This is a genomic window from Amnibacterium sp. CER49, from assembly GCF_029846255.1.
In the GTDB taxonomy this organism is placed as follows: Bacteria; Actinomycetota; Actinomycetes; order Actinomycetales; family Microbacteriaceae; genus Amnibacterium.
Genome location: NZ_JARVWQ010000002.1, coordinates 1,124,998 through 1,180,992, shown reverse-complemented (window position 1 = coordinate 1,180,992; position 55,995 = coordinate 1,124,998). Strand labels below are relative to the sequence as shown.

Genomic DNA, 55,995 nt, shown 5'->3' with positions numbered 1-55,995 from the left:
CGCCGGGATCGCCGAGCCGACACCCATGGAGTCGTCGCGGTACCTCTCCGAGGTCGCAGGCGTCCCCGTGCACCTGAAGTGCGAGAACCTGCAGCGCACCGGCTCGTTCAAGATCCGCGGCGCCGCCTACCGGCTGTCGCGGCTCAGCCCCGAGGAGCGGGCGCGCGGCGTCGTCGCCGCATCCGCCGGCAACCACGCGCAGGGCGTCGCGCTCGCGGCGCGGGAGCTCGGCATCGCGGCGACGATCTTCACGCCGATCGGCGTCGCGCTGCCGAAGCTGCAGGCCACCCGCGGCTACGGGGCGCGGGTCGAGCTCGTCGGGCACACGGTCGACGAGTCGCTGCGAGCCGCGGCCGAGTTCGCGGAGCGCACCGGCGCGGTGCTCGTGCCGCCCTTCGACCACGTCGACGTGATGGCGGGCCAGGGCACGCTCGGCCTCGAGATCCTCGCCGCGGTGCCGGACGTCGGCACCGTCGTCGTGCCGACGGGCGGCGGCGGGCTGCTCGCCGGCATCGCGGCGGCGATCAGGCAGGCGGCGGACCACCCGGTGCGCGTCGTCGGCGTGCAGGCGGCGGGCGTCGCGCCGTTCCCGGCGTCGATCGCCGCGCGCGAGCCCGTCACCATCACGCCGGCGCCCACGATCGCCGACGGCATCGCCGTCGCGACGCCCGGCCGGCTCACGCTCGGCGTGATCTCGGAGCTCGTCGACGAGGTCGTCACCGTCACCGACGACGAGACGGCGAGCGCCTTGCTCGTGCTGCTCGAGCGGGCGAAGCTCGTCGTCGAGCCGGCGGGCGCCGTGGGCGTCGCGGCCCTGCTCGCGCACCGCTTCGAGGCCGTCGGGCCCACGGTGGTGCTGCTCTCGGGCGGCAACATCGACCCGCTCATGATGGAGCGGGTGATCAGCCGCGGCCTCGTGGCCTCCGACCGCTACCTCACGCTGCGCATCGGGCTGCCGGACCGGCCGGGCCAGCTCGCCCTCATCTCCGCGCTCATCGCCGAGGCGAACGCGAACGTCGTCGAGGTGCTGCACACGCGCCGCGGCACGGGCCTCCAGATCAGCGAGGTGCTGATCGACATCAGCGTCGAGACGCGCGGCGCGGAGCACCGCGACCGCGTGCTCGAGCGCCTCCGCGAGGCGGGCTACGCCCCGCAGGTGGTCTGAGCCCGCGCCCGGCCGAATACCGCGTGTAGGTGATCCGCTCTCGCGTAGGTGCGACACGCGACCGCGGTACCTACACCAGGGCGAAGTACCTACACGCGGTCATCGGCGCCCCGGGCCGAAGGGCGTGCCGGCGCGGGCGTCAGGCCTCGTAGGGCTCGACCTTCTCGATGCGCACCTCGATGGCGCGGCCGTTCGGGGCCTGGTAGGTGACGGTGTCGCCGACGGCCGCGCCGTTGATGGCGTGGCCGAGCGGGCTCTGCTCGCTGTAGACGTCGAGATCGGAGTCGCCCGCGATCTCGCGGTTGCCGAGCAGGAAGCGGGTCTCGTTGCCCGCGATGCTCGCCGTCACGACCGTGCCCGGCGCGACGTGGCCGTCGCTCGGCTGCGCGGCGCCCACCTCGGCGGTGCGCAGCAGCTGGGTGAGCTGGCGGATGCGGGCCTCGATCTTGCCCTGCTCCTCCTTGGCCGCGTGGTAGCCGCCGTTCTCGCGGAGGTCGCCCTCCTCGCGGGCCTGCTCGATGCGCTTCGCGATCTCGGTGCGGCCGGGGCCCGACAGCTCCTCGAGCTCGGCCGAGAGGCGGTCGAAGGCCTCCTGGGTGAGCCAGGTGACGGCGCTTTCCTGTGACATGACGATCTCTCCGGTATCGGGAAGGGCCGACGGTCGGCCTCCCGCTGAGGGCGGACGGCGGGCCGGTGGTGGACTCCACTCGAAGCGGCCCGCGGGTGCACCCGCGCAGCGGGTAAGCGATGTTAGGCGCGCCTGCAGGACTCGATCAAGCCGGTCGTGGGCTTCCGCGTCACGAGCACGGTGGTCGTCCCGGACCGGTCCTCGCGGCCCGTGACTGGCACCTCGACCTCCTTGAGGCCGAGGACCGAGCCGCTGTCGTCCTGGGCCTCGATGGCGCAGACGAGGGCGTGCGAGGCGTCGCCCGTGACGACCCAGCCGATCGTCACGGAGCGGTCGCCCTGGATCGTGTAGCCGGTGGTCGAGAGCGCGGTGGAGGCGCCCGCACCGCCCACGCCCGTCCAGACCGCCCAGGCGGCGGCCGCGACGAGCAGCACGCCGACCACGATCGTGGCGGGCAGCAGCGCGCGCCGGCGCTGCCGCGGTGCCCGGCCGTACCGGTCGTCGAGGCGCACGGCGGAACCCGTCATGACCCTCCTCCCGCTCGGCTAGAGTCGGCGCTGCCCGATGGTACGGGCGTTCTCGAGGGCAGGAGGCGCGCCGCATGCTGCTCGCCGCCCCCACCCCGTCGCCGTCGCCGTCGTTCAACGCCGACGTCGTCACGCCCGGCGTCGTCGGGTTCCTCGCCATGGCCGTCATCGCCGCCGCGACCGTGCTGCTCATCGTCGACATGAACCGTCGCATCCGCCGCGCCCGCTACCGCGGCGAGGCCGAGGCGCGCATCGCCGAGGAGGAGCGGCAGCGCGACCAGGGCTGACCGCCCCGGTGCCGCCGGCTCAGCGCACCGGGTGCAGCGCGATGAGCAGCGTCGCCGCCCAGTGGCAGGCGAACGCGAGCACCGTGCAGGCGTGGAACACCTCGTGGAAGCCGAAGCGGCCCGGGAACGGGTTCGGCCGCTTCACGGCGTACGCGACCGCGCCGAGGGTGTAGAGCACGCCGCCGACGAGGAACAGCACCATCATCGGCGCCGCGTTCGCGAACAGCGGACCGAAGTCCATGACGGCCGCCCAGCCGAGCCCGATGTAGATCGGCACGTAGAGCCAGCGGGGCGCGCCGATCCAGAAGACGCGGAACCCGATGCCGACGAGCGCGACGCCCCACACCACGGCGAGCAGCACGACCCCCGGCGCCCCCGGCAGCGCGAGCAGCGACATCGGCGTGTAGGTGCCGGCGATGAGCAGGAAGATGTTCGCGTGGTCGACGCGCTTCAGCGCCCGCTTCACCTTCGGTGACCAGTCGACGCGGTGGTAGAGCGCCGAGTTGCCGAACAGCAGCAGCGACGTGACCGCGAAGACCGCGCTCGCGATCTTCGCCTCGGCGCCGTCCGCGAGCGCGACGAGCACGATGCCGAGCACGAGCGCGACTGGTGTCGTGCCGAGGTGCAGCCAGCCCCGCCACGTCGGCCGCGGCTCGGCGTGGGCAGCGTTGCCCGACTCCTCGACGAGCGGCAGGTGCGGCAGGTCCGTGCGCGGCGACTCGCCGAGCGGCCGCGCGGCCACCGGGCCCCCGCGGTGCAGCTCCTCGTCCGTCCCCGCCATCGCGTCGAGGGTACCGGCGGCGGCCCGCTCCCGGCTCGTCGCGGGACGGGGCGGACTAGCGTGCTCGTATGCGGATCGGCGGGCAGCGGATACGGATGCCCGCCTACCGCCTCTACCAGCGGCGGCTCCGCCGGCAGCTCGCGTCGGCGCCGCTGCCGCACCACGTCGCGATGATCCTCGACGGCAACCGGCGGTGGGCCCGTCTCGCCGGCCTCGAGTCCGCGGCGCACGGGCACCGGGCGGGTGCCGACAAGATCCTCGAGTTCGCCGGCTGGGTCGACGACCTCGGCATCCCCGTCATCACGCTGTACCTGCTGTCGACCGACAACCTCACGGGCCGGCCCGACGAGGAGCTCGAGGCGCTCTTCCGCATCATCGGCGACCTCGCGACGAGCCTCGCCAGGCGGTGGAAGGTGCAGCACGTCGGCACCGCGACCGGTCTGCCGCCGGCGCTCGAGTCGGCGCTCACCGAGGCCGAGCGGGCGAGCGCGTCGCGGAGCGGGCTGCACATCAACCTCGCGGTCGGCTACGGCGGCCGCACCGAGATCGCCGACGCGATGCGGAGCATCGTCGCCGCCCACGCCGCCGAGGGCGGGACGCTCGACGAGCTCGCCGACCGCCTCACGCCGGCGCTCATCGAGCAGCACCTCTACACGGGCGGCCAGCCCGATCCCGACCTCGTGATCCGCACGTCCGGGGAGCAGCGGCTGTCGGACTTCATGCTCTGGCAGAGCGCGCACAGCGAGTTCTACTTCGTCGAGGCGCTCGGGCCCGATCTTCGCGAGGTCGACTTCCTGCGCGCGCTGCGCGCCTACGGGCAGCGCCAGCGCCGCTACGGCGGCTGAGACCGCGTGTCAGGAGCCGTGGCTACCGTCGGCCACGTGGAGCTGCAGGACTACCTCGCCGGCTTCGGCGAGGAGCCCGGCTACCTCGACTTCGCGGCCTACGGGCCGCCGTCGCGCGCGGTGCGGGCCGAGGCGGCCGCCCAGGAGGAGGCGCTCAGCCGGGCCCGGCCCGGCGCGCTCGAGCGGGTGCACGGCGCGGTCGACCGGCTCGGCGCGGCCGTGGAGGCCGTCACCGGCTTCCGGCGCGACCAGGTCGTGTTCAGCCCGAACACCTCGCAGGGGCTCGTGCAGGCCGTCTTCGGGGTCGCCGGCGGTGTACTCGTCGCCCCGTCCGAGTTCCCGAGCCTGCCGGTGGCGGCGGTCCGCGCCTCCGAGGCGCTACAGGCCACCGCGCCGATCTGGCTCGACACCGACGACGGCCGGGTCACGCCCGGCGCCGTCCGCGACCGGCTGACGAGCACGACGACGGCCGTCGCGGTGAACGCCGTCGACGCCCGCACCGGCTTCGTCGTCGATCTCGAGGGCATCCGGCAGGTCATCGGCGACCGCCTCCTGATCGTCGACGCGGTGCAGGCGGTGGGTGCGGTCGAGCTGCCGTGGACCGAGGCCGATGTGCTCGCGTGCGGCGGGCAGAAGTGGCTCCGCGCCGGGCACGGCTCGGGCTTCCTCGCGCTCAGCGACCGCGCGGCGAACCGGCTGACGCCCGTGCTGTCGAACGTGGGCGGCTTGCCCGACCTCGTCTGGGACGCGGTGCCGCCGCCCGCGCCGGGTGCCGCCGGCATGCAGATCGGCTTCCCCGACCCCGTCGCGGCGGCCCGGCTCGCCGCCGCGCTCGACGAGCTCGCCGCGGCCGGTCCGGCCGTGATCGCGGCGCGCGTCGCCGAGCGGGTCGCCCGGGTGCTCGAGCTCGCCGACGAGGCCGGCCTCGACGTCGTCTCACCGCGCGCGGAGGCCGACCGGGCCGGCATCGTGGTGGTGGATCCGCGGCCGGACCGGCTCACGGCCCTCACGGCCGCGCTGCTGAACGCCGGTGTGTCGGTCACCGTGCGGCAGGGGCGGGTGCGCGTCGCCCCGCACGCCGGCACGACCGACGAGACCCTCCTGCTGCTGCGCACCGCGCTCCGCGAGGCCGAAGCGGCGACGAGGGCGGTGCGGTGAGCGACCCGCGCACGCTCTACGTGAGCGACCTCGACGGCACGCTGCTCGGTGACGACGGCCGCATCAGCGAGCGCTCCCTCACGACCATCGGCGCCCTGCTCGAGCGCGGCGACGTCGCCTTCACGGTCGCGACTGCACGGTCGTACGCCACCGCGCGCCGCGCGATCGCCGAGCTGCCGATCCGGCTGCCGATGGTCGTCTACAGCGGTGCGTTCGCCGTCGACCCGGACACGGGCGAGCGGCGCTGGCAGGTGCTGTTCGCGCCGGCGACCGTGCCCGCGCTGCTCGAGGAGGCAGTGCCTCTCGGCCTCGTGCCGGTCGTGTTCTGGCTGCAGGACGGCCGCGAGCGCATGAGCTGGGTGCCGGGCGGCGAGCCGTCGGGCCTCGCCCGCTGGCTCGAGGCGCGCCGCGGCGACCCGCGGCTGCTGCCCGTCGAGCGGTGGGACGAGGTCGACACCTCGGTCGCCTTCTTCGTGAGCGTCGTCGGGCCCGCGGCCGCCCTCGAGCGGCTCGTCGCCGCCCTCGAGGGGGCGCCGGCGGGGGAGGACTGCGCGCTCGCGTTCCAGCCGAGCGCGACGGATCCCGACCGCTCCGTGCTCGACGTGACCGCGGCGGCCGCGACGAAGGCCGAGGCCGTGCTGCGCGTCGCGCGCGAGGCCGGCTTCGACCGCGTCGAGGCCTTCGGCGACGGCCCGAACGACATGCCGCTCTTCGAGGAGGCCGACGAGGCCCACGCCGTCGCGAACGCCGACGCCGCGGTGCTCGAGGCGGCCACCGACGTGATCCCGCCGAACGTCGAGGACGGCGTCGCCGCCTACCTCGTCGCAGAGGCGGCCGAGGGCGCGCGCGATCCCGAGGCGGACGGCCGCTGAGGCCGCTCTCCACAGGCGCGGCGCGGCTCCGTCGCGTGTCCGAGGGCTGCCGTACCGTGTGCCGCACCAGTACGGATCCGAGCCCGGGCCCCGTGCCCGGCTCGCATCCTCAAGCAGCCGCGGCGGTGCCGCGCGGCGAGGAGGCCAAGTGCCCGAGGCAGTCCCCACCAGAACCGAGGGCGCGCCCGCCCAGGCCGCGCCGTCGCCGGCCCGCACCGCCCAGCGCACCTTCGTGCTCGACACGTCCGTGCTGCTGTCCGACCCCAAGGCGCCGTTCCGCTTCGCGGAGCACGCGGTCGTGCTGCCGGTCGTCGTGGTCTCCGAGCTCGAGAGCAAGCGCAACGACCCCGAGATCGGCTACTTCGCACGTCAGGCGCTCCGCAACCTCGACGAGCTGCGGGTGCAGCACGAACGGCTCGACTTCCCCGTCCCGGTCGGCGACGGCGGGTCGCTCCGCGTCGAGCTGAACCACTCGAACATGAGCGTGCTGCCGAACGGCCTGCAGCTCGGCGGCAACGACGCCCGCATCCTCGCGGTGGCGCAGAACCTCGCGAACGACGGGCTCGACGTCACGGTCGTGTCGAAGGACCTGCCGATGCGCGTCAAGGCGTCGTCGATCGGCCTGCACGCCGAGGAGTACCGCGCCGAGCTCGCCGTCGACACCGGCTACACGGGCGTCGCCGAGGTCGCGGTCGGCGCCGACGCCATGGCGCGCCTCTACGACGAGCACCGGCTGCGCACGCCCGAGGCCGAGGGCCTGCCCGTGAACACGGGCGTCGTGCTCACCTCCGAACGCGGCTCCGCCCTGGCGCGGGTCGGCCACGGCGGCGAGCTGGGGCTCGTCCGCGGCGACCGCGACGTGTTCGGGCTGCACGGCCGCAGCGCCGAGCAGCGCCTCGCGATCGACCTGCTGCTCGACCCGGAGGTCGGCATCGTCTCGCTCGGCGGCCGCGCCGGCACCGGCAAGAGCGCCCTCGCCCTCTGCGCCGGGCTCGAGGCCGTGCTCGAGCGGCAGCAGCACCGCCGCATCCTCGTCTTCCGCCCCCTCTACGCGGTCGGCGGCCAGGATCTCGGGTACCTGCCCGGCGACGCGGGCGAGAAGATGAGCCCCTGGGGCCAGGCGGTGTTCGACACCCTCGGCGCGGTCGTCTCGCCGAACGTCGTCGACGAGGTGGTCGAGCGCGGCGTGCTCGAGGTGCTGCCGCTCACCCACATCCGCGGTCGCAGCCTGCACGACGCGTTCGTCATCGTCGACGAGGCGCAGTCGCTCGAACGCAACGTGCTGCTCACGGTGCTCTCCCGCATCGGCCAGAACTCGCGGGTGGTGCTCACGCACGACGTCGCGCAGCGCGACAACCTCCGCGTCGGCCGCTACGACGGCGTCGCGAGCGTCATCGAGACGTTGAAGGGGCACCCGCTGTTCGGTCACGTCACCCTCACCCGGTCGGAGCGCAGCGCCATCGCGGCGCTCGTCACCGACCTGCTCGAGTCGAACGAGCTCTAGCAGAGCAGCGGCGCCGCCCGTTCGCGTGGTTGCGACCGGGCGGCGCTTCTGCCGAGGATGAGGGGCCGTGCGCCCTCACGGAGCCGTCGAACCTGGAGCCCCTCATCCCATCCGTCCTGCCCGAGCCGTCCCAGCAGCGACTCGCCATCGGCGCGAAGCTCCGGGCCACGCGGCACGCCCAGGGCATGACGATCGCGCACGTCGCCGAGGCGACCGGGCTCACGAAGGGCTTCATCAGCCGCGTCGAGCGTGACGAGACCTCGCCGAGCGTCGTCACGCTGATCATGCTCTGCGAGGTGCTCTCGCTGCCGGTCGGCCGGCTCTTCGAGGCGCCCGAGCGCGCCGTGGTCCGGCTCGCCGACGCGCCGCGCATCAACCTCGGCGGCGTCGGGGTCGTGGAGCGGCTCGTCAGCGCCCGCTCCGAGCCGCGTGTGCAGGTGATCCGCTCGACGCTCGAGCCGGGCGCCTCCGGCGGCCCCGACCTCTACACGATGAGCAGCGAGGCCGAGGTCGTCCACGTGCTCTCGGGGGCGGTGCGGCTGCGCTTCGCCACCGAGGAGGTGGCGCTCACGGCGGGCGACTCGCTCACCTTCGCGGGCCGCGACCCGCACAGCTGGACGAACGTCGCCGAGGGCCGCACCGAGCTCGTCTGGGTGCTCGCGCCCGCCGCGTGGAGCGGCTCGGGCTGACCGGCAGGCGCCGGCTCACCCCACCTGGAAGGCGACGGCGCGCACGGGGGCGCCGTCGGTGCCCTGGAAGGCGAGCGGCAGTAGCGACACGATCGCATCGTCGAAGTCGATGCTTCCGAGGTTCGTGAGGTTCTCGCAGATGACCCCGCCGGCCCGGGCGATGCGGTGGTGCACGGGGAAGCCGACGCCCGGATGGTCGTCGTCGGGCGTCTCGTCGAGGTTGATCGCGTCGATGCCGATCGCCCGCACGCCGGCGTCGAGCAGCGCCGCGCACGCGGCGTCGTCGAGGTAGGGGTGGTCGAAGTAGGCGTCGGTGCCGCGGTGGCGGTCCCAGCCCGTGTGCAGCAGCACGATCGAGCCCGGCCCGACGCGGGGGAGGACGTCCGCGAGGTGCATCGTCGTGATCGGGGCGCGCGCACCGACGTCCTGCACGTCGGCGACGACGGCCGGCCCGAGGAAGGTCGAGAGCGGCACCTGCTCGATGGTCGGGGCGTCGTCCTCGAAGTGGAAGGGGGCATCGACGTGCGTGCCGGTCTGCGTGCCCATGTGCACTGCGAGCAGGTTGAAGCCGTCGCGCTCCACGGTGCTGTGCGGCAGGAACTCGAGGGCCGGATCGCCCGGGTAGGTCTGCACCGCTGCATCGACGGGGATCGAGAGATCGACGACGCGAAGTATCCTCACGGAGGAAAAGTATCGCCTGCTGGTCACCTTCCCGCTACGCTCCCTGCCGACCGTCCAGCATGAGAGAGGCCCACATGAGCAACGAGGCTCCCGCCGTCCCCCTGCAAGCGCCGCCGCCGCGCATCACCGACGTGGAGCAGCACGGCGTCGACACGATCCCCGCCGCCGAGCGCACCTCCGGACCGCTCGACCTGTTCCGCATCCAGTTCGGCGGCGCGAACACGTTCGCCACCGTCCTGCTCGGTACGTTCCCGATCGCGCTCGGCCTGTCGTTCTGGCAGGCGGTGCTCGCGACCGTGCTCGGTGTGGTCGTCGGTGCGCTGATCCTCGCGCCGATGGGCCTGTTCGGCCCGCGGACCGGCACGAACAACGCGGTCTCGTCCGGCGCGCACGTCGGGGTGCGCGGCCGCGTGGTCGGCTCGTTCCTCTCGCTGCTCACCGCGATCGCGTTCTACTCGATCTCGGTCTGGGTGAGCGGCGACGCGATCGTGGGAGCCCTGAACCGCCTCGCCGGCGTGCCCGACTCGCCGCTGCTGCGCTCGGTGCTCTACGCCCTGATCGGCGCGGTCGTCATCGTGGTCGTCGTCTACGGCTACCAGTTCATGCTCTTCGTGAACAAGGTCGCCGTGATCGCGAACACGGTGCTGTTCCTGCTCGCGATCGTCGCCTTCGCCGGCACGTTCGACGCGGGGTACGACCCGGGGCCGTCGCACTACGCGCTCGGCGGCTTCTGGCCGACGTTCATCCTCGCGGCGCTCATCGTCATGAGCAACCCGATCTCGTTCGGCGCCTTCCTCGGCGACTGGGCGCGCTACATCCCGAAGGGCACCCCCACCGGCAGGCTGGTCGGAGCGACCCTGCTCGGGCAGGGCGCCTCGCTCATCCCGTTCCTGTTCGGCGTCGCGACCGCGACGCTCGTCTCGGGCAAGGTCGACTACGTGGTCGGCCTCGTGCAGGCCTCGCCGCTCTGGTACGCGATCGTGCTCATCGTCGTCGCGTTCATCGGCGGCCTCTCGACCGGCACCACGTCGCTCTACGGCACGGGCCTCGACTTCTCGTCGGTGTTCCCGCACTTCACCCGCGTGCAGGCCACGATCGGCATCGGTGTCCTGGCGTTCGCCTTCATCCTCATCGGCCGCCTCGTGTTCGACCTCCTCGGCGCCGTGAACGCCTTCGTCGGCGCGATCGTCGTGACCACCACCCCGTGGATGATCATCCTCGCGATCGCCTACTTCACGCACCGCGGCTGGTACGACGAGCGCGACCTGCAGGTGTTCAACCGTGGTGAGACCGGGGGCCGGTACTGGTTCACCAGGGGCGTGAACTGGCGCGGCCTCGGTGCCTGGATCGTCGCCGCGATCGTCGGCCTGCTGTTCTCGAACTACCCGCCGATCGTCACGGGCCCGTTCCGCGACCTCGCGGGCGGCATCGACCTCAGTCTGCTCTCCGGCATCGTCACCGCGGCGGTCGTCTACCTCGCTGCGCTCTGGCTCTTCCCGGAGCCCGAGTACTGCTTCGGGCCCGAGGGGCCGCGTCTCGTGCCGAGCCGGCACGGGACGCCGACCCCGATCGTGCAGGACCACTCCTCCGCCGCCGCTCGCGCGGCCGCCCGGCGGGCGAAGACCGTTGGCTGAGCCGCAGGGCGCCGAGGCCGAGGTGCGCGACGCCGCGGCCGCGCTCGTCGAGGCGTTCGCCGCGCACGACACGCACGCCTACTTCGCCTGCTTCGCGCCGGAGGCGTCGTTCGTCTTCCACACGTCGCCGGAGCGCCTGCCCGACCGCGCCGCCTACGAGCGGCTCTGGGCGCGCTGGGAGCGGGAGGACGGCTTCCGCGTGCACGGCTGCACGAGCAGCGCCGCCGAGGTCCTGATGCTCGGCGACGCCGCGGTGTTCGTGCACGACGTCGACACCGACGTCGAGCTCGGCGGCGTGCGCGAGACCGTGCACGAGCGGGAGACCATCGTCTTCGAACGACGGGACGGACGCTTCGTCGCGGTGCACGAGCACCTGTCGCCGCGACCGGACCCGGAGGGGGACTCATGACGGAGCCGATCGGACCCGCGGACGCGAGCCGGTCGCCGCGCTTCGCGGGCATCGCGACCTTCGCGCGGCTGCCGCGCCTCGAGGACGTCGGCCACGCCGACGTCGCGGTCGTCGGCGTGCCCTTCGACAGCGGGGTGAGCTACCGTCCGGGCGCCCGGTTCGGGCCGGCGCACGTGCGCGAGGCGTCGCGGCTGCTGCGCCCCTACAACCCGGCGCAGGACGTCTCGCCGTTCGCCGTGCAGCAGGTCGCCGATGCCGGTGACATCGCGGTGAACCCCTTCGACATCACGGAGGCCGTCGCGGACGTCGAGCGGGCCGCCACCGCGCTCACCGAGGGTGGGACGAGGCTGCTCACGATCGGCGGCGACCACACGATCGCGCTGCCGCTGCTCCGGTCCGTCGCGAAGCGGCACGGGCCGGTCGCCGTCGTGCACTTCGACGCCCACCTCGACACCTGGGACACCTACTTCGGCGCGCCCGTGACGCACGGCACGCCGTTCCGTCGCGCCTCGGAGGAGGGGCTGATCGACCAGCGGCGCAGCCTGCACGTCGGGATCCGCGGGCCGCTCTACGACCGGCAGGACCTCCGCGACGACGAGCGGCTCGGCTTCGCCGTGATCTCGAGCGTCGACGTCGAGGAGGAGGGGGTCGCCACGGCCCTGGCCCGGATGCTCCGCCGGCTCGGCGACGGCCCGGTGTACGTGTCGGTCGACATCGACGTGCTCGACCCGGCCCACGCCCCCGGCACCGGCACGCCCGAGGCGGGCGGACTCACGAGCCGCGAGCTGCTCCGCCTGCTGCGCGCGCTCGCCGAGGTGCCGCTCGTCGGCGCCGACGTCGTCGAGGTGGCCCCGGCGTACGACCACGCGCAGGTGACGGCGGTCGCCGCCTCGCACGTCGCCTACGAGATCCTCTCGGCGATGGCGAGGAGCACCGCGGGCTGACGGCTGAGGGGCCGGCCACGCCGCTCTCGGCGCAGCCGGCCCCTCAGGCCTCGGCTCAGCCCGGGTGCGTCATCGAGAGCACGTCGAGGGCGCGGTCGAGCTGCTCCTCGCTGACCTCGCCCCGCTCGACGAAGCCGAGATCGACCACCGCCTGGCGGATCGTGAGCCCCTGCGCGACCGCGTGCTTCGCGACCTTGGCGGCCGCCTCGTAGCCGATGACGCGGTTCAGCGGCGTGACGATCGAGGGCGACGACTCGGCGAGGGCGCGGGCCCGCTCGACGTTCGCGGTGAGCCCGTCGACGACCTTGTCGGCGAGCAGGCGCGACACGTTCGCGAGCAGCCGCACCGACTCGAGCAGAGCCGTGCCCATGACCGGGATCGCGACGTTCAGCTCGAAGATGCCGGAGGCGCCGGCCCAGGCGATGGTCGCGTCGTTGCCGATGACCCGCGCCGCGACCATGAGGGTCGCCTCCGGGATCACGGGGTTCACCTTGCCGGGCATGATCGACGAGCCGGGCTGCAGGTCGGGGATGTGCAGCTCGCCGAGGCCCGCGTTCGGGCCGGAGCCCATCCAGCGCAGGTCGTTGCAGATCTTCGTGAGGCTCACGGCGAGCACGCGCAGCGCGCCGGACGCCTCGACCAGGCCGTCGCGCGCGCCCTGCGCCTCGAAGTGGTCGGCGGCCTCCGTGATCGGCAGGCCGGTCGTCTCGGCGAGCACGGCGATGACGCGCTCGGAGAAGCCCTTCGGGGTGTTGATCCCCGTACCGGTGGCGGTGCCGCCGAGCGGCACCTCGGCGAGCCGCGGGACCGCGCCGCGGACCCGCTCGACGCCGAGGCGGATCTGCCGGGCGTACCCGCCGAACTCCTGCCCGAGCGTCACGGGCGTCGCGTCCATGAGGTGCGTGCGGCCCGCCTTGACGGTCGTCGCCCACTCCTGCGCCTTGCGCTCGAGCGCGGCCGCGAGGTGCTCGAGGGCGGGGACGAGGTCCGTGAGCACCGCCTCGGTCGCGGCGACGTGCACCGAGGTCGGGAAGACGTCGTTCGACGACTGCGACGCGTTCACCGCGTCGTTCGGGTGCACGGGGCGCCCGAGGCGCTGCGTCGCGAGCGCGGCGAGCACCTCGTTCATGTTCATGTTCGAGGAGGTGCCGCTGCCGGTCTGGTACACGTCGACCGGGAACTGGTCGAGGTGCTGCCCGCCGATGACCTCGTCCGCCGCGCCGACGACGGCGTCGACCACGTCCTGCTGCAGCACCCCGAGCTCGCCGTTGACGATCGCGGCCGCGCGCTTGATGCGCGCCAGCGCGACGACCTGCGCCGCCTCGAGCCCGGCGCCCGACACGGGGAAGTTCTCGACCGCCCGCTGCGTCTGCGCGGCGTAGAGGGCGTCGGCGGGCACGCGCACCTCGCCCATCGTGTCGTGCTCGATGCGGTACTCGCCGGTGCCACCGGGACGCGCCATGCTGCGGACTCCTTCGCCTCGTGCGGATCCGAGGAGCGGCGCGGTCAGACCAGGCCGATCGCGGCGATCCGCTCGACGCGGCCCTCGGTCAATCGGTACTGCGCACCGACGATCGCCAGGCTACCGTCGGCCACCGCGGCGGAGAGCAGCTCGGAGAACGCCACGAGATCGGTGACGGTGCGCTGCAGGTGCTCACGCCCGACGGCGTCGGGATCGGCCCCGCCGGTGCGGCTCAGCACGGACTCGACCGCCGGGCGGATGGGTGCCACATGCTGCGCGATGCGCGGCGGCAGCGCCGAGCCGTCGGGTGCCGCGTTGTCGATGGCGGCCTGCACCGCGCCGCAGCGGTCGTGGGCGAGCACCACGACGAGCGGGACGCCGAGCACGGCGACCGCGTACTCGAGCGACGCGACCGCGGCGTCGGACACCACCTGCCCGGCGTTGCGGACCACGAACAGGTCGCCGATGCCCTGGTCGAAGATGATCTCGGCCGCGAGGCGGGAGTCGCTGCAGCCGAAGAACGTGGCCTTCGGCACCTGCACCGTCGCCAGCTCGTGGCGCCGCTCGGCGTCCTGGCGGGGATGCAGCGCGGCCCCCGACAGGAACCGCTCGTTGCCGTCGGCCAGCTCGCGCCAGGCCTGCTCGGGGCTCATGGTGCTCATGCGGGTGCGTCCTTCCCGGGGAGGTGCCGCTTCGTCGCCTCGGCCGCGAGGCTGGACGCGAACGAGCGCGCCTGCGCGGCCGAGGCGGTGCCGTAGACGGCGAGATAGGTGGTGCCGATGCGGGTCGCGAGCGCGTACGCGACGTTGCCCGCGCCCTGGCCGAGGTCGCGCTGGTCGTAGACGCGCCACGTGAGGCCGCCCACCTGCGTCGTGCCGCCGGCAGGGGCGGAGGCGAGCGTGTCGTTCAGCCACGTGCGGTTGCCGCCGATGCCCTCGCTGTAGGCGAGGTACTGCTGCTCGTCGGTGACGAAGCCGACGTACCACGACGTCACGCCGTCGGTCTGCCGCAGCTCGGCGGCGTTGGCCCGCCAGGACGCGGGCACGACGGGGGCGAGCAGCGGCTGCCCCGCGGTGTCCTCGGACTGCGCGGCGAGGGAGCGGTAGTCGACCGCGGCCGTGGCCGGCGCGGTGCCGCGGGGCACGAGCAGGACGACGGCGACGACGATGCCGATGCAGACCGCGAGCGACGCCGCGAGGTTGCGCACGTTCTGGCGAGCGCGCCGCAGCCGGCGCGCCTCGGCCTGACGCCGATCCCGCTCGTCCGGCGTCTCGGGCCGCCCCGGCGCCGTGTCGACGCGGGGCCCCGCGTCGCTCACGCCTCGGCGGCGGGCCCGCGCGCCTGGTCGAGGCGCGCGCGGGCGCCGACGAGCCAGCGCTCGCACCGGGCGGCGAGCGCCTCGCCGCGCTCCCAGAGCGCGAGCGACTCCTCGAGCGTGCTGCCGCCGCGCTCGAGCCGGTCGACGACGGCGACGAGCTCGTCGCGCGCCTGCTCGTACGACATCGTCTCGATGTCGTCGAAGAGCGCAGCAGTGGTCAGGCCCTCGATGTCGTCGTGCCCGGGGTCGGCGGGCATGGCGCCGCCTCGCAGCGTGGCGGCGCCGGTTGCGGTCGGGTGGGCCGTGTCGCTCATGCGCCGAATTCTACGAGCGGGCTCCGACGACCTCGGGCGCGGCCTCCTCCCGGCGACCGCGGGTGCCGACGGGTCCGTCGCTCGTGGCCGCGATGGCGCCGTCCGTCACGCGGACGGTGAGCGCGGTGCCGGCGGGGGCGTCGGCGGTGCTGCGCAGGGCGGCGCCGCCGTCGCCGAGCACGATGGCGTACCCGCGCTCGAGCGTGCGCAGCGGCGACAGCGCGCGCAGGTGCCCGCGCGCCTCGGCGAGCCGGGCGCCCGCGTCGCCGAGGCAGCGCTCGACGAGCTCGGCGCCACGGGCGACGTAGCGGGTCAGCTCGTCCTCACGGCTCGTCACGATCCAGGCCCCGTCGCTGAGCACGCGACGGGCGCGCAGCGCGGCGATGCGGTCCACCTCGTGGCCGACCGTGTGCGCGACCCGCGAGAACATGCGCGCACGGCACTGCCCCACGCGGTCGAGCTCCTCGGTGACGTCCGGCACGACGCGCTTCGCCGCGTCCGTGGGGGTGGAGGCGCGCAGGTCGGCGACCTCGTCGAGCAGCGGCCGATCGGCCTCGTGCCCGATCGCGCTCACGATCGGCGTCGACGCGGCCGCGGCCGCGCGGACGAGGCGCTCGTCGCTGAACGCGAGCAGGTTCTGGAAGTCGCCGCCGCCGCGGGCGATCACGATGACGTCGACCTCGGGGTGCGCGTCGAGCTCGGCGAGGGCCTTCACGACCTCGTGGACCGTGCGGTCGCCCTGGACGGCGGTGTGGCGCACCTCGAACACGACGCCCGGCCAGCGCAGCCGGGCGTTCTTCAGCACGTCCTTCTCGGCGTCCGAGTCCTTGCCCGTGATGAGGCCGATGCGGGTCGGCAGGAACGGCAGCCGCTTCTTGCGAGCCGGGTCGAAGAGGCCCTCGGCGGCGAGCGTGCGCCGGAGCTGCTCGAGCCGCTCGAGCAGGTCGCCGAGCCCGACGTGCCGCATCGCGAACACCTGCATGCTGAGCGTGCCGCCCTTGAGCCAGTAGTCGGGCTTCACGAGGGCGATCACGCGGTCGCCCTGCTTCAGGTCGGCGGGGAGCTTCGCGCGCACGGACGACCAGACCTGGAACGAGATCGTCACGTCGCGCTCGAGGTCCTTGAGCTTGCCGTAGACGTTCTGCCCGCGCGGTCCCCACTGGGTGATCTCGCCCTCGACCCACACCTGCCCGAGCCGGTCGATCCAGCCCCGCAGCTTCTCGCCGAGCACCCCGACGGGCCACGGCTGATCCGCGGTCCCCACGCCGTCCGCCATATCCGCTGCTCCTAGAATCGCCCGCATGGGAACGCCGGTCGAGCTCGAAGCGCCCGCGGCCCCCCGCGAGCGCCCCACGGTAGCCGACGGGTCCGTCATCGGATCGAAGCGGGTGCTGCTGGCCGCCCCGCGCGGGTACTGCGCCGGCGTCGACCGCGCGGTGATCGCCGTCGAGAAGGCGCTCGAGCGCTACGGCTCGCCCGTGTACGTGCGCAAGCAGATCGTGCACAACGTGCACGTGGTGCGCCGGCTCGAGCAGCAGGGGGCCGTCTTCGTCGACGAGGTCGACGAGGTGCCCGAGGGCTCGCACGTCGTCTTCAGCGCGCACGGCGTCGCCCCCTCGGTCGTGCGCGACGCCGCCGAGCGCGGGCTCCGGGCCATCGACGCGACCTGTCCGCTCGTCACGAAGGTGCACCGCGAGGCCGTGCGCTTCGCCCGCGACGACTACGAGATCCTCCTCATCGGCCACCGCGGCCACGAGGAGGTCGAGGGCACGAGCGGCGAGGCGCCCGAGCGCATCACGCTCGTCGGGTCGCCCGACGAGGCCGACACCGTCGAGGTGCGCGACCCGGAGAAGCTCGTCTGGTTGTCGCAGACCACGCTGTCGGTCGACGAGACCATGGAGACGGTCCGCCGGCTGCGCGCGCGCTTCCCGCACCTCGCCGACCCGCCGTCGGACGACATCTGCTACGCCACGCAGAACCGGCAGGTCGCGGTGAAGAAGATCGCCCGCGACGCCGACCTCGTCGTGGTGGTCGGCAGCGCGAACTCGTCGAACTCGGTGCGGCTCGTCGAGGTCGCGCTCGAGCACGGCGCGACCGCCGCGCACCGGGTCGACGACGCCGGCGAGCTCGACCCCGCGTGGCTCGAGGGCGTCACGACGGTCGGGGTGACGAGCGGGGCGAGCGTGCCCGAGCGGCTCGTGCAGGGCCTGCTCGAGCGGCTCGCCGAGGCGGGCTACGGCACGGTCGACGAGGTGCGCACCGCCGAGGAGGACCTCGTCTTCTCGCTGCCGCGCGAGCTGCGGCGCGACGCCACCGGCGCCCGCGACCCGCGGGCGCTCGGCGGCCGGTCCGCCTGACGTGACCGCCCCGGCGGGCGGCGCCCGGCGCACGCCGGCCTGGGACGCCCCGGTCACCGTCGCCCTGCTCATCGCCGGCGTGCTCCGCGTCACCCAGACGGTGGCGACGGCTCGGACCCTGGCCGCGACCCTCGACGCCGCCCTCGTCCAGCTGGGCCGCGGCCACTACACGAACGACGGGCTCGCCACCGCGATGGGCTGGGCGATCGCCGTCGAGTCGACGGCGCTCCTCGTGGCGGCGATCGGCTTCTCCGTGCCGCGCATCCGGCAGCACCGGACCGCGTTCTGGATCCCGCTGGCAGCCGCCGGCGCGAACCTCGTGCTCACGATCGCGTTCGTGACCGTCGCGGTGCTCGGCGACCCGGCGATCGGGGCCGCTGCCCGGGGCGGGTGACCGACGGCGCAGCCGCTACGACTGCGACCTGCCGGCGGAGCCGAGCTGCTGCGCGGCCTCGACCACGCGCTTCGCCATGGCGGTCTCGGCGATCTTGCCCCAGGCCCTGGGGTCGTAGATCTTCTTGTTGCCGACCTCGCCGTCGACCTTGAGCACGCCGTCGTAGTTCGTGAACATCGTCCCGGCGATCGAGCGCGTGAAGGCGTACTGGGTGTCGGTGTCGATGTTCATCTTCACGACGCCGTTGCCCACCGCCTCGGCGATCTCCTCGGACGTCGAGCCGGACCCGCCGTGGAAGACGAGCTCGAGCGGCTTCGGGCCGTGGCCGTACTTCTCGGCGAGGCCCGACTGGATCTCGCCGAGCAGCTCGGGGCGCAGCTTCACGTTGCCCGGCTTGTAGACGCCGTGCACGTTCCCGAACGTCAGCGCGGCGATGTAGCGGCCGTTCTCGCCGAGCCCGAGCGCATCGACGACCTTCTCGACGTCGCCGAGGGTCGTGTAGAGCGCCTCGTTCGTGCCCTCGTGCTTGACGCCGTCCTCCTCGCCGCCGACGACGCCGATCTCGACCTCGAGGATCGCGGAGATCGCCTTCAGCCGGGGGAGCAGGTCCTTCGCGATCGCGATGTTCTCGTCGAGGGGCACCGCCGAGCCGTCCCACATGTGCGACTGGAAGATCGGCGGGCGACCCGCCTTCACCTCCTCCTCGGACGCGGCGAGCAGCGGCAGCACGAAGTCCTCGAGCGCGGGCTTGGGGCAGTGGTCGGTGTGCAGGGCGACGGTGACGGGGTAGTTCTTCGCCACCTCGGTGGTGAAGCGCGCCATCGCGAGCGCGCCGGCCGCGCGGTTCTTCACCGTGTGCCCCGCGAAGTAGTCGGCGCCGCCGGTCGTGACCTGGATGATGCCGTCGGAGCCCGCCTCGGTGAAGCCCTGCAGCACGGCGTTGATCGTCTGCGACGACGAGACGTTGACGGCCGGGTAGGCGAAGCCGCCCGACTTCGCCCGGTCGAGCATCTCGGCGTACTGCTCGGGGGTCGCAACGGGCATGGGGCGCTCCTTCGGGTCGGCCTTCGAGGAGTGTACTGAGCGCGTCCGGACCGGTCCCGGGTAGCGTTCAGCACGCATCGAGCCCCGGGAGGCGCACATGGCGACCGACACCACCCTGCTGAACGAGCCGGACCGCAACCTCGCGCTCGAGCTGGTCCGCGCGACCGAGGCGGCGGCGATCCGGGCGGTGCCGTTCATCGGCAAGGGCGACAAGCTCGCCGCCGACGGCGCCGCGGTCGACGCGATGCGCGCGTTCCTGCGCACGGTGCACTTCGACGGCGTCGTCGTGATCGGCGAGGGGGAGAAGGACCGCGCCCCCATGCTCTTCAACGGCGAGCACGTCGGCGACGGCAGCGGCCCGCACACCGACGTGGCGGTCGACCCGATCGACGGCACCAGCATGACGGCGCAGGGCCGGCAGAACGCGCTGTCGATGATCGCGGTCTCGGACCGCGGCACGATGCTCGACGCCTCGAGCGTCTTCTACATGGACAAGCTCGTCACCGATCATCACGGCATCGGGGTCTGCTCCCTCGAGCAGTCGGTCGGTGACAACATCCGCGAGCTCGCGAGGGCGAAGGGCAAGGACGTCGGCGAGATCATCGTCGCGGTGCTCGACCGGCCGCGGCACGAGGGCCTCATCGACGAGATCCGCAGCGCCGGTGCGGGCACCCGCATGCTGCTCGACGGCGACGTCGCCGGCGGCATCAACGCGGCGCGCTACGAGACCCGCATCGACATGTGCGCCGGCATCGGCGGCAGCCCGGAGGCGGTCGTGACGGCGTGCGCGATCAAGGCGCTCGGCGGCTTCATCGAGGCGCGGCTCGCGCCGAAGGACGAAGCGGAGGCCGAGAAGGGCCGCGCCGCCGGGCTCGACCTCGAGCGCGTCTACGACGCCGGCGGCCTCGTCGCCTCCGACAACACGATGTTCGTCGCCACCGGCGTCACCGACGGCGGCCTCGTCGAGGGCGTGCGGCGCAAGGGGCCGATCATCCGCACCGAGTCGGTCGTGCTGCGCTCGAAGTCGGGCACGCTGCGCCGCATCCAGTCGGAGCACCTCGCCTCGCGCTGGTTCTGACGGACGGTCTCACGCACGAGGACCGGGCGACTTCCGACATCCGGGCGTCGTCTCGCGCCCGCTTCGTCGGAACCCGCCCGGAATCCGTCCGACGGGCTAGTCGACGGCGCTGAGGCGCGGGCGCTCCTCGACCAGCTCGGGCGCCGTGAGCGGGCGCGGCACCGTGTCGATCGGCGACGGCTCGGGCAGCACGGCGGTCTGGTCCATCCGGCCGATCTGCCGCGCGGTGACGAGCACCCGCGTCTCGAGCGTGCCGACGAACTCGTTGTAGGCGCCGACGGACCGCTCGAGCGCGCCGCGCAGCTTCTCCGCCTTGCCGGCGAGCACGCCGATGCGGTCGTAGAGCGTGCGGGACAGCGTGAAGAGCCGCTGCGCGTCCTCGGTCAGGGCCTGCTGCGTCCAGGTGAACGCGACGGTGCGCAGCACGGCCCAGAGGTTGACCGGCGAGGCGAGCGCGACGCGCTTGCCGAAGGCGTAGTCGAGCAGCGACGGGTCGGCGGCGAGCGCCGACGAGAGCAGCGACTCGCTCGGCAGGAACGCGACGACGAACTCGGGGCTCGTGAAGTCGGTCCAGTAGCCCTTCGCCGCGAGCGCGTCGATGTGCGCCCGCACCGCCTTCACGTGCTCCTGCAGCAGCGCCTCACGGCGTGCGCCCTCGGCGCCCGGGGCACCCGCGGGGATCTCGCTGGCCTCGAGGAATGCGGCGAGCGGCACCTTCGCGTCGACCGCGATGCACTTGCCCTCGGGCAGGCGCACGACGAGGTCGGGACGCCGGACGCCGTCGTCGCTGCGGGTCGAGACCTGCAGGTCGAAGTCGACCCGGTTCGTGAGGCCCGCGGCCTCGACGAGGCGCCGCAGCTGGGCCTCGCCCCACGCGCCGCGCACCGAGTTGCTCTTCAGCGCCGCGGCGAGCGACTCGGCGGTGGCGCGCACCTGCTCGGTCGAGGTGCGGGCCGCCGTGAGCTGCTGCTCGAGCGCGCCGTACTGCGCGGCGCGCTGCTGCTCGAGCTCGCTCACCTTCGTCTGCATGCCGCGTAGCGTCTCCTGCACCGGCGCGAGCGCCTGCAGCACGCGCGCCTCCTGCCGCTCGCGCTCGGCCTGCTCGCGCTGCCGCTCGCTCGTGTCGGCGAGCTGGTGCCGCAGGCCGCCGATCGTCGCCTCGAGCGCGGCGATCTCGGCCTCGAGGCCGGCGCGCTGCTGCGCCTCGTCGGTGCGGACGCGCAGCAGATCGGCCTCGTGCCGCGCCTGCACGAGCCGTGGGTCCTGGCGGGTGCGCGCGAGGCGCGCGGTCGCGGCGAGTGCGCCCGCACCGGCGCCGGCGACGAGGGCGAGCAGCAGCAGGAGCGGTGTCACGCGGAGGACGCTCCCATCCGGCTCCGACAGCGCCGCGGCTCCGGCCGCGCGGCGGCGAGCGGTGCGATCAGGCGAAGACGACCGGCCGCGGCTCGCGGTCGAGCGGCGTCAGCCGGGTGAGCGCCGAGCCGACCGCAGCGAGCAGCTCGTGCACGCTCGACGCCCCGTGGCGGCGCGCGGCGTGCACGACGATGGCCGCGCACGCCTCGGCGTCGGCGAGGGCGTCGTGGTGGGGGAAGTCCTCGAAGCCCGCCGCCATCGCGGCGACCGGGAGTCGGTAGGAGTCGAGCGAGTAGGTGCTGCGCGCGATCTGCAGGCTGCAGAAGTAGTCGAGCGCCGGCGTCTGCGTGCCCGTGGCGAAGCAGGCCGCCCGGATCACCCCCATGTCGAAGCGGGCGTTGTGCGCGACGACGGGCAGGTCGCCGAACGCGAGCAGCAGGTCGTCGAGCTGCGAGGCCCACTCGGCGGCGCCGACGACGCGGTCGGGCGTGATGCCGTGGATGCGGATGTTCCACTCGCTGAACACGTCGTGCCCCGCGGGCGGCCGGATGAGCCAGCCGACGCGGTCCGTGACCACGCCGTCCTCGACCGTCACCACCCCGACGGAGCAGGCGGATGCACTGGACGGCCCCGCGGTCTCGAAGTCGACAGCGGCGAAGTCCAACGGCACGGCCGGGATGCTGCCAGCGCCCTCCGACACCGCGCGGGCGGCCGCGCTCGCGCGAACTACGGTTGACGCCCGTGGCACTCACCATCGGCATCGTCGGCCTGCCGAACGTCGGCAAGTCGACCCTCTTCAACGCGCTCACCCGCAACACCGTGCTCGCGGCGAACTACCCGTTCGCGACGATCGAGCCGAACGTGGGGGTGGTCGACCTGCCGGACCCGCGGCTCCAGGTGCTCGGCGAGCTGTTCGCCTCCGAGCGGCTCGTGCCGGCCGCGGTCTCGTTCGTCGACATCGCCGGGATCGTGAAGGGTGCGAGCGAGGGGGAGGGACTCGGCAACCAGTTCCTCGCGAACATCCGTGAGGCCGATGCGATCGCCGAGGTGGTCCGCGGCTTCGCCGACCCCGACGTCGTGCACGTCGCGGGCGCCGTCGACCCGAAGGGCGACCTCGAGACCATCGGCACCGAGCTGATCCTCGCCGACCTGCAGACGCTCGAGCGCGCCGAGCAGCGGGTGGAGAAGGAGGTGCGCGGCCGGCGCACGCCGCAGGAGGTGCTCGACACGATCCGCGCGGCGCAGGCCGCCCTGAACGCGGGCACCCGCCTCACGGCCGCCGGCATCGACCTCACGCCGATCAAGGACCTCGGGCTGCTCACCGCGAAGCCCGCGCTGTTCGTCTTCAACGTGGACGAGGCGGTGCTCACGGACGAGACGCGCAGGGCCGAGCTGGCCGCACTCGTCGCGCCGGCGCCCGCCGTGTTCCTCGACGCGAAGATCGAGAGCGAGCTCATCGACCTCGACCCGGAGGACGCGGCCGAGCTGCTCGCGTCGACCGGCCAGACCGAGAGCGGGCTCGACCAGCTCGCCCGCGTCGGCTTCGACACCCTCGGGCTGCAGACCTACCTCACGGCGGGGCCGAAGGAGTCCCGGGCGTGGACGATCCGCCGCGGCGCGCACGCTCCGGAGGCGGCCGGCGTCATCCACTCCGACTTCGAGAAGAAGTTCGTGAAGGCCGAGGTCATCGGCTTCGAGGACCTCGTCGCGGCCGGCTCGGTCGCCGAGGCCCGCGCCCGCGGCCGGGCCCGCATCGAGGGCAAGGAGTACGTGATGCAGGACGGCGACGTCGTCGAGTGGCGGCACGGCTGACCTGACGCGCGGCGGGACGAGCTCAGCGCGGCAGGCGCGCCGGCGCCGCCTCCGCGACGGCGGCTGCGGAGCCGAGCCGCACCGCCACCTCCGCCGCCGTGCGGCCCGGGCGGTCGTCCCGGAGCGTGAGGTCGCGGACGCGCGCGCCGCCGACCACCGGGCCGGGGCACCAGCGCACCGGGCCCGGGTCGGCGTGCAGCACCGCCCGTCCGCGCGTGGTGTGCTTGGAGCGTGACCGACATGGCCATGTTCCCGCTCGGCTCGGTGCTCTTCCCGCACATGCCGCTGCCGCTGCGCGTCTTCGAGCCGCGCTACCTCGCCATGCTCGGCGCGATCCTGCAGGACGAACCCGCCGAGTTCGGGGTCGTCCTCATCGAGCGCGGGCAGGAGGTCGGCGGCGGCGACGCCCGGGTCGACATCGGCACCGTGGCGCAGGTGTCCGACCTCGACACCGCGGATGAGACGGTGCTCGTGCTCGCGCAGGGCGTCCGGCGCATCGAGGTCGTCTCATGGGGCGACGACGACCCGTACCCGAGGGCGGAGGTGCGGGACCTGCCCGACCCGCCCTGGACGGCCGAGCTCGCCCCGCTGCTCGAGACCACCGAGCGGCTCGTGCGCCGCGTGATCAAGCGGGTCGGCGAGTTCGCCGAGCTGCGCTGGCCGGCCGACGTCGGCCTCGACGACGACCCGGCTGCTGCGTGCTGGCAGCTCGCCGCGATCGCTCCGCTCGGCGAGCTCGACCAGCTCGACCTGCTCCGCTCCACCGACCTGAAGCGCCTGCTCGAGCGCACCGCCGAACTCGTCACCGACATCGACGAGGTCTACGGCGGCACCCGACCGGAGGAGGAGTCCTGATGCTCGCCGCCACCCCGCTGCCCGGCACCGACGTCGTCGAGGTGGTCGTCGACGGCGGCTTCGGCGGCGGCGCCGTCCGCGACGCCGCTCGCGTCGTCGACCAGGTCGTGCGCGAGCACGGCTCGGTGCGCCTCCTCGGCGTCGTCCGCCGCCTCGGCCTCGTCACGGGGCTCGGCGCGCTGCGCGAGCTCGCCTCGTCGCCGCTGCTCGGCGCCGTGCGTCGCGCGGCGCTCGTCACGGACAAGGGCTTCCTCGCCGACGGCGCGACCCGGGGCGCCGCGGAGCGCGGCCTCGAGGTGCGCGTCTTCCCGCCGGGGCAGCGCGACGCCGCGCTCGACTGGTTGCAGCAGGAGGGTGCGAGCGGCGCCGGTCCGCTCGGTTAGGCTCCTTCCCGACAACCGAACACACGTGGCCGTACGGCCGACGCGGGAGAGCCGGGCACGCCCGGCACCGAAGGAGCAACCTCCCCGGCAATCTCTCAGGTCCAGCACCGCGTCGGACTGGCCGCTCTGGAAAGCGGAGCCCATCCACGGGCTCCCGCCCACGGTGAAAGGTGCCGCGAGCGGCACCGAATCTCTCAGGCGCAGCGACAGAGGGGGAGCGGCCGGACACCCGTCCGGCACATCTGGAGCGCCAGGAGAGCCCTGTGACCGAACCGTCGTCCCGCCGATCGCCCCTGCACGACGTCCATGTGCGCGAGGGCGCCGCGTTCACCGACTTCGGCGGCTGGGAGATGCCGCTCAAGTTCGGCAGCGAGCTCGCGGAGCACACCGCCGTGCGCACCGCCGCGGGGCTCTTCGACCTCTCCCACATGGGTGAGATCGTGGTGCTCGGCCCGCAGGCCGCCGAGGCCCTCGACGCCGCGCTGCTCGGCGAGCTCTCCCTCGTCGAGGAGGGCCGGGCCCGCTACACGCTGCTGCTGAACGAGCAGGGCGGCGTCCTCGACGACCTCGTCGTCTACCGCACGGGGCAGGACCGCTTCCTCGTCGTCGCGAACGCCGCGAACCGTGAGGTCGTCGCCGCCGCGCTCCGCGAGCGCGCCGCGGCCTTCGACTGCGCGGTGCAGGACGAGTCGGACGACGTCGGGCTGATCGCCCTGCAGGGGCCGCTGTCGCTCGACGTGCTGCTCGAGACCGGCGGGTTCTCGGCCGACGGCGACGGCCGGACCGAGGAGCGCTTCGCCGAGCTCGTCCGCGGCCTCGGCAACTACCGCTTCCTCGCGGGCGAGTTCCGGGGCCACCCCGTCCTCGTCGCGCGGACCGGCTACACCGGCGAGTACGGCTTCGAGATCTTCACCGCGTCGGGCGTGCTGGCCGAGCTGTGGTCGGCGCTGCTCTCCACCGGACGCGGCTCCGGCGTGCTGCCCGTCGGGCTCGCCGCCCGCGACACCCTCCGCCTCGAGGCCGGCATGCCCCTCTACGGCAACGAGCTGCTGCCCGTCACCACGCCGCAGCAGGCCGGTCTCGGCCGTCTCGTCCGCCGCGAGAAGCGGGCCGACTACGTGGGCCGCGCCGCCGTCGAGGCGACCGAGGCGGGCTCGGGCCGCGTGCTCGTCGGCCTCGCCGCCGAGGGCCGTCGCGCCGGCCGGAAGGGCTACCCGGTCCGCGCCGGCGACCGCGAGGTCGGCGTCGTGACGAGCGGCGCGCTGAGCCCCACGCTCGGCCACCCGATCGCCATGGCCTACGTCGACCAGGACGCCCGGGCCGCCGAGCTCTCGATCGACGTGCGCGGCACGGGGCTGCCCGTGACCGTCGTCCCCCTCCCGTTCTACAAGCGAAAGGCCTGACATGAAGGGCGAGCAGGAGCTCCGCTACACCGCCGAGCACGAGTGGGTCGACGCCGACGGCGACGCCGGGATCGCCACGGTCGGCATCACCGACTACGCGGCGAACCGGCTCGGCGACATCGTGTTCGTCGACCTGCCGGCGGTCGGCACGGAGGTGACGGCGGGCGAGGTCGTGGGGGAGCTCGAGTCGACGAAGTCGGTCGGCGAGCTCTACGCGCCGGTCACCGGCGTCGTCGAGGAGGTGAACGACGAGGTCGCCGCATCGCCCGAGGTGGTGAACGGCGACCCGTTCGGCCGCGGCTGGCTGCTGCGCGTCCGGGTCACCGAGCTGCCCCGGCTGCTCGACCACGACGAGTACAAGCGGATGACGGAGGGCGCATGACCGACCTGACCACGAAGCCCGCGACGGCGCTCGAGGGCTCGTCCGCGTTCGCCGCGCGCCACATCGGCACCGACGCCGAGGCGCAGCGGCGCATGCTCGAGGCCGTCGGGCAGCCCGACGTCGACACGCTGCTCGCCACCGCGGTGCCCGACACGATCCAGATCGAGGCCGACGCGCCGACCGTGCTGCCGGCCGCCGCGACCGAGGCGGAGGCGCTCGCCGAGCTCCGCGCCCTCGCGGCCCGGAACACGGTCCGCACCTCGATGATCGGTCTCGGCTACTCCGGCACGCTCACCCCCGCGGTCATCCGCCGCAACGTGCTCGAGAACCCGAGCTGGTACACCGCCTACACGCCGTACCAGCCGGAGATCTCGCAGGGCCGCCTCGAGGCGCTGCTGAACTTCCAGACGATGGTCTCGGACCTCACGGGGCTCGCCACCGCGAACGCGTCGATGCTCGACGAGGCGACCGCCGTCGTGGAGGCGATGCTGCTCGCCCGCCGCGCGAGCAAGGCGCGCACGGACCGCTTCGTCGTCGACGCCGACACGCTGCCCCAGACCCTCGCGGTGCTGTCGGGGCGGGCCGCCGCCGTCGGCATCGAGCTGGTGCTCGCCGACCTGCAGGGCGCAGGCCTGCCCGAGGGCGACTGCTTCGGCGTGCTCGTCCAGTACCCGGGCGCATCCGGCCGGGTCTGGGACCCGTCGGCCGTGATCGCGGCGGCGCACGGGCGGGGCGCGATCGCCGTCGCGGCCGCCGACCTGCTCGCCGCGACGCTGCTGAAGGCGCCGGGCGAGCTCGGCGCCGACGTCGCCGCCGGCACCACGCAGCGCTTCGGCGTGCCGATGGCGATGGGCGGCCCGCACGCGGGCTACCTCGCGGTGCGCGCCGGCCTGGAGCGGCAGCTGCCGGGCCGGCTCGTCGGCGTGAGCGTCGACGCCGACGGCGCGCCCGCCTACCGGCTCAGCCTGCAGGCGCGCGAGCAGCACATCCGCCGCGAGAAGGCGACGAGCAACATCTGCACCGCGCAGGTGCTGCTCGCCGTCATGGCGTCGATGTACGCCGTCTACCACGGCCCTGCGGGCCTGCGCCGCATCGCTCGCGACGTGCACGCGGCCGCCCTGTCCGCGGCGGCGGAGCTGCGCCGCCGCGGCGCCGAGGTCAGGTCGGAGCAGTTCTTCGACACGATCCTCGTCGGGGTGCAGGACGCGGACGCGGCCCTCGCTCGGGCCCGGGAGCACGGCGTCTGGCTCCGCCGGGTCGATGCGACGACGGTCGGCATCGCGTTCGACGAGGTCACCGCCGCCGACGCCGCCCGCTTCCAGCCCGACCTCGTCGCCGCGCTCGGCCTCGAGGACGCCCCGGAGCAGGACGTCGACGCCCCGGACGGCCTGCCCGCCGGGCTCGCCCGCGAGAGCGAGTACCTCACCCACCCGGTGTTCAACACCTTCCACAGCGAGACGGCGATGATGCGGTACCTCAAGTACCTCGCCGACCTCGACTACGCGCTCGACCGCGGCATGATCCCGCTCGGCTCGTGCACGATGAAGCTGAACGCCGCGACCGAGATGGCGGCCGTCACCTGGCCCGAGTTCGCGGACCTGCACCCGTTCGCCCCCGCGGACGACGTGGCCGGGTCGCTCGAGCTGATCCGTCAGCTGGAGGGCTGGCTCAGCGAGCTCACCGGCTACGACGCGGTGAGCCTGCAGCCGAACGCGGGCAGCCAGGGCGAGCTCGCGGGTCTCCTCGCGATCCGCGCGTACCACCGGGCGAACGGCGGCGAGGGGCGCACCGTGTGCCTCATCCCGTCGTCCGCGCACGGCACGAACGCCGCGAGCGCGGTGCTCGCCGGCATGAAGGTCGTGGTCGTCGCCTGCGACGAGCTCGGCAACGTCGACCTCGCCGACCTGCACGCGAAGATCGCGCAGCACGCCGACGACCTCGCGGCCCTCATGATCACCTACCCGTCGACGCACGGCGTCTACGAGGAGCAGGTGCGGCAGGTCACCGACGCGGTGCACGCCGCCGGCGGGCAGGTGTACGTCGACGGCGCGAACCTCAACGCGCTGCTCGGCCACGCCCGCTTCGGCGACTTCGGCGGCGACGTCTCGCACCTGAACCTGCACAAGACGTTCTGCATCCCCCACGGCGGCGGGGGCCCCGGTGTCGGCCCGGTGGCCGCGAAGCAGCACCTCGCCGCGTACCTGCCGGGCCATCCCTTCGCCCAGGACGCGCGGGTCTTCGACGGGCCGCCCGTCGCCGCCGCCCCCTACGGGTCACCGGGCATCCTGCCGATCTCGTGGGCCTACGTGCGGATGATGGGCCGCGACGGCCTCCGCGCCGCCACCGACGCCGCGGTGCTCGCGGCGAACTACGTGGCCGCGCGCCTCGCCGACGCCTACCCGGTGCTCTACCGGGGCGAGGACGGCCTCGTCGCGCACGAGTGCATCCTCGATCTCCGGCCGCTGACCGCGGAGACCGGGGTGACCGTCGACGACGTGGCGAAGCGTCTCATCGACCACGGCTTCCACGCGCCGACGATGTCGTTCCCGGTGCCGGGCACGCTCATGGTCGAGCCGACCGAGAGCGAGGACCTCGCCGAGCTCGACCGCTTCGTCGCCGCGATGCGGGCGATCCGTGCCGAGGCCGACCGCGTGGGCGCGGGGGAGTGGGCCGCCGACGACAACCCCCTGAGGAACGCCCCGCACACGGCGCAGGCGGTCACCGCGGACGAGTGGACGCACCCGTACGACCGGCGCACCGCCGCTTACCCCTTCGAGACCGTCCTCGCTCACGGGGGCAAGGGCGCCGACCGGCTGCGGGCCGTGCGCGGCAAGTACTGGCCGCCGGTGCGGCGCATCGACCAGGCGTACGGCGACCGCAACCTCGTGTGCGCCTGCCCGCCGGTCGACGCCTTCGCGTGATCGGGAGGCCTGAGGCGGCCCGGTCACGAGCCGCCTCAGGCCAGCGGCGTCACCGTCCTCGCGCCGCCGTCCCACAGCCGGGCGGCGACGAAGCGGCAGGGGAGCGGATCGGGATCGAGCAGCCCGAGGGCCTCGGCCAGCCGCCCTGCGGGGATGCGGCGCGCGATCGTGACGTGGGCGGTCCAGCCGTCCGGCACGGTCTGGTCGACGACCTCCGCGCCGGGCGCCTCCAGGGCGATCATCCGGTGGACGGCGCTGTGCATCGTGAGCAGGGGCCGCGACGGCACGATCTGCCGGGCGAGCACCCAGCGGCCGCGCTGGCCGCCGAACAGCACGGGACCGCCCACGATGCCGGCGAGGCCCTCGGTGGCGAGCTCCCAGCCGCGGAAGACGGCCTGCAGGCCGTCCAGGGCCGGCGTGAGGCCGGTCTCGGCGACCGCGACGGTCACGTGCGGCCGGTTGCTCTCGTGGGCGTTTGAGGCGAGGCTCGGCAGGTCGACGGCGGCGAGCGCGTCCCAGTCCGCGCGCACCCGGTCCTCGGCGGCGGGATCGAGCAGCAGCTCGACGCTCTGCACCATCAGCGGCCGCACGCGCCGGTCAGGGGCGTCCTCACGGAACGAAGGCTACGGATGCCCCACCGCGAATGACATCCATGTAACCCGAATGCGCAGGACGGTCAGGCGGGCGGCGCGAGGCGGGTGAGCTGCACCTGCGTCTCGGTGCCGGTGAAGCCGAGCCGTCGGTAGAGCGCGATGGCGGGCCCGTCCGGATCGGCCACGATCACGAGGCGCGTCCGCCCCCGCTCCAGCGCCGCTCGGGCGCCCGCGCGGACGAGGGCGCCGGCGAGGCCCTGGCGCCGCGCACGGGACAGCGTGCCGACGTTCTGGTAGCGCGCGACGCCGTCCGCGAGCGGGTAGAGCCCCAGCGCCGAGACGATCCGGGCGTCGGGCCGCGCGCCGAGCCAGACGCCGAGGCCGCGGGCCGTCGCGGCGCGCTGCGCGGCGACCCGGGCCGTCGCGAACGGGGCGGAGGCCGGGTCGTCGGGAGGGCCGAGCTCGAGCTCGATCGCGAGCACGTCGGCCCAGCCGGCGTCGTCCAGGACCTCCTCGACGGCGACGGAGGGGGACGGCTGCTCGGCAGCGATCCGAGCCGCCGGCGCTTCGAGCACCACCGCGTGCTCCACGGTGAACCCGGCGGCGGTCCAGGCCGCCTCGTCGACGTGAGGCTCGGCCTCGTCGACGCCGATGCTGACGAAGCCCGCGCCGGGGAAGGCCGCCGCGTGCGCCGCGGCCCACCGCTCCGGGGCGGTCAGGTCGGCCCCGGCGTCGGCGAGCACGAAGTTGCCCCAGCGGAAGGCCGGGTTCGCGGGGGTCCGCACCACCCGGTGACCCTCGTGCCGCTCGAGCACGCCGCCCTCGAGCAGCCGCGCGGCGACGTCCGTGGCGAAGGCGAGCGACGGACGCGTCACGGCAGCAGCCCGGGCGCGAGCGCCTTCAGCAGGTCGTAGCCGACGAAGCTCACGAAGTCGAGCAGGAAGTGGGCCACGACGAGGGGCGCGACGCGGCCGAAGCGGCGGTAGACCAGGCCGAAGACGACGCCCATGACGGCGTTGCCGACGAAGCCGCCGAAGCCCTGGTAGAGGTGGTACGAGCCGCGCAGCAGCGCGCTGGCGGCGACGACGAGCCACGGCCGCCAGCGCAGCTCGTCGAGCCGGGTGAAGAGGTAGCCGACGACGATCACCTCCTCCTGCACCGCGGCGCGGAGCGCCGAGAGCACGAGCACGGGGATCGCGTACCACTGCGGTCCGATGCCGCTCGTCGCCACCTGCAGGTTCAGGCCGAGCGCGACGGCGCCGAAGTAGAGCCCGAGCCCGGGCAGGCCGATGCAGAGCGCGAGGACGACCCCGGCGACCAGGTCGAAGCGGGGGCGACGGGCGTCGAGCCCGATCCGGCGCAGCGCGCCGGCACCGAGCAGGTAGAGGGCGAGCAGCACCGGCACGAGGTCGGTCGCGAGCCCGAGCAGCTGGTAGATGAGGTCGAACACGGGCCGGTCGCTCTGGCTCGGGTTCAGGGTCGTCGTCTGCCCCTTGAGCGGGCCCCGCGAGAGCGAGTCGGCGAGCGAGACCGCCGCGTAGACCGCCGAGGCGCCGAGCGACAGACCGAGCACGAGGAGCACCTCGCGGCCGGGTCGGGCGGGCCGCACCGGAGCCTCGAGACCGGGCTCCGCGCTCACCCGCGACTCCCGGAGGGGTGCCCGGAGCGTCCTGAGGGCGTGCAGCGCGAAGCGGTGCGAGACGCAATGATCGTGCGGCTCACCCCTTGACGACGCACAGAATCCCCTCGGATGTCGTCCGGCGTTCTCGCTCCGGTTTCCAGCGTGTAACGAATTCCCTCTCCCATTTTGGCCGGGAGCGGCGCGGTCCTTACGCTACCTTCGACTTCGCCGGGAGACGGCGCCGAGGTGGGTGACCACTCGAGGCGCCGCCGGCGTGCCGTGGACGGTCCGGCCCCATCCGGACCCTGGAACATGCGGAAAGGGGTGCGGCGATGACGCTGGGCAGCCCGAACGAGCTCGAGGTCGTCGCCGCCGAGGACGGTCTCACCGGCGCGGGCCTCGAGCCGGAGGACCAGCGCGGCCCCGCCCAGATCAAGGGCCGGTCCCTCTGGGCCCTCGCCTGGCGGCGCCTCCGCCGCGACAAGCCCGCCATGGCGGGCGGCGTCGTGATCATCCTGCTGATCCTGCTCGCCGCGCTCGCCGACCCGCTGGCGAGCCTCTACGGCCAGGACTACGCGGCCCAGCACAACTCCGGCGCCGAGGCGGCCAAGCTGCTCGACCCGCTCACGCAGATGCCGATCGGGGCCTTCAGTGGCGTGAGCGGACGCTTCTGGCTCGGCATCACGCCGATCGGCGGGCAGGACATCCTCACGAACCTGCTCTTCGGCGCGCGCACCTCGCTCGTCATCGCCGGCCTCGCGACGGCGCTGTCGCTGGTCCTCGGCGTCGCCCTCGGCCTGATCGCCGGCTTCTACCGCGGCTGGATCGACACCGTGCTGTCGCGGATCATGGACGTGCTGCTGTCGTTCCCGGTGCTGCTCTTCTCGATCGCGCTGATCACGGTCACCGGCTTCATCAGCTCGGCCGCGATGGTCCGCTACGCGGTCATCGTCTTCGTGCTCGGCTTCTTCAGCTGGCCCTACATCGGCCGCATCGTGCGCGGACAGGTCCTGTCGCTGCGCGAGAAGGAGTTCGTCGAGGCCGCCCGCAGCCTCGGCGCCGGCAACGTCCACATCATGTTCCGCGAGATCCTGCCGAGCCTCGTCGGCCCGATCCTCGTGTACACGACCCTCGCGATCCCGAGCAACATGCTCGGCGAGGCGGGCCTCTCCTTCCTCGGCATCGGGGTCATCCCGCCGACGCCCTCCTGGGGGCAGATGCTCTCCGACGCGGGCGGCTACGTGCAGATCGACCCCTGGTACCTGTTCCTGCCGGGACTCGCCATCTTCATCTCCGTGCTCGCGTTCAACCTCTTCGGTGACGGCCTGCGCGACGCCCTCGACCCACGTGGTTCGAGGTGACCCCGACGACCCTTCCCGCGACCACCCCGGTCGCACCCAGACGTGCGGAGGACGGCCGAACCCGGCCGTCGTCCGCCGGGCGCCGAGAGACGCCCAACCCGGCAGACGCACCCTGCCGGTCACAGCACAGGAACGAGAGGACATCTCGATGAGGTTCAAGAGGAGGACGCTGGCAGCAGCCAGCGTCGCCCTGGCTGGAGCCATGCTGCTCGCCGGCTGCTCAGGCGGCGGCAGCAAGGGTGGCACCAGCAACGGCAGCAACGGATCCAACGGCGGATCCGCGGTCACCAACGGATTCAGCGCGGCGGTCGACAAGGCCATCAACCCGTCCACGAAGAAGGGCGGCACGCTGAAGCTGCTGTCCAGCTCCGACTGCGACTCGTGGGACCCGGCCCGGACGTACTACGGCTGGTGCCTCAACATGCAGCGCGTCTTCAGCCGCACGCTCATCAACTACAGCAAGGTCGACGGCACGAAGTTCACCCTCGCGCCCGACCTCGCGACCGACATGGGCCAGCACAACGCGAACTACACCGAGTTCACGTACAAGCTGAAGAGCGGGCTCAAGTACTCCGACGGCAAGCCGATCACCCCCGAGGACATCAAGTACGCCGTCGAGCGCTCCTACGCGACGGACGTCATCACGGGTGGCCCCGGCTTCTACTTCGTCAACGTGATCAACGCGCCGAAGTCGTACAAGGGCCCCTACAAGAGCGGTGACCTGCCCGCGTCGGCGATCTCCACGACGAGCGACAGCATCACGTTCCACCTGAAGCAGCCGTTCGCCGACTTCAACTACCTGCTGGCCCTGCCGACCTCCGCGCCGGTCCCCAGCAAGGTCGAGGGCGGCTCCGGCTTCGTCGGCGCCACCTACACGAAGCACCCGGTCTCGTCCGGCCCGTTCCAGATCCAGTCGTACACGCCGCAGAAGAGCATCGTCTTCACGCGGAACAAGTACTGGTCGCAGAGCACCGACACGATCCGCAAGCCGCTCGTCGACGAGATCGACCTCACCGTCGACAGCAACAGCGACGACATCGACCAGCAGCTGAAGTCCGGCGCGGCCGACGCCCGCATGGAGCAGGGTGTCAACCCGACGTTCCAGTCGGCGATCCTCACGCAGCCGAAGTACAAGGCGCAGGCCGACAACCCGGCCGGCCCGACGACGCGCTACTACGCGATCGCCTCCTCGGTGAAGCCGCTCGACAACGTCCACTGCCGCCGTGCCATCGCCTACGCGCTGAACAAGTCGGCGTCGCTCGCCATCGCCGGTGGCCCCGCCGCCGGTCAGATCGCGAACTCCGCGACCCCTCCGGGCATCCCGGGCTACGAGCCCTCGTACAACCCGTACCCGGACGGCAAGGACAACACCGGCAACATCCCGGCCGCGAAGAAGGAGCTGCAGCAGTGCGGCCAGCCGAACGGCTTCAGCACCAAGGTCGCCTACGCGACGCCTGACGCCACGAACGGCAAGGGCTTCGCGAACATCAAGAGCGCGCTCGGCCGCGTGGGCATCCAGGTGACGCCCGCCACGACGAGCGCCGAGAACTACTACTCCACCTTCGTCGGCTCGCCGGCGAACGTGAAGAACCAGGGTCTCGGCATCATCACGGCCGGCTGGGGCGCCGACTTCCCGACGCTCTACGGCTTCTACCAGAACATCGTCAACGGCTCCGCGATCCTCCCCGAGGGCAACAGCAACTACGCGAGCATCAACGACCCGACGGTGAACAAGATCCTGAACAACACGGGTCAGCCGGTCACCGACGCGCTCGGCAAGCAGCTGAACCACGCGCTCATGGACACGGCGCAGTTCATCCCGACCCGGTACTCGAAGGACCTCTGGTACCGCAGCACGCGGATGACGAACGTCACCTGCAACAACGCGCTCGGCTTCGGCGCGTACGACGTGGTCAACGTCGGGGTGATGAAGTAATCACCGTTCCGCCCAGCATCCCGTCGGTCTGATCGATAGGAAGGATGCGAACGCGGTGACCGGCCGGGCCTCGGCTCGGCCGGTCACCGTCGCGTAGCGCCCCATGATCCGTTTCATCCTCGTCCGGTTCGCCGGCATGATCCTCGTGGTCTTCATCGTCAGCGTGCTGACCTTCGGGATCTTCCAGCTCGCGCCGCTGCTGTCGCACACGTCGCCCGTGTACTACTACACGGGCAAGGTCCCGTACCCGCCGGGATCCCCGCAGCTGCAGGCGCTGATCCACCGCTTCGGCTTCGACCAGCCCATCCCGGTCCAGTACTGGCAGTTCCTCACCGGCATCTTCGGCAAGACGATCACCGACGGCACGTCCGCCCCCGTGCAGTGCCCGTTCCCGTGCTTCGGCTACTCGTTCCGCCAGAACGACCTCGTCAGCACCCTCATCGGCAACGCCTGGCCCGTGACCCTCAGCCTCTGCATCGGCGCGGCGATCCTGTGGCTCGTCGGCGGCGTGCTCGTCGGCACCTTCTCCGGCCTCAAGCCCGGCTCGTTCGTCGACCGCGCCGGCATGACCGGCGCCCTCGCCGCGGTGTCGCTCCCGATCTTCTTCACCGGCCCGGTGCTGCTGCTGCTCTTCGTCTACACGCTCGGCTGGCTGCCCGGCACCGGCTACGTGCCGCTCACGACCGACCCGCTCGGCTGGTTCGAGAGCATGCTGCTGCCGTGGGTCTCGCTCGCGTTCATCTTCGCGGCGCTCTACGCGCGGCTCACCCGCTCGAACATGATCGAGACGATGGGCGAGGACTACATCCGCACCGCGCGGGCGAAGGGGCTCGACCGCCGCACGATCGTCGTGAAGCACGGCCTCCGCGCCGCGCTCACCCCGATCGTCACGATCTTCGGCATCGACTTCGGCACGCTCATCGGCTCGACGGTGATCACGGAGAGCGTGTTCAACCTCCGCGGGCTCGGCTACCTGTCGATCCAGTCGGTGCGGCAGCAGGACCTGCCCGTCATCCTCGGCGTCACCATCGTCGCCGCGGTGGCGCTGGTGATCGCGAACTTCATCGTCGACGTGCTCTACGCCGTCATCGACCCCCGCGTCACGGTCTAGCGCCGGCGCGACTGGAGGCACCCACATGGCCAGCACCACACCGGCCCCCGCGGTCGCGACCGCGCGCGACGCCGAGCTGTTCCTCTCCGTCGAGGACCTGAAGGTCCACTTCCCGACCGAGGACGGCCTCGTGAAGAGCGTCGACGGCCTGAGCTTCGAGCTCCGGCGCGGCGAGATCCTCGGCATCGTCGGCGAGTCCGGCTCCGGCAAGAGCGTCACCGCGCAGGCGATCCTCGGGCTGCACAAGGGCTCGCGGGCGAGGATCAGCGGGCACATCTGGCTCGACGGGCGCGACCTGGTGCCGCTCTCCGACGAGGAGATGCGCGGCGTGCGCGGCAGCGAGATCGCGATGATCTTCCAGGACCCGCTGTCGAGCCTGCACCCCTTCTACACGATCGGCGACCAGATCGCCGAGGCGTACCGGGTGCACAACAAGGTGTCGGCCCGCGAGGCCCGCGCCCGCACGATCGAGATGCTCGAGAAGGTCGGCATCCCGAACGCGCCCGGCCGCGTCGACGACTACCCCCACCAGTTCTCGGGCGGCATGCGGCAGCGGGCGATGATCGCGATGGCGCTCATCTGCCAGCCGAAGCTGCTGATCGCCGACGAGCCGACCACCGCGCTCGACGTGACGGTGCAGGCGCAGATCCTCGAGCTGATCAAGGACCTCCGCGACGAGCTGAACTCCGCGGTCATCCTCATCACGCACGACCTCGGCGTCGTCGCCGAGACCTGCGACCACGTCGTCGTCATGTACGGCGGGCAGTGCGTCGAGAAGGGCTCCGTCGACGACGTGTTCGAGCTGCCCGAGATGCCCTACACCTGGGGCCTGCTCGGCTCGATGCCGCGCATGGACCGGGTGCGGCAGGAGCGCCTCACGCCCATCCCCGGGCAGCCGCCGTCGCTCATCAACGTGCCGACCGGCTGCGTGTTCAACACCCGGTGCCGCTTCTCCGACCACGTCGAGGGCCGGCGCTGCTTCACGGAGCACCCGCAGCTCCTGCCCACGGCGCCGGGGCACGAGGTGCGCTGCCACATCGAGCCGGAGGAGCGCCGGCGGCTCTTCGAGCTCGAGATCAAGCCCAAGCTCTGAGAACGGCAGGACTCCGAACGATGACCACCACCTCCGCGGCGCCCGGCGCCGCCACCCCTCCGGCCGGCGCGCCCCTGCTCGAGGTCCGGGACGTGCGCAAGCACTTCCCCGGCCGCTCGGCCGGCCTGTTCGGCCGGCGGGGCAACCCCGTCAAGGCCGTCGACGGCGTCAGCTTCGCGCTCCACCAGGGCGAGACGCTCGGCCTCGTCGGCGAGTCCGGCTGCGGCAAGTCGACGACCGGTCGCGTGATCGCGAAGCTCATCGAGCCGACGAGCGGGTCGATCCGGTTCCAGGGCAAGGAGATCGCCGACCTGTCGACGGGGCAGATGCGGCCGCTGCGGCGCGAGGTCCAGATGATCTTCCAGGACCCGTACTCGTCGCTGAACCCGCGGCACACGATCGGCACGATCGTCGGCTCGCCGTTCCGCATCCAGGGCGCGCACCCCGAGGGCGGCATCAAGAAGGCCGTGCAGGGCCTCATGGAGCGCGTCGGCCTGAACCCGGAGCACTACAACCGCTACCCGCACGAGTTCTCGGGCGGCCAGCGGCAGCGCATCGGCATCGCCCGGGCCCTCGCGCTGCGCCCGCAGCTCATCGTCTGCGACGAGCCCGTCTCGGCGCTCGACGTGTCGGTGCAGGCGCAGGTCGTGAACCTGCTCGAGGACCTGCAGAACGAGTTCGGTCTCGCCTACGTCTTCATCGCGCACGACCTCTCGGTCGTCCGGCACATCTCCGACCGCGTCGCCGTGATGTACCTCGGCAAGATCATGGAGATCACCGACCGCGACACGCTGTACGAGGCGCCGATGCACCCGTACACCCACGCGCTCCTGTCGGCGGTGCCGATCCCGGACCCCACGGTCGAGGCGCGGCGCGAGCGCATCCTGCTCACCGGCGACCTGCCGAGCCCCTCGAACCCGCCGTCGGGCTGCGTGTTCCACACCCGCTGCCCGAAGTACCGCGACCAGCTGTCCGACGGCGAGCGCGAGCGCTGCCGCACCGAGGAGCCCGTGCTCGAGGACAAGCGGCCCGGCCAGTCGGTGTACTGCCACTTCGCCGAGGTGCGCAGCGACATCATCGACGGCGAGGCGCCCGCGCCCCGCAGCACCGGCATCCGCGAGGTGATCCGCAAGACGGCCGCGGGCGCGCCCGGCACCGGGATCGAGTAGCGGTGGCGACGCACGCCGTCCCCGGTCCGCCCGCCCGGCTCTGGACGCCCGAGCACGAGCCGGTGCTCGAGGTCGCGGACGGCGACGTCATCACCTTCGACGCGGTCGAGTGCGCCGCGGGCCAGCTCGACGGCTTCCGCAACGGGCAGCCCGTGCCGCACCTCGACTACGACCTGCTCTACCCGCTCGTCGGCCCCGTGCTCGTCGCGGGCGCGGAGCCGGGCGACGCGGTCGAGCTCGAGGTGGTCGAGTACCGGTCGGGCACCTGGGGCTGGACCAGCGTGCTGGAGGACTTCGGCCTGCTCGCCGACGACTTCCCCGACCTGCACGTGCACCGCTGGGAGCTGGGCGACGGCGTCGCGGACTTCAAGGGGATCGCGACGATCCCGCTGCGGCCGTTCCTCGGCGTGATGGGCGCGACGCCCGACACCGCCGAGCCGCTGTCGCCGTTCCCGCCGGGACACTTCGGCGGCAACATCGACACCCGCGACATCACCCACGGCGCGAGCATCCTGCTGCCGGTGCAGGTCCCGGGCGCGCGGATCATGGTCGGCGATCCGCACGCGGCGCAGGGTGACGGCGAGGTGTGCGGCGCCGCGATCGAGGCGAGCCTCTCCGGGGCGCTCCGCGTGAGGCTGCACAAGGGCCTCGCGCTGCCCGCGCCGCAGTTCCGCACGAGCGGTCCGCTGCGCGCCGGCATCGACGACGCCGGCTACTACGCGACGATGGGCGTCGCCCCCGACCTGATGACGGCTTCGCAGGACGCGGTCCGGGCGATGATCGACCACCTCGGGCGCACCTACCGGCTCGACCCGCTCGACGCCTACGTGCTCTGCAGCGTCATCGTCGACCTGAAGATCAGCGAGGTCGTCGACCAGCCGAACTGGGTCGTCAGCGCATACCTGCCGAACTCGATCTTCCGCTGACCGGGTCCCGGGGGCCGGCGCCCGTCAGGCGGGGGAGGGGTCGCCGCGGAGCCGGCTGAACAGCACCTGGTCGTGCCAGGCGCCCGCCCGGAACCATGCGTGGCGCAGCACGCCCTCGCGCACGAAGCCGGCCTTCGTCAGCGCCCGCTGCTCGGCGACGTTCTCGAGGTCGGTTCCGGCCTCGAGCCGCTCGATGGTCGTGGTCGCGAAGAGGTACTCGGCGACGAGCCGCTGCGCGGCGGTGCCGTAGCCGCGCCCGCGGTGCTCCGGCAGGAGCTCGATGCCGATGTTGAGGGCCCGGGCGACGCCCTTCGGCCCGTGGTGCAGCGCGAACCACTGCACGTCGCCGACGTAGCCGGCGCCGTCGACGTCGACGGCGAGGCCGCCGTGGTCCTCGCCGAGGAACCCGTCGCGGGCGTACCGCGCCGCGAAGGCGTTCGTACGGCGGTAGCCGAAGAAGTCGACCCCCTCCGGCTCCTGCGGCATCGCGTCGAAGCGCGCCGCGTCGTCCGCCGTGTAGGGCCGCAGCCGCACCTCCCGCATGCGCGTCACACTAACGGCGGGCACGGCAGGTACGGCGATCAGCGCGTCGTGATGCGGCCGAAGCGGCGGATCGCGAGGGGCACGAACACGACGAGCAGCACGGCCATGCCGATCAGCACGGCGGGGATCGGATGCTGCAGCGTCCACGATCCGCCCGGCGGTGCGTGCGGCGGCACGTTGCCGAACAGGGTGCGGGCGGCGAGCACGAGCGCCGACACGGGGTTCAGCTCGGCGAAGACGCGCAGCGGCGTCGGCAGGTTCTCGCTCGGGACGAACGCGTTCGAGATGAACGTGAGCGGGAAGAGCACGAGGAACGACACGTTGTTGATCACCTCGGGGCTGCGCACGCTCATGCCGAGCAGCGCCATGACCCACGAGAGCGCGTAGGCGAAGCCGAGCAGCAGCGCGACCGCGGCGAGCGCCTCGAGCGGGCTCGAGTGCACGCGCCACCCGACGATCAGCCCGGTGGCCATCATCACGACCATCGACAGCGCGTTGATGAGCAGGTCGCCGTTCGTGCGGCCGACGAGCACCGCGGACGGCCGCATCGGCAGGGTGCGGAATCGGTCGATGATGCCGTCGCGGAGGTCGTTCGCGATCGCGGAGCCGGAGAAGGTGGAGCCGAACACCACGGTCTGGGCGAAGATGCCCGCCATGATGAACTCCTTGTAGCTGCTGCCCGGGATGTCGATCGACCCCGCGTAGACGTAGCTGAACAGCAGCACGAACATGATCGGCTGCAGCGTCGTGAAGACGAGGATGTCGGGCACCCGCCGGATCTTGATCAGGTTGCGGCGCGTGGTGATCCACCCGTCAGAGAACCACTGCGCGACGGGCCCCAGGGTGCGCGGCACGGGGGCGACGCCGGCGGGTGCGCTCATCGTGCGCTCCGCCCCGCCGGCTGCTGCGCAGGCGCCGCGTCCCCCGCGGAGGTGGCGTGCCCGGTGAGACCGAGGAACACGTCGTCGAGCGTCGGCCGCTCCATGCCGATGTCGTGGAGGGCGAGGCCCGCGCGCCGCACCTCGCCGAGCACCTCCTGCAGCGCGCTCGCGCCGTCGGCGACCGTGACACCGAGCGTCCGGCCGTCGTTCGAGTCCTGCACGGGGCCGGTGCCGACCCGCGCGAGCACGGGCCGCACGAGGTCCGCGTCGGCGGGGGAGACGAGCGTCAGCTGCACGCGCTGACCGCCGATCTGCGACTTCAGCTCGTCGGCCGTGCCGCGCGCGATGACCTGCCCGTGGTCGATGACGGCGATGTCGTCGGCGAGGCGGTCGGCCTCCTCGAGGTACTGGGTGGTGAGGAGCACGGTCGTGCCGCCCTCGACCAGGCGGCCGATCACCTCCCAGAGCCCGAGCCGGCTGCGGGGGTCGAGGCCCGTCGTCGGCTCGTCGAGGAACAGCACCGGCGGGTCGATCACGAGGGCGCAGGCGAGGTCGATGCGGCGGCGCATGCCGCCCGAGAACCCCTTGACCGGCCGGGTGCGGGCGTCCATCAGGTCGAACAGCTCGAGCAGCTCGAGGGCTCGCCGCCTCGAGTCGCGGGCCGACAGGTGGTAGAGCCGGCCGACCATGTCGAGGTTCTCGAACGCGGAGAGGTTCTCGTCGACCGCCGCGTACTGCCCGGAGACGCCGATCATGCGCCGCACCCGGTCGGGCTCGCGGAGCACGTCGACCCCGTCGATCGTCGCCGTGCCCGACTCGGGCCGGATCAGCGTGGTGAGCACCTTCACGGTGGTCGACTTGCCGGCGCCGTTCGGGCCGAGCAGGCCGAGGACCGTGCCTGTGGGGACGGCGAGGCTGAGGCCGTCGAGCGCCTTCACGACGGGCGCCCTGCGCGGCCGGTAGGTGACGCGGAGGTCGCGCGCCTCGAGGAAGGCCATGGCGCAGGCTACCGACGGGCGCGGACAGCGGTCGAGCGCTCGCAGGCGCGGAATACCGGCCCCGGTACCATCGTTCCCGTCAGGGTCTCGCGCTCGCACGTCGAGCCCTGCCCCGCGGCGCTCCGCCGCCCCCCGGTGCCCGCCCGATGCGCGCCGGGCTCCTGAAGCCTCCGGAAGGACGCCCACCGATGGCGCACGCCACCCGCTCCGACCTGCGCAACGTCGCCATCGTCGCGCACGTCGACCACGGCAAGACCACCCTCGTCGACGCGATGCTGAAGCAGACCCACTCGTTCGCCGAGCACGCCCACGTCGACGAGCGCGCGATGGACAGCAACGAGCTCGAGCGCGAGAAGGGCATCACCATCCTCGCGAAGAACACGGCGATCACCTACCGCGGCGCGCACACCGACGGTCCGGTCACGATCAACGTCATCGACACCCCGGGCCACGCCGACTTCGGCGGCGAGGTCGAGCGCGGGCTGTCGATGGTCGACGGCGTCGTGCTGCTCGTCGACGCCTCCGAGGGGCCCCTGCCGCAGACCCGGTTCGTGCTGCGCAAGGCGCTCGAGGCCAAGCTGCCCGTGATCCTCGTCGTCAACAAGACCGACCGTCCTGACGCCCGCATCGAGCAGGTCGTCGAGGAGTCGCACGACCTGCTGCTCGGACTCGCGTCCGACCTCGCCGACGACGTGCCCGACCTCGACCTCGACGCCATCCTCGATGTGCCGGTCGTGTACGCGTCCGGGCGGAACGGGGCCGCGAGCTGGAACCGGCCCGACAACGGGCGGCTGCCCGACAACGACGACCTCGAACCGCTGTTCGAGGCGGTGCTGAAGCACATCCCCGCGCCGTCCTACGACGACGAGGCCCCGCTCCAGGCGCACGTCACGAACCTCGACGCGTCGCCGTTCCTCGGCCGTCTCGCGCTCATCCGCGTCTTCAACGGCACGATCCGCAAGGGGCAGACGGTCGCGTGGGTACGGGCCGGCAAGGAGTCCTCGAACGTGCGGATCACCGAGCTGCTCGCCACGCGGGCGCTCGAGCGCTATCCGACCGAGTCGGCGGCGGCCGGCGACATCGTCGCGGTGGCCGGCATCCCCGACATCACCATCGGTGACACGCTCGCCGATCCCGACGACGTCCGGCCGCTCCCGGCCATCCACGTCGACGAGCCCGCGATCTCGATGCTCATCGGCACGAACACCTCGCCGCTCGCGGGCAAGGGGGGCAAGGGGCACAAGCTCACCGCGCGCCTCGTCAAGGACCGGCTCGACCGCGAGCTGATCGGCAACGTGTCCATCCGTGTGCTCGACGCCGGTCGCCCCGACGCCTGGGAGGTCCAGGGGCGCGGCGAGCTCGCGCTCGCGATCCTCGTCGAGCAGATGCGCCGCGAGGGCTACGAGCTCACGGTCGGCAAGCCGCAGGTGGTGACGAAGCAGGTCGACGGCCACCTGCAGGAGCCCTTCGAGCACCTCACCGTGGACGCCCCGGAGGAGTACCTCGGCGCCGTCACGCAGCTGCTCGCGGCCCGCAAGGGCGTCATGCAGGGCATGACGAACCACGGCACCGGGTGGGTGCGCATGCAGTTCCGCGTGCCGTCCCGCGGCCTCATCGGCTTCCGCACCGAGTTCCTCACGGTCACCCGCGGCACCGGCATCGCGAATGCGATCTCGGACGGCTACGACCGCTGGGCGGGCGCGATCACGACCCGCGTGAACGGCTCGATGGTCGCGGACCGCTCGGGCGTCGTCACGCCGTTCGCGCTGCAGAACCTGCAGCAGCGGGGGACGTTCTTCGTCAAGCCGACGGAGGAGGTCTACGAGGGCATGGTCGTCGGCGAGAACTCCCGCCAGGACGACATGGACGTGAACGTCACCAAGGAGAAGCAGCTGAACAACATCCGCTCGTCCACGGCGGACGAGCTGGAGCGCCTCACCCCGTCGCGCGAGCTGTCGCTCGAGGAGAGCCTCGAGTTCGCCCGCGACGACGAGTGCGTCGAGGTGACCCCGACGGCCGTGCGCATCCGCAAGGTGGAGCTCGACCAGACCGCGCGCGGCCGTGCCGCCTCGCGCATGAAGCGGCAGATGGCCGACGCCTGACACCGTCGTCCCTTCCCGCACGGCCCCTCGGTCCCGCCGACCGAGGGGCCGTCGTCGTTCCCGCAGGCCGCCGCCGGCGCCCGTGCCGTGCCCTCGGAAGCCCGGGCAGCGGAGCGGCGGCCCGTGCGCACCTCCGCGACACGCCCGAGGTGTCCCACGTGTTTGCGCAGCGGCCCGGATCCACGTAACTTCTCCTCTCGCCCCCAGACGGTGCGGAAAGCGCGGAAGCGCTCCGGCCTCAAGCGGGAAGCCTCTGAAGCCTTCGGGCCGCGGAACCGACGGGATGCCCGGCGGAGCGGAGAAGGATTCGGGACGATCGAGGTGCCCCAGGTCGCCGGAGTGGAAGCTTCGGTGGGTGGTGTGCGGTCGATCTTTGAGAACTCAACAGCGTGCACAATTGTCAATGCCAATAAACCTCGTCGGCCAGGCTCTGTCTGGTCGGGAGATTCCTTTGGATTGATGGATGTCAGTAGACATCCGACAGTCATGATTGAACTCGTAGTCCGCCGGTCGGTTCCCGTCTGGTGGCTGCATCCTGGTTTCCGTTGCTTTCGGGTGGCGGGTCTAGACCTTTATGGAGAGTTTGATCCTGGCTCAGGACGAACGCTGGCGGCGTGCTTAACACATGCAAGTCGAACGGTGATGCGGAGCTTGCTCCGCTGATCAGTGGCGAACGGGTGAGTAACACGTGAGTAACCTGCCCCGGACTCTGGGATAAGCGTTGGAAACGACGTCTAATACTGGATATGACTTGGAACGGCATCGTTCCGGGTGGAAAGAATTTCGGTTCGGGATGGACTCGCGGCCTATCAGCTTGTTGGTGGGGTGATGGCCTACCAAGGCGACGACGGGTAGCCGGCCTGAGAGGGTGACCGGCCACACTGGGACTGAGACACGGCCCAGACTCCTACGGGAGGCAGCAGTGGGGAATATTGCACAATGGGCGCAAGCCTGATGCAGCAACGCCGCGTGAGGGATGACGGCCTTCGGGTTGTAAACCTCTTTTGGCAGGGAAGAAGCGAGAGTGACGGTACCTGCAGAAAAAGCACCGGCTAACTACGTGCCAGCAGCCGCGGTAATACGTAGGGTGCAAGCGTTGTCCGGAATTATTGGGCGTAAAGAGCTCGTAGGCGGTTTGTCGCGTCTGCTGTGAAAACGCGAGGCTCAACCTCGCGCCTGCAGTGGGTACGGGCAGACTGGAGTGCGGTAGGGGAGATTGGAATTCCTGGTGTAGCGGTGGAATGCGCAGATATCAGGAGGAACACCGATGGCGAAGGCAGATCTCTGGGCCGTAACTGACGCTGAGGAGCGAAAGCGTGGGGAGCGAACAGGATTAGATACCCTGGTAGTCCACGCCGTAAACGTTGGGCGCTAGATGTGGGGGCCATTCCACGGTTCCCGTGTCGCAGCTAACGCATTAAGCGCCCCGCCTGGGGAGTACGGCCGCAAGGCTAAAACTCAAAGGAATTGACGGGGGCCCGCACAAGCGGCGGAGCATGCGGATTAATTCGATGCAACGCGAAGAACCTTACCAAGGCTTGACATGCACTCGAAACGGCCAGAGATGGTCGCCCCGCAAGGCGGGTGCACAGGTGGTGCATGGTTGTCGTCAGCTCGTGTCGTGAGATGTTGGGTTAAGTCCCGCAACGAGCGCAACCCTCGTTCTATGTTGCCAGCGGGTCATGCCGGGAACTCATAGGAGACTGCCGGGGTCAACTCGGAGGAAGGTGGGGATGACGTCAAATCATCATGCCCCTTATGTCTTGGGCTTCACGCATGCTACAATGGCCGGTACAAAGGGCTGCAATACCGTGAGGTGGAGCGAATCCCAAAAAGCCGGTCTCAGTTCGGATTGAGGTCTGCAACTCGACCTCATGAAGTCGGAGTCGCTAGTAATCGCAGATCAGCAACGCTGCGGTGAATACGTTCCCGGGCCTTGTACACACCGCCCGTCAAGTCATGAAAGTCGGTAACACCCGAAGCCGGTGGCCCAACCCTTGTGGAGGGAGCCGTCGAAGGTGGGATCGGTGATTAGGACTAAGTCGTAACAAGGTAGCCGTACCGGAAGGTGCGGCTGGATCACCTCCTTTCTAAGGAGCACCTGCACGTCCGCCTCCGGGTGGTCGTGCCAGGCAGGCCACTGCCGAGCCGTTCGTGCTCGGGTGGCTGCTCAAGGGTGGAACATTGACGATGAGTCGCCGGGATGCCGGCGTCCTGCCAGTACGAGCCGCTTCGGTGGTTCTGGAAGAGAGGGCGCTGCTGTCGTGGTGGCGTGTGCACGCTGTTGGGTCCTGAGGGATCGACGCCGCTGGAGCTCGGGAACGGGTGCGGGCGGTTCGGGACCTCGGACCTCGTCTGGTCCGGCTTCGGCCGGGTCCGGGTGGGGTGCCGACCGTAGGTTGAGAACTACATAGTGGACGCGAGCATCTGAACCCGCGCGGCGCTTCTTCGGGAGTGGTGTGGCGGGTTCGAACAGCAATTTTGGTCGAGCTCGGATCTCGTCTTCGGACGGGGTTCGGGCACGATTCTCATGCGTGGTCAAGTTTTCAAGAGCAAACGGTGGATGCCTTGGCATCTGGAGCCGAAGAAGGACGTAGCAATCTGCGATAAGCCTCGGGGAGCCGATAAGCGGGCTTCGATCCGAGGATGTCCGAATGGGGAAACCCCGCCAGGTGCAGCGATGTGACCTGGTGACTCCCGCCTGAATGTATAGGGCGGGTAGAGGGAACGTGGGGAAGTGAAACATCTCAGTACCCACAGGAAGAGAAAACAACAGTGATTCCGTGAGTAGTGGCGAGCGAAACCGGAAGAGGCTAAACCGAGTCACGTGTCAAGCCGGCAGGCGTTGCGTGTCCGGGGTTGTGGGACTCCGCTTGATGGTCTGCTGAGCCGTCGGGCGTATGTGGTGCGGTGTAGACGAACGGTCTTGAACGGCCGATCAGAGAGGGTGTCAATCCCGTAGTCGAAACATCGCTCCCGCGTCGTGGAGCACCCGAGTAGCACGGGGCCCGAGAAATCCCGTGTGAATCTGCCAGGACCACCTGGTAAGCCTAAATACTCCCAGATGACCGATAGCGGACAAGTACCGTGAGGGAAAGGTGAAAAGCACCCCGGGAGGGGAGTGAAATAGTTCCTGAAACCGTTTGCTTACAAACCGTCGGAGCGATCCTTGTGGTTGTGACGGCGTGCCTTTTGAAGAATGAGCCTGCGAGTTAGCGATATGTGGCGAGGTTAACCCGTGAGGGGGAGCCGGAGCGAAAGCGAGTCCGAACAGGGCGAGTGAGTCGCATGTCCTAGACCCGAAGCGAAGTGATCTACCCATGGCCAGGTTGAAGCGACGGTAAGACGTCGTGGAGGACCGAACCCACCAGGGTTGAAAACCTGGGGGATGAGCTGTGGGTAGGGGTGAAAGGCCAATCAAACTTCGTGATAGCTGGTTCTCTCCGAAATGCATTTAGGTGCAGCGTTGCGTGTTTCTTGCCGGAGGTAGAGCTACTGGATGGCCGATGGGCCCTACAAGGTTACTGACGTCAGCCAAACTCCGAATGCCGGTAAGTGAGAGCGCAGCAGTGAGACGGTGGGGGATAAGCTTCATCGTCGAGAGGGAAACAACCCAGACCACCGACTAAGGCCCCTAAGCGTGTGCTAAGTGGGAAAGGATGTGGAGTTGCATAGACAACCAGGAGGTTGGCTTAGAAGCAGCCACCCTTGAAAGAGTGCGTAATAGCTCACTGGTCAAGTGATTCCGCGCCGACAATGTAACGGGGCTCAAGCACACCGCCGAAGTCGTGGGATTCGCATTAGTGACAGGCCTTCGTGGTCCAGTCGTGCGGATCGGTAGGAGAGCGTCGTGTGGCGGGTGAAGCGGCGGAGGAATCCAGCCGTGGACGCCACACGAGTGAGAATGCAGGCATGAGTAGCGAAAGACGGGTGAGAAACCCGTCCTCCGGAAGACCAAGGGTTCCAGGGCCAGGCTAATCCGCCCTGGGTAAGTCGGGACCTAAGGCGAGGCCGACAGGCGTAGTCGATGGACAACGGGTTGATATTCCCGTACCGGCGAAGAACCGCCCCAGTCAATCCAGTGATGCTAAGAGTCCGAAGCCTCCGGTGCCCCTTGTGGGTGCTGGGGGTGGAGCACTCGACCCGAACTGGTGCGGCTAGCGTATTAACAGGTGTGACGCAGGAAGGTAGCCGAGCCGGGCGATGGTTGTCCCGGTCCAAGGGTGTAGGGCGAGGCATTGGCAAATCCGTGCCTCATACAGCCTGAGACCTGATGGGTACCCCTCACGGGGGAAATCGGTGATCCTATGCTGCCGAGAAAAGCATCGACGCGAGGTTCCAGCCGCCCGTACCCCAAACCGACTCAGGTGGTCAGGTAGAGAATACCGAGGAGATCGAGAGAATCGTGGTTAAGGAACTCGGCAAAATGCCCCCGTAACTTCGGGAGAAGGGGGGCCGGAGCCGTGAACGGACTTGCTCCGGGAGCGGTGATGGCCGCAGAGACCAGTGGGAAGCGACTGTTTACTAAAAACACAGGTCCGTGCGAAGTCGCAAGACGATGTATACGGACTGACGCCTGCCCGGTGCTGGAAGGTTACGAGGAGGGGTCAGCCGCAAGGCGAAGCTCTGAATTTAAGCCCCAGTAAACGGCGGTGGTAACTATAACCATCCTAAGGTAGCGAAATTCCTTGTCGGGTAAGTTCCGACCTGCACGAATGGCGTAACGACTTCCCAACTGTCTCAACCACGAACTCGGCGAAATTGCACTACGAGTAAAGATGCTCGTTACGCGCAGCAGGACGGAAAGACCCCGTGACCTTCACTACAGCTTGGTATTGGTGTTCGGTGTGGCTTGTGTAGGATAGGTGGGAGACTGTGAAGCGGGCACGCCAGTGTCCGTGGAGTCGTTGTTGAAATACCACTCTGGTCATTCTGGATGTCTAACCTCGGACCGTGATCCGGTTCAGGAACAGTGCCTGGTGGGTAGTTTAACTGGGGCGGTTGCCTCCTAAAGAGTAACGGAGGCGCCCAAAGGTTCCCTCAACCTGGTTGGCAATCAGGTGTCGAGTGTAAGTGCACAAGGGAGCTTGACTGTGAGACTGACAGGTCGAGCAGGGACGAAAGTCGGGACTAGTGATCCGGCAGTGGCTTGTGGAAGCGCTGTCGCTCAACGGATAAAAGGTACCTCGGGGATAACAGGCTGATCTTGCCCAAGAGTCCATATCGACGGCATGGTTTGGCACCTCGATGTCGGCTCGTCGCATCCTGGGGCTGGAGTAGGTCCCAAGGGTTGGGCTGTTCGCCCATTAAAGCGGTACGCGAGCTGGGTTTAGAACGTCGTGAGACAGTTCGGTCCCTATCCGCTGCGCGCGTTGGAAGTTTGAGAAGATCTATCCCTAGTACGAGAGGACCGGGATGGACGAACCTCTGGTGTGTCAGTTGTTCCGCCAGGAGCACCGCTGATTGGCTACGTTCGGACCGGATAACCGCTGAAAGCATCTAAGCGGGAAGCCGTCTTCAAGATGAGACTTCCATGCCCCTCGAGGGTGTGAGGCTCCCAGTAGACGACTGGGTTGATAGGCCGGATGTGGAAGCACCGCAAGGTGTGGAGCTGACCGGTACTAATACGCCGACGACTTCACCACACATGGTTCAAGAAAGCTGTTGTGTGCTCGCGTCCACTCTGTGGTTCCCGACCGACGGTCACGCACGTGATCCCGTCACAGGGTCGAGAGCGTTACGGCGGCCATAGCGAGAGGGAAACGCCCGGTCACATTCCGAACCCGGAAGCTAAGACTCTCAGCGCCGATGGTACTGCGGGGGCGACCCCGTGGGAGAGTAGGACACCGCCGGACATCTTCTGCACACGAAAGGCCCACCAGCACCGCTGGTGGGCCTTTCGTGCGTTCGGGGCTATCCCTTCGGCGTGAGCGCACGGATGCGGTCCGCGAGCTCCCGCTGGAAGAAGTCGAGGAAGCCGTCGGGGTCGGGCCCGGCGTTCTGCAGCACGATGTGGTCGAAACCGGCATCGACGTCCTGCTGGATCACGTGCAGGTGCGTCTCGATGTCCGGCCCGCACGCGAGCTGCTGCCTCACCGCATCGGGCGTGACCGTGCCGACGGCCGCCACGAAGTCGACCGGGCTCGGCAGCTCCGCCATGACCTTCCAGCCGGTGAACGCCCATGCGCTCTTCTCGAGCACGGCGTCGACCGCCTCCTGCTCGGTCCGCGCCCAGGCGAGCGGCGCTTCGGCGTACGCGGGGCCGCTGCCGGCCGCCTGGTCCCAGGCGCCGACGACGTCGCCCTTCGGCTCGGTCGCGACGACACCGTCGCCGAGCTCGGCGGCGATGTGGGCGGAGGCGCCCCCGCTGATCGCCACCGCGATGGGCGGCAGCCGATCGGGGAGGTCGAAGACCCGGGCGTCCTCGACGCGGAGGTGCTTGCCCTCGTAGGAGTGGTAGCCGCCCTGCCACAGCAGCCGGATGATCTCGAGGGCCTCGCGGAGGCGCTCGTGCCGGATGCGGATGCCGGGGAACTCGCCGACGATGTGCTCGTTCAGGCGCTCGCCGGCGCCGACCCCGAGGGTGAGGCGCTCGTCGGACAGGATCCCGAGCGTCGCCGCGGCCTGGGCGATGATCGCCGGGTGGTAGCGGAAGGACGGGCAGGTGAGCCCCGTCGCGAGCCCGAGGGTCGTGGTCGTGCCGCGAGCACCGACAGGATGCTCCAGGTGAAGCCCGAGTGCCCCTGGGCCTCGACCCACGGCGAGGAGTGGTCGCTCAACTCCACGAAGTCGAACCCGACGGCTTCGGCCGCGACGCCCTGGCGGACGATCTCCTTCGGGTCGAAGGCCTCGGTGGTCAGCTCGTACCCGATCCGCATGCCGTGCTCCCTGTCGTCCAACGGCTGCGGTCGGCGGGAGGCCAGGCGCGGCTCCCTGGACGGCGGCAGGAGCCGGGCTGTCCAGCGACCGGGCATGCGCCGTTCCTAGACTCGGGTCCATGCAGTACAGGCGACTCGGACGCTCGGGGCTCCTCGTCTCGACCATCACCCTCGGCACCATGGGCTACGGGGGCACCGGCTGGGCGACGCCCGTCGGCAGGATCGATGTGGCGGGAGCGCGGAGGCAGGTCGACCTCTGCCTCGAGGCGGGCGTGAACCTCTTCGACACGGCCGATGTGTACTCGAACGGCCTGTCCGAGCAGATCCTGGGTGAGGCGCTCGGCGACCGTCGCGACGACGTGCTCATCGCGACGAAGGTGCGGGGCGGCATGGGCGACGGACCGAACGACGAGGGCCTGTCGCGGCACCACATCATCCGCGCCGCCGAGGCGAGCCTGCGCCGCCTGAACACCGACCACATCGACCTGTACCAGGTGCACGAGTGGGACGGCCTCACCCCGCTCGACGAGACGCTCTCGGCCCTCGACTCCCTCGTGCAGTCGGGCAAGGTGCGCTACGTGGGCTCCTCGAACTACACGGGGTGGCAGCTGATGAAGGCGCTGTGGACGTCGGACCGAGGCGGGTACGAGCGCTTCGTCAGCGAGCAGATCTACTACTCGCTGCAGGCTCGCGACGCCGAGAACGAGCTCGTGCCGATCGCGCTCGACCAGGAGCTCGGCATCCTCGTCTGGAGCCCCATCGCGGGCGGGCTGCTGTCCGGCAAGTACCGCCGCGGTCAGGACGCCCCGGAGGGCACGCGCCGCTTCGAGGGCTGGACCGAGCCACCCGTGCACGACGAGGACCGTCTGTACGACACCGTCGACGCACTCGTCGCGATCGGTGAGGAGCACGGGGTGTCGGCCGCGCAGGTCGCGCTCGCGTACCTCCTCGCGAAGCCCGCCGTGACGTCGGTCATCGTCGGTGCCCGCACCGAGGAGCAGCTGCAGGACAACCTCGCCGCCGCGAGGCTCGAGCTCTCCGCCGCCGAGGTCGACCGGCTCGACGCCGTGAGCGGCGTGCCGCTGCTCTACCCGTACTGGCACCAGGCGAACACGGGAGCGGGACGGCTCAGCCCCGCCGACCTCAGCCTGCTGAAGCGTCACCTCCCGCAGTAGGCGCAGCGCGCGGGAAGGGCGTCAGGCGAAGAGCGGGGCTCCGACGTACGAGCCCCGCTCCGCGCCCGGCGGCACGGCGAAGATCCCGCTGCCGACGTGCACGACGTACTCGTTCAGCCGATCGGACGCCGCGAGCCGCTCCTGGATGGGGATGAACTGCCTCCGCGGATCACGCTGGTAGGCCAGGAAGAACAGGCCCGCATTCAGCCGGCCGAGGTCGTCGTTGCCGTCGACGAAGTTGTAGCCGCGGCGCAGCAGCTGCGCGCCGCCGTTCGCCGACGGATGCGCGAGCCGCACGTGGGCGCCGGCCGGGATCACCGGCCCGGCCGCCGTGCCGGCCCTCAGGTCGAGGGCGGTGTGCTCGGTGCCGCCGGTGAGCGGCGCCCCCTCGCCCTTCGTGCGTCCGATCGTCTGCTCCTGCTCCGTGAGGCTCTGGTGGTCCCACGTCTCGATCCGCATCCGGATCTTGCGCACGGTGAGGTAGCTGCCGCCCGCCATCCAGCCCCCCTCGTCACCCACCCACACCGAGCGGGCGACGTCGGACGCGTCCTCGGCCTTGAGGTTGGCGGTGCCGTCCTTGAAACCGAAGAGGTTCCGGGCGGTGGCCTGTCCCCGTGTCGTCGAGGAGGTGCGGCCGAAGCCGAGCTGCGACCAGCGCAGCTCGGCGCGGCCGAACGCGATGCGGGAGAGGTTGCGGATCGCGTGCACCGCGACCTGCGGGTCGTCGCTGCACGCCTGCACGCAGAGGTCCCCGTCGGAAGCGGCGGGAACGAGCTGCTCGCCGGCGAACCGCGGCAGCTCCACGAGGGCTGCCGGACGCTTCACGGCGAGGCCGAAGCGATCCTTCCCGTCCGCGGTGCGGAACAGCGACGGGCCGAACCCGAAGGTGATGGTGAGTCCGGCGGGGGAGAGGCCGAGCGCCTCGCCGGTGTCGTCCGGCGGCGCGGCGGCGACGCCCTGGGACACGGGCGTCCCGCCGGCGCCGGTGCCGGCGGTCATCCGCGCGGCGGCACCGGTCCAGTCCTGCAGCAGGGCGATCAGGTCGGCACGGGTCGTCCCATCGGCGAGATCGAACGCCGCGAAGTGGAGACGGTCCTGCGCCGCCGTGGTGATGCCCGCCTGATGCGCGCCGTGGAACTGCTCCACGCGGTCCGGGGCGGCACCGGCTGCGGCCGCCCCGCTCCGCTCGAGGCCCGTGGCCGTCGCCGCGCCGATCCCGGCGCCGGCCGCCCCGATGCCGAGCGCACGGAGCAGTCCCCGGCGCGAGACGCCCGCCTTCGCGACGCCGATCACCCGAGCTCCTCGAGCACGGCGGCGGTGAGCTCCGACAGCGGCTCGCTGACCGCGTTCACGCCGTCCGACAGGGCCTTCACGTCCGACTTTGACAACGAGTCGTAGGAGCGGAAGCCGGCCCCTGCCGACCCGTACCTGGCGAGCGCGTCCTCGAGGGCGGCGAAACGACGATCGAGCGTGCGGACGAGCGCGGCGTCCTGCCCCTCGGCGAGGCCGCGGACCGCGCGGTAGGCGACCTGCGCCCCCTCGACGTTCGCGGCGAAGTCGGCGAGATCCGTGTGCGAGTACACCTCCTCCTCGCCGGTGACCTTCGAGGCGGCGATCTCGTCGAGCAGACCGATCGCCCCGTTGCTGATCCCGTCCACGGAGAGCGGGAAGGACGGCGCGCTCACCCGCTCGACCAGCTGCTGCGTGCGGTGCACGAGCAGCGTCGCCTGCTGCTTCCGCTCGCTCGCCGGAAGGTGGGTCGAGGTCCAGAGGTCCTGCTCGAGGCGGTGCCAGCCGGTCCACACGGCGCCGTCGGCGAGGTCGGCCTTCCGGGCGTCGAGCTGCGGATCGAGGTCGCCGAGCTTCTCGGCGATCGGCTCGATGCGCTCGTAGAAGGCGCGCGCCTTCGGATAGGCGGCCTTCGCCGAGGCGGTGTCGCCCCGCTCGACGAGCGCGGCGAACCCCTCGGTCGCCGTCAGCAGCGCTGCGGCCTGCTCGCGCACGTACGCACGATAGGTCGAGACTGCCGCCGTCGCTGCGGCGCTCGACTCGCCGGTCGTGCCGCCGCGGACCGTGAAGGCCGTCCGGCCGACGCCCGGACCGGTCATCCCCGGCCTGCAGAGCGTCGTGTAGCGGCCCGCCGTGGTGCGCACCGAGAGGCGCTGCGTGAGCCCGGGGCCGATGTTCTCGAGCTCGCCGAGGATCGTGACGCCGTCCGCGGCGAGCAGCTCGAACTCGGTGACCGTGCTGCCCGAGTTCGTCACCGCGAAGGTGGTCGTCCCGCTCCTCACGCTGGTCGCGGAGAGCGCGCACGACGTGTCGGACGCGGTCACGGTGACGCCGCCGGCGGCGCCCGCCGCCGAGCCGGGGGCGCCGCTGCTGCAGCCCGCGAGCAGCGCAGGGACGAGCACGGCGGCGGCTCCGGAGGCGGCGACGCGGCGGAGGGCGCGCGGGAACGGCATGGTGCTCCTTCGGGAAGCGGAGGCGCGGCGCGAGCAGCGCCGAGGGCGGTGCGGGTCCGGGTCAGACGGCTGCGGCGACGCGGGAGCGGACGGGGCCCGTGCGCCGGCGCAGCGCGAGGACGAACCCCGTGCCGACGACGGCGACGTAGGCGACCCAGACGGCCAGCTCGAGCCACGTCGTCACGGGGGAGAAGTTGAACAGGCCCTTCAGCAGCGTGCCGTACCAGCTGTCGAGGGGCACGGCGCCGCTCACGTCGAACGCGATGCTGCCGAGGCCGGGCAGCAGCGACGCCTCCTGCAGGTCGTGCACGCCGTAGCTGAGCACGCCCGCCGCGACGACGACGAGCAGGGCTCCGGTCCAGGTGAAGAAGCGCTTCAGGTCGATGCGGACGAGCCCGCGGGTGAGCAGCGCGCCGAGCAGCACGGCGGTGCCGATGCCGAGCACCGCACCGGTGAGCGCGACGGCCGACTGCCCGGACGACTGCACCGCCGACCACAGGAACAGGCTCGTCTCGACGCCCTCGCGGCCCACCGCGAGGAAGGCGAGCACCACGACGCCCCAGCCGGCGCCGGCGATCGAGCGGTCGACGTCCGACTTCAGGCTCGACGAGAGGCTCGACGCGTTGCGCGTCATCCAGAAGACCATCCACGTGACGAAGCCGACGGCGAGGATCGAGAGCGCCCCGCCGATGCCCTCCTGCGCCTGCGTGCTGAGCGCGGCGGTGCCGAACGTGAGCGCGGCGCCGACGCCCAGGGCGAGCGCGACGGCGAGGCCGATGCCGGTCCAGATGCGCGGCTTCAGGTCGTTCCGGCCGAGCTTGCCGACGTAGCCGAGGAGGATCGACACGATCAGCGCGGCTTCGAGGCCTTCGCGCAGGCCGATGAGGGAGTTCGCGAACACGTTCCGCTTCCGGGGCAGATGGAAGTAAGGATTGCCTTACCTTCCTTCACCCTAACCTGCCCCTCCCGGGCTGTCGACGCGCGCACCTGGGAGGATGGCAAGCGTGCGACCCGCGTGGAACGAGCTGCTGGTCGGGCTGCCCCTCGCCGGGATCGCGGGTCTGCTCGTCGGCGCGCTCGGCACGTTCAAGCACCAGGTCGGGCTGGGCGCGGCCGGAACCGGCCTGCCGATCGGCCTCCTGCTCTGCCTGCTCATGGTCGCCGCCGTGCTGGTCGCGCTCCGCGTCGCCTTCGACACCCGCCTCCATGCCGCCGCTGCCGCAGCCGGGGTGCTCGCGGCCGTGCTCGTGCTCGCGCAGCCCGGACCCGGCGGCTCGGTCGTCGTGTTCGGGCTCGCGGGCATCGTCTGGGTCGCCGGCGCGATCGTCCTCGGGGTCGTCCTCGTCGCCGTCCCCGCTCCGCGGCACAGGAACCGGGAGCCCGCCGATGGGATACTGGACGTCCAACGGGATCAGTGAGGGAACCGACTCGTGACCTATGTCATCGCGCTGCCGTGCGTGGACGTGAAGGACCGCGCCTGCATCGACGAGTGCCCCGTCGACTGCATCTACGAGGGCGACCGGATGCTCTACATCCAGCCCGACGAGTGCGTCGACTGCGGCGCCTGCGAGCCGGTGTGCCCGGTCGAGGCGATCTACTACGAGGACGACCTGCCGGCGCAGTGGTCCGACTACTACAAGGCCAACGTCGAGTTCTTCGACGAGGTCGGCTCGCCGGGCGGGGCCGCGAAGGTCGGAGTGATCCACAAGGACCACCCCGTCGTCGCCGCGCTGCCGCCTCAGGCGTGACCGCCGCGCCGCGCGCCCCGCTCGCTAGGCTGCCCCGGTGACCGACGACGCCGAGCCGACCGCCGCCACCCTGAGCTTCCCGGGTGGCTCGGCGGAGTTCCCCATCCTCGCGGCCACCGATGGCGCTGCGAGCATCGACATCTCCGCGCTGCGGAAGAAGACCGGCTTCAACACCCTCGACAACGGGTTCGTCAACAC

The 55,995-nt window shown here is 71.5% G+C and carries 52 protein-coding genes, 3 rRNA genes, 1 pseudogene and 1 riboswitch (2 of these 57 cut by a window edge); of the genes and pseudogenes, 33 read left to right on the top strand and 23 right to left on the bottom strand.

All coding sequences use genetic code 11. From position 1 onward, the window contains the following. Positions 1-1,165: the 3' portion of a threonine ammonia-lyase gene (gene ilvA, locus QDR37_RS15665; protein ID WP_279714897.1), read on the top strand. 23 nt of this gene lie to the left of the window's left edge; only the last 1,165 of its 1,188 coding nucleotides appear in the window; the start codon falls outside the window, past its left edge; its stop codon occupies positions 1,163-1,165. A gap of 139 nt (positions 1,166-1,304) precedes the next feature. On the opposite strand, the gene greA is transcribed toward ilvA, so the two are convergent. Then, positions 1,305-1,793, bottom strand: a complete 489-nt coding sequence (gene greA / locus QDR37_RS15660) for a transcription elongation factor GreA (protein ID WP_279714703.1) — start codon at positions 1,791-1,793, stop codon at positions 1,305-1,307. 122 nt (positions 1,794-1,915) lie between these two features. Continuing rightward, positions 1,916-2,320: a DUF4307 domain-containing protein gene (locus tag QDR37_RS15655; RefSeq protein ID WP_279714702.1), complete on the bottom strand. Its 405-nt coding sequence runs from the start codon at positions 2,318-2,320 to the stop codon at positions 1,916-1,918. Between the two features lie 74 nt (positions 2,321-2,394). Between QDR37_RS15655 and QDR37_RS15650 the strand changes: the two genes are divergently transcribed. Further along, positions 2,395-2,607 carry a hypothetical protein gene (locus QDR37_RS15650; protein WP_279714701.1) on the top strand — a complete coding sequence of 71 codons (213 nt, stop codon included), beginning with the start codon at positions 2,395-2,397 and terminating at the stop codon, positions 2,605-2,607. A gap of 19 nt (positions 2,608-2,626) precedes the next feature. On the opposite strand, the gene QDR37_RS15645 is transcribed toward QDR37_RS15650, so the two are convergent. Then, positions 2,627-3,388: a hemolysin III family protein gene (locus tag QDR37_RS15645; protein WP_347882114.1), complete on the bottom strand. Its 762-nt coding sequence runs from the start codon at positions 3,386-3,388 to the stop codon at positions 2,627-2,629. Positions 3,389-3,483: 95 nt separating this feature from the next. Here QDR37_RS15645 and QDR37_RS15640 point away from each other — a divergent pair, with 95 nt between their 5' ends. From QDR37_RS15640 to QDR37_RS15620, 5 genes are all read left to right on the top strand, one after another. After that, positions 3,484-4,233 (top strand): isoprenyl transferase, encoded by a 750-nt coding sequence (locus tag QDR37_RS15640; RefSeq protein ID WP_279714700.1) that lies wholly within the window; start codon positions 3,484-3,486, stop codon positions 4,231-4,233. 36 nt (positions 4,234-4,269) lie between these two features. Continuing rightward, complete coding sequence (locus tag QDR37_RS15635) at positions 4,270-5,391, top strand: aminotransferase class V-fold PLP-dependent enzyme (RefSeq protein WP_279714699.1); 1,122 nt, start codon at positions 4,270-4,272, stop codon at positions 5,389-5,391. Further along, a complete protein-coding gene (locus QDR37_RS15630) occupies positions 5,388-6,263 on the top strand; it encodes an HAD family hydrolase (RefSeq protein WP_279714698.1) in 876 nt (291 codons plus the stop codon). Before QDR37_RS15635 ends, QDR37_RS15630 begins: the two co-directional genes overlap by 4 nt. A 148-nt stretch (positions 6,264-6,411) precedes the next feature. Further along, positions 6,412-7,767: a PhoH family protein gene (locus tag QDR37_RS15625; RefSeq protein WP_279714697.1), complete on the top strand. Its 1,356-nt coding sequence runs from the start codon at positions 6,412-6,414 to the stop codon at positions 7,765-7,767. Between the two features lie 104 nt (positions 7,768-7,871). After that, positions 7,872-8,456 carry a cupin domain-containing protein gene (locus QDR37_RS15620; protein ID WP_279714895.1) on the top strand — a complete coding sequence of 195 codons (585 nt, stop codon included), beginning with the start codon at positions 7,872-7,874 and terminating at the stop codon, positions 8,454-8,456. A 15-nt stretch (positions 8,457-8,471) separates the two neighbouring features. Here QDR37_RS15620 and QDR37_RS15615 read toward each other — a convergent pair whose 3' ends face one another. After that, positions 8,472-9,137: a cyclase family protein gene (locus tag QDR37_RS15615; RefSeq protein ID WP_279714696.1), complete on the bottom strand. Its 666-nt coding sequence runs from the start codon at positions 9,135-9,137 to the stop codon at positions 8,472-8,474. Positions 9,138-9,211: 74 nt separating this feature from the next. Between QDR37_RS15615 and QDR37_RS15610 the strand changes: the two genes are divergently transcribed. From QDR37_RS15610 to speB, 3 genes are read left to right on the top strand one after another with little or no spacing between them, the layout of a single operon-like run. Then, entirely contained in the window at positions 9,212-10,771 is a 1,560-nt protein-coding gene (locus QDR37_RS15610; RefSeq protein ID WP_279714695.1) for a cytosine permease, read from the top strand. After that, on the top strand, positions 10,764-11,180 hold the full coding sequence (locus QDR37_RS15605; RefSeq protein ID WP_279714694.1) for a nuclear transport factor 2 family protein: 417 nt from the start codon (positions 10,764-10,766) through the stop codon (positions 11,178-11,180). The genes QDR37_RS15610 and QDR37_RS15605 overlap by 8 nt, the downstream gene beginning before the upstream one ends. After that, a complete protein-coding gene (gene speB / locus QDR37_RS15600; RefSeq protein ID WP_279714693.1) occupies positions 11,177-12,124 on the top strand; it encodes an agmatinase in 948 nt (315 codons plus the stop codon). Before QDR37_RS15605 ends, speB begins: the two co-directional genes overlap by 4 nt. A 55-nt stretch (positions 12,125-12,179) precedes the next feature. Here the strand turns inward: speB and QDR37_RS15595 are convergent, their stop codons facing one another. From QDR37_RS15595 to xseA, 5 genes are all read right to left on the bottom strand, one after another. Continuing rightward, positions 12,180-13,586, bottom strand: coding sequence for a class II fumarate hydratase (locus tag QDR37_RS15595; RefSeq protein ID WP_279714692.1), 1,407 nt, complete (start codon positions 13,584-13,586; stop codon positions 12,180-12,182). A gap of 44 nt (positions 13,587-13,630) precedes the next feature. Next, entirely contained in the window at positions 13,631-14,248 is a 618-nt protein-coding gene (locus tag QDR37_RS15590; RefSeq protein ID WP_279714691.1) for a carbonic anhydrase, read from the bottom strand. Next, on the bottom strand, positions 14,245-14,904 hold the full coding sequence (locus QDR37_RS15585; RefSeq protein WP_279714690.1) for a DUF4245 domain-containing protein: 660 nt from the start codon (positions 14,902-14,904) through the stop codon (positions 14,245-14,247). The genes QDR37_RS15590 and QDR37_RS15585 overlap by 4 nt, the downstream gene beginning before the upstream one ends. After that, on the bottom strand, positions 14,901-15,161 hold the full coding sequence (locus tag QDR37_RS15580; RefSeq protein WP_279714894.1) for an exodeoxyribonuclease VII small subunit: 261 nt from the start codon (positions 15,159-15,161) through the stop codon (positions 14,901-14,903). Before QDR37_RS15580 ends, QDR37_RS15585 begins: the two co-directional genes overlap by 4 nt. A 67-nt stretch (positions 15,162-15,228) precedes the next feature. After that, positions 15,229-16,494 carry an exodeoxyribonuclease VII large subunit gene (gene xseA / locus QDR37_RS15575; protein ID WP_347882113.1) on the bottom strand — a complete coding sequence of 422 codons (1,266 nt, stop codon included), beginning with the start codon at positions 16,492-16,494 and terminating at the stop codon, positions 15,229-15,231. A 25-nt stretch (positions 16,495-16,519) separates the two neighbouring features. Between xseA and QDR37_RS15570 the strand changes: the two genes are divergently transcribed. After that, the gene (locus QDR37_RS15570; RefSeq protein ID WP_279714688.1) at positions 16,520-17,575 is read left to right on the top strand and encodes a 4-hydroxy-3-methylbut-2-enyl diphosphate reductase; all 1,056 of its coding nucleotides are present in this window, start codon (positions 16,520-16,522) and stop codon (positions 17,573-17,575) included. Further along, positions 17,541-17,969 (top strand): annotated as a pseudogene (locus QDR37_RS15565) (DUF6264 family protein); the annotation flags it as partial. The gene QDR37_RS15570 and the pseudogene QDR37_RS15565, both read left to right, overlap by 35 nt. Before the next feature lie 15 nt (positions 17,970-17,984). On the opposite strand, the gene fbaA reads toward QDR37_RS15565, so the two are convergent. Next, positions 17,985-19,013, bottom strand: coding sequence for a class II fructose-bisphosphate aldolase (gene fbaA, locus QDR37_RS15560; RefSeq protein WP_279714687.1), 1,029 nt, complete (start codon positions 19,011-19,013; stop codon positions 17,985-17,987). 97 nt (positions 19,014-19,110) lie between these two features. Between fbaA and glpX the strand changes: the two genes are divergently transcribed. After that, complete coding sequence (gene glpX, locus QDR37_RS15555; protein WP_279714686.1) at positions 19,111-20,091, top strand: class II fructose-bisphosphatase; 981 nt, start codon at positions 19,111-19,113, stop codon at positions 20,089-20,091. Between the two features lie 96 nt (positions 20,092-20,187). Here the strand turns inward: glpX and rmuC are convergent, their stop codons facing one another. After that, on the bottom strand, positions 20,188-21,444 hold the full coding sequence (gene rmuC / locus QDR37_RS15550) for a DNA recombination protein RmuC (RefSeq protein ID WP_279714685.1): 1,257 nt from the start codon (positions 21,442-21,444) through the stop codon (positions 20,188-20,190). Positions 21,445-21,511: 67 nt separating this feature from the next. Further along, on the bottom strand, positions 21,512-22,114 hold the full coding sequence (locus QDR37_RS15545; protein WP_279714684.1) for an exonuclease domain-containing protein: 603 nt from the start codon (positions 22,112-22,114) through the stop codon (positions 21,512-21,514). A gap of 71 nt (positions 22,115-22,185) precedes the next feature. Here QDR37_RS15545 and ychF point away from each other — a divergent pair, with 71 nt between their 5' ends. Beyond that, entirely contained in the window at positions 22,186-23,256 is a 1,071-nt protein-coding gene (gene ychF, locus QDR37_RS15540; protein WP_279714683.1) for a redox-regulated ATPase YchF, read from the top strand. A 22-nt stretch (positions 23,257-23,278) separates the two neighbouring features. Here the strand turns inward: ychF and QDR37_RS15535 are convergent, their stop codons facing one another. Next, the gene (locus tag QDR37_RS15535) at positions 23,279-23,458 is read right to left on the bottom strand and encodes a hypothetical protein (RefSeq protein WP_279714682.1); all 180 of its coding nucleotides are present in this window, start codon (positions 23,456-23,458) and stop codon (positions 23,279-23,281) included. Positions 23,459-23,496: 38 nt separating this feature from the next. Here QDR37_RS15535 and QDR37_RS15530 point away from each other — a divergent pair, with 38 nt between their 5' ends. The 5 genes from QDR37_RS15530 to gcvP all read left to right on the top strand — a co-directional run bounded on the left by QDR37_RS15530 (position 23,497) and on the right by gcvP (position 29,200). After that, complete coding sequence (locus QDR37_RS15530) at positions 23,497-24,111, top strand: LON peptidase substrate-binding domain-containing protein (RefSeq protein WP_279714893.1); 615 nt, start codon at positions 23,497-23,499, stop codon at positions 24,109-24,111. Continuing rightward, positions 24,111-24,494 carry an STAS/SEC14 domain-containing protein gene (locus QDR37_RS15525; protein ID WP_279714681.1) on the top strand — a complete coding sequence of 128 codons (384 nt, stop codon included), beginning with the start codon at positions 24,111-24,113 and terminating at the stop codon, positions 24,492-24,494. Before QDR37_RS15530 ends, QDR37_RS15525 begins: the two co-directional genes overlap by 1 nt. Positions 24,495-24,527: 33 nt before the next feature. Next, a riboswitch (glycine riboswitch) is annotated at positions 24,528-24,614 on the top strand. Between the two features lie 143 nt (positions 24,615-24,757). Next, complete coding sequence (gene gcvT / locus QDR37_RS15520; protein ID WP_279714680.1) at positions 24,758-25,897, top strand: glycine cleavage system aminomethyltransferase GcvT; 1,140 nt, start codon at positions 24,758-24,760, stop codon at positions 25,895-25,897. Between the two features lies 1 nt (position 25,898). After that, positions 25,899-26,279 carry a glycine cleavage system protein GcvH gene (gene gcvH, locus QDR37_RS15515; protein ID WP_279714679.1) on the top strand — a complete coding sequence of 127 codons (381 nt, stop codon included), beginning with the start codon at positions 25,899-25,901 and terminating at the stop codon, positions 26,277-26,279. Next, complete coding sequence (gene gcvP / locus QDR37_RS15510; RefSeq protein ID WP_279714678.1) at positions 26,276-29,200, top strand: aminomethyl-transferring glycine dehydrogenase; 2,925 nt, start codon at positions 26,276-26,278, stop codon at positions 29,198-29,200. Before gcvH ends, gcvP begins: the two co-directional genes overlap by 4 nt. A gap of 35 nt (positions 29,201-29,235) precedes the next feature. On the opposite strand, the gene QDR37_RS15505 is transcribed toward gcvP, so the two are convergent. The 3 genes from QDR37_RS15505 to QDR37_RS15495 form a co-directional block, all read right to left on the bottom strand. Next, positions 29,236-29,778, bottom strand: coding sequence for a 2'-5' RNA ligase family protein (locus QDR37_RS15505; RefSeq protein ID WP_279714677.1), 543 nt, complete (start codon positions 29,776-29,778; stop codon positions 29,236-29,238). A gap of 98 nt (positions 29,779-29,876) precedes the next feature. Next, entirely contained in the window at positions 29,877-30,668 is a 792-nt protein-coding gene (locus QDR37_RS15500; RefSeq protein ID WP_279714676.1) for a GNAT family N-acetyltransferase, read from the bottom strand. Further along, positions 30,665-31,432: a type II CAAX endopeptidase family protein gene (locus tag QDR37_RS15495; RefSeq protein ID WP_279714675.1), complete on the bottom strand. Its 768-nt coding sequence runs from the start codon at positions 31,430-31,432 to the stop codon at positions 30,665-30,667. Before QDR37_RS15495 ends, QDR37_RS15500 begins: the two co-directional genes overlap by 4 nt. Before the next feature lie 314 nt (positions 31,433-31,746). Here QDR37_RS15495 and QDR37_RS15490 point away from each other — a divergent pair, with 314 nt between their 5' ends. The 6 genes from QDR37_RS15490 (at position 31,747) to QDR37_RS15465 (ending at position 39,010) form a co-directional block, all read left to right on the top strand. Continuing rightward, positions 31,747-32,775 (top strand): ABC transporter permease, encoded by a 1,029-nt coding sequence (locus QDR37_RS15490; protein ID WP_279714674.1) that lies wholly within the window; start codon positions 31,747-31,749, stop codon positions 32,773-32,775. A gap of 148 nt (positions 32,776-32,923) precedes the next feature. After that, positions 32,924-34,711: an ABC transporter substrate-binding protein gene (locus QDR37_RS15485; protein ID WP_279714673.1), complete on the top strand. Its 1,788-nt coding sequence runs from the start codon at positions 32,924-32,926 to the stop codon at positions 34,709-34,711. Positions 34,712-34,814: 103 nt separating this feature from the next. Next, on the top strand, positions 34,815-35,822 hold the full coding sequence (locus QDR37_RS15480) for an ABC transporter permease (protein WP_279714672.1): 1,008 nt from the start codon (positions 34,815-34,817) through the stop codon (positions 35,820-35,822). A 25-nt stretch (positions 35,823-35,847) separates the two neighbouring features. Beyond that, the gene (locus tag QDR37_RS15475; protein ID WP_279714671.1) at positions 35,848-36,915 is read left to right on the top strand and encodes an ABC transporter ATP-binding protein; all 1,068 of its coding nucleotides are present in this window, start codon (positions 35,848-35,850) and stop codon (positions 36,913-36,915) included. Positions 36,916-36,935: 20 nt separating this feature from the next. Next, complete coding sequence (locus QDR37_RS15470) at positions 36,936-38,084, top strand: dipeptide ABC transporter ATP-binding protein (RefSeq protein ID WP_279714670.1); 1,149 nt, start codon at positions 36,936-36,938, stop codon at positions 38,082-38,084. 2 nt (positions 38,085-38,086) lie between these two features. Beyond that, a complete protein-coding gene (locus QDR37_RS15465) occupies positions 38,087-39,010 on the top strand; it encodes an acetamidase/formamidase family protein (RefSeq protein ID WP_279714669.1) in 924 nt (307 codons plus the stop codon). Between the two features lie 24 nt (positions 39,011-39,034). On the opposite strand, the gene QDR37_RS15460 is transcribed toward QDR37_RS15465, so the two are convergent. The 3 genes from QDR37_RS15460 to QDR37_RS15450 are packed head-to-tail and all read right to left on the bottom strand — an operon-like array spanning position 39,035 to position 41,432. Then, a complete protein-coding gene (locus tag QDR37_RS15460; RefSeq protein WP_279714668.1) occupies positions 39,035-39,553 on the bottom strand; it encodes a GNAT family protein in 519 nt (172 codons plus the stop codon). Positions 39,554-39,591: 38 nt separating this feature from the next. Then, positions 39,592-40,434: an ABC transporter permease gene (locus QDR37_RS15455; RefSeq protein WP_279714667.1), complete on the bottom strand. Its 843-nt coding sequence runs from the start codon at positions 40,432-40,434 to the stop codon at positions 39,592-39,594. Further along, positions 40,431-41,432, bottom strand: coding sequence for an ATP-binding cassette domain-containing protein (locus QDR37_RS15450; protein WP_279714666.1), 1,002 nt, complete (start codon positions 41,430-41,432; stop codon positions 40,431-40,433). Before QDR37_RS15450 ends, QDR37_RS15455 begins: the two co-directional genes overlap by 4 nt. A gap of 188 nt (positions 41,433-41,620) precedes the next feature. On the opposite strand from QDR37_RS15450, the gene typA reads away from it, so the two are divergent. The 4 genes from typA (at position 41,621) to rrf (ending at position 49,389) form a co-directional block, all read left to right on the top strand. Continuing rightward, positions 41,621-43,534, top strand: a complete 1,914-nt coding sequence (typA, locus tag QDR37_RS15445; protein WP_279714665.1) for a translational GTPase TypA — start codon at positions 41,621-41,623, stop codon at positions 43,532-43,534. A gap of 571 nt (positions 43,535-44,105) precedes the next feature. Further along, positions 44,106-45,624 (top strand): 16S ribosomal RNA (locus QDR37_RS15440). Positions 45,625-46,070: 446 nt separating this feature from the next. Then, positions 46,071-49,179: ribosomal RNA gene (locus tag QDR37_RS15435) — 23S ribosomal RNA — on the top strand. Between the two features lie 93 nt (positions 49,180-49,272). Next, positions 49,273-49,389: ribosomal RNA gene (gene rrf, locus QDR37_RS15430) — 5S ribosomal RNA — on the top strand. The 16S, 23S and 5S rRNA genes sit together here, the layout of an rRNA operon. A gap of 58 nt (positions 49,390-49,447) precedes the next feature. On the opposite strand, the gene QDR37_RS15425 is transcribed toward rrf, so the two are convergent. Continuing rightward, positions 49,448-50,293, bottom strand: a complete 846-nt coding sequence (locus tag QDR37_RS15425) for a TIGR03557 family F420-dependent LLM class oxidoreductase (RefSeq protein ID WP_279714664.1) — start codon at positions 50,291-50,293, stop codon at positions 49,448-49,450. 238 nt (positions 50,294-50,531) lie between these two features. Between QDR37_RS15425 and QDR37_RS15420 the strand changes: the two genes are divergently transcribed. After that, positions 50,532-51,587: an aldo/keto reductase gene (locus tag QDR37_RS15420; protein WP_279714663.1), complete on the top strand. Its 1,056-nt coding sequence runs from the start codon at positions 50,532-50,534 to the stop codon at positions 51,585-51,587. A gap of 21 nt (positions 51,588-51,608) precedes the next feature. Here QDR37_RS15420 and efeB read toward each other — a convergent pair whose 3' ends face one another. The 3 genes from efeB to efeU form a co-directional block, all read right to left on the bottom strand. Continuing rightward, positions 51,609-52,880 (bottom strand): iron uptake transporter deferrochelatase/peroxidase subunit, encoded by a 1,272-nt coding sequence (gene efeB, locus QDR37_RS15415; RefSeq protein ID WP_279714662.1) that lies wholly within the window; start codon positions 52,878-52,880, stop codon positions 51,609-51,611. Further along, complete coding sequence (efeO, locus tag QDR37_RS15410) at positions 52,877-54,049, bottom strand: iron uptake system protein EfeO (RefSeq protein WP_279714661.1); 1,173 nt, start codon at positions 54,047-54,049, stop codon at positions 52,877-52,879. The genes efeB and efeO overlap by 4 nt, the downstream gene beginning before the upstream one ends. A gap of 61 nt (positions 54,050-54,110) precedes the next feature. Continuing rightward, entirely contained in the window at positions 54,111-54,950 is an 840-nt protein-coding gene (gene efeU / locus QDR37_RS15405; protein WP_279714660.1) for an iron uptake transporter permease EfeU, read from the bottom strand. A 103-nt stretch (positions 54,951-55,053) separates the two neighbouring features. On the opposite strand from efeU, the gene QDR37_RS15400 reads away from it, so the two are divergent. The 3 genes in view from QDR37_RS15400 to QDR37_RS15390 are tightly spaced (at most 37 nt apart) and all read left to right on the top strand, a layout consistent with a single transcriptional unit that may run on beyond the window. After that, positions 55,054-55,467, top strand: a complete 414-nt coding sequence (locus QDR37_RS15400) for a hypothetical protein (protein ID WP_279714659.1) — start codon at positions 55,054-55,056, stop codon at positions 55,465-55,467. Positions 55,468-55,479: 12 nt separating this feature from the next. After that, positions 55,480-55,797 carry a ferredoxin gene (gene fdxA / locus QDR37_RS15395; protein WP_279714658.1) on the top strand — a complete coding sequence of 106 codons (318 nt, stop codon included), beginning with the start codon at positions 55,480-55,482 and terminating at the stop codon, positions 55,795-55,797. Positions 55,798-55,834: 37 nt separating this feature from the next. After that, a protein-coding gene (locus tag QDR37_RS15390; RefSeq protein WP_279714657.1) for a citrate synthase crosses the window boundary here: on the top strand, positions 55,835-55,995 show its beginning. 1,129 nt of this gene lie beyond the right edge of the window; only the first 161 of its 1,290 coding nucleotides appear in the window; it begins with the start codon at positions 55,835-55,837; its stop codon lies beyond the right edge, outside the window.

What these genes read in the sequence shown, in the direction of transcription:
- gcvP (WP_279714678.1), top strand. Translation starts at nt 26,276, where the DNA reads ATGACCGACCTGACCACGAAGCCCGCGACGGCGCTCGAGGGCTCGTCC.
- QDR37_RS15420 (WP_279714663.1), top strand. Translation starts at nt 50,532, where the DNA reads ATGCAGTACAGGCGACTCGGACGCTCGGGGCTCCTCGTCTCGACCATC.
- greA (WP_279714703.1), bottom strand. Translation starts at nt 1,793, where the DNA reads ATGTCACAGGAAAGCGCCGTCACCTGGCTCACCCAGGAGGCCTTCGAC.
- gcvH (WP_279714679.1), top strand. Translation starts at nt 25,899, where the DNA reads ATGAAGGGCGAGCAGGAGCTCCGCTACACCGCCGAGCACGAGTGGGTC.
- QDR37_RS15645 (WP_347882114.1), bottom strand. Translation starts at nt 3,388, where the DNA reads ATGGCGGGGACGGACGAGGAGCTGCACCGCGGGGGCCCGGTGGCCGCG.
- QDR37_RS15450 (WP_279714666.1), bottom strand. Translation starts at nt 41,432, where the DNA reads ATGGCCTTCCTCGAGGCGCGCGACCTCCGCGTCACCTACCGGCCGCGC.
- QDR37_RS15490 (WP_279714674.1), top strand. Translation starts at nt 31,747, where the DNA reads ATGACGCTGGGCAGCCCGAACGAGCTCGAGGTCGTCGCCGCCGAGGAC.
- QDR37_RS15525 (WP_279714681.1), top strand. Translation starts at nt 24,111, where the DNA reads ATGCTCGCCGCCACCCCGCTGCCCGGCACCGACGTCGTCGAGGTGGTC.
- efeO (WP_279714661.1), bottom strand. Translation starts at nt 54,049, where the DNA reads ATGCCGTTCCCGCGCGCCCTCCGCCGCGTCGCCGCCTCCGGAGCCGCC.
- QDR37_RS15655 (WP_279714702.1), bottom strand. Translation starts at nt 2,320, where the DNA reads ATGACGGGTTCCGCCGTGCGCCTCGACGACCGGTACGGCCGGGCACCG.
- QDR37_RS15640 (WP_279714700.1), top strand. Translation starts at nt 3,484, where the DNA reads ATGCCCGCCTACCGCCTCTACCAGCGGCGGCTCCGCCGGCAGCTCGCG.
- QDR37_RS15455 (WP_279714667.1), bottom strand. Translation starts at nt 40,434, where the DNA reads ATGAGCGCACCCGCCGGCGTCGCCCCCGTGCCGCGCACCCTGGGGCCC.
- fbaA (WP_279714687.1), bottom strand. Translation starts at nt 19,013, where the DNA reads ATGCCCGTTGCGACCCCCGAGCAGTACGCCGAGATGCTCGACCGGGCG.
- QDR37_RS15475 (WP_279714671.1), top strand. Translation starts at nt 35,848, where the DNA reads ATGGCCAGCACCACACCGGCCCCCGCGGTCGCGACCGCGCGCGACGCC.
- QDR37_RS15570 (WP_279714688.1), top strand. Translation starts at nt 16,520, where the DNA reads ATGGGAACGCCGGTCGAGCTCGAAGCGCCCGCGGCCCCCCGCGAGCGC.
- QDR37_RS15650 (WP_279714701.1), top strand. Translation starts at nt 2,395, where the DNA reads ATGCTGCTCGCCGCCCCCACCCCGTCGCCGTCGCCGTCGTTCAACGCC.
- QDR37_RS15590 (WP_279714691.1), bottom strand. Translation starts at nt 14,248, where the DNA reads ATGAGCACCATGAGCCCCGAGCAGGCCTGGCGCGAGCTGGCCGACGGC.
- QDR37_RS15460 (WP_279714668.1), bottom strand. Translation starts at nt 39,553, where the DNA reads ATGCGGGAGGTGCGGCTGCGGCCCTACACGGCGGACGACGCGGCGCGC.
- QDR37_RS15595 (WP_279714692.1), bottom strand. Translation starts at nt 13,586, where the DNA reads ATGGCGCGTCCCGGTGGCACCGGCGAGTACCGCATCGAGCACGACACG.
- QDR37_RS15505 (WP_279714677.1), bottom strand. Translation starts at nt 29,778, where the DNA reads ATGGTGCAGAGCGTCGAGCTGCTGCTCGATCCCGCCGCCGAGGACCGG.
- glpX (WP_279714686.1), top strand. Translation starts at nt 19,111, where the DNA reads ATGGCGACCGACACCACCCTGCTGAACGAGCCGGACCGCAACCTCGCG.
- QDR37_RS15530 (WP_279714893.1), top strand. Translation starts at nt 23,497, where the DNA reads ATGGCCATGTTCCCGCTCGGCTCGGTGCTCTTCCCGCACATGCCGCTG.
- xseA (WP_347882113.1), bottom strand. Translation starts at nt 16,494, where the DNA reads ATGGCGGACGGCGTGGGGACCGCGGATCAGCCGTGGCCCGTCGGGGTG.
- QDR37_RS15485 (WP_279714673.1), top strand. Translation starts at nt 32,924, where the DNA reads ATGAGGTTCAAGAGGAGGACGCTGGCAGCAGCCAGCGTCGCCCTGGCT.
- QDR37_RS15610 (WP_279714695.1), top strand. Translation starts at nt 9,212, where the DNA reads ATGAGCAACGAGGCTCCCGCCGTCCCCCTGCAAGCGCCGCCGCCGCGC.
- speB (WP_279714693.1), top strand. Translation starts at nt 11,177, where the DNA reads ATGACGGAGCCGATCGGACCCGCGGACGCGAGCCGGTCGCCGCGCTTC.
- QDR37_RS15480 (WP_279714672.1), top strand. Translation starts at nt 34,815, where the DNA reads ATGATCCGTTTCATCCTCGTCCGGTTCGCCGGCATGATCCTCGTGGTC.
- QDR37_RS15580 (WP_279714894.1), bottom strand. Translation starts at nt 15,161, where the DNA reads ATGCCCGCCGACCCCGGGCACGACGACATCGAGGGCCTGACCACTGCT.
- QDR37_RS15470 (WP_279714670.1), top strand. Translation starts at nt 36,936, where the DNA reads ATGACCACCACCTCCGCGGCGCCCGGCGCCGCCACCCCTCCGGCCGGC.
- typA (WP_279714665.1), top strand. Translation starts at nt 41,621, where the DNA reads ATGGCGCACGCCACCCGCTCCGACCTGCGCAACGTCGCCATCGTCGCG.